We start from the raw sequence: 55,507 nt of genomic DNA on the forward strand, positions 1-55,507 counted from the left end.
TTGCTCGTAATCGGCTTGATCATGGCAGGCATCGCCCGCCAAGTGAAGATCTACGCCGGCGAGCAAAAACTGACAGCCTATGCCGAGCAGCTCAAAACCTTGGGCAATGCAGCCAATGCCTATGCATCGAGATACTTCAACGAGATAAGCACTGCCAAGCCGATTCCTTGCAGTACCTGTGTAGGCGGCCAAGTGGCGACGAACGAACAGCCAACCATGGAGGAATTACAAAACCTCGGCTTTCTGCCTCCAGGATTTCTCGCTTGTCCCATATTCCGTACGCCATGCGGCGCCGGCAATAACTTCGAAGTGCGGGTACGCCAAGCCAATAGCAGTCTTCAGGTCGTTGCTTACGACCCTCAGGCCGTGCCAGACGTCACGAGCAACAAGAGTGCCAGTGCCGATGCGCAAACCGTTCTTGCACAAATGGGTTTTCTGGGCGGGATAGTCCAAGAAGTGGCTCCGGGCAAGTTCACTTACGTTCGTAAAAATCAAAACAATATCCCGGACACGATCGCCAACACTGTTTTCAACAACAAAATCCCGCCGGTAAATTCAGTTGGATACTGGGCCAATTATGACAGTCAAGCTTGGTCCGCTTACCTCCGCCGGGATGGCAGCGACACGATGCTTGGATCTTTGAAGATGGGCGGCAACGACATTGAAGGTGCCAAGGGCATCAGCGCAACAGCGAACATCACGACGACGGAGGGTGGTATCGCTGTCGGCAAAAACATTACCCCCTCGGCTGGCGACATCAAAGCCGGCAACAGTGTTACAGCCGTCGATACGGTTCAAGCCGGAAATACCCTGATGGCGGGGGCCGGTGGCGTGAATTCCAAAGGACACATCACAACGACGGAAGGCGGTATTGCTGCAGGCGTTCCGGCCACCAAGGGCGACATAAAGGCGGGAAACAGCATCACGGCGGGAGATACCGTTCAAGCAGGAAATACTGTGATGGCAGGCGCTGGCGGGGTCAGTTCACAAGGCAACATCAGGTCTACAAATGGCGGCATCGCTGCAGGGACTAGCGTCGCTGTATCCGCTGGAGAAATCAAGGCTGCAGGCGCAGTCGAAGGAAAAGAATTGTCGTCCACGCTGGGCAGGCTGAAATTGCCTCCCCAAGGTGCTACTCCAGGAGCGCCCTGCCAGAGTTCGGAGACCAACATTATTACGACGAGCGTGAATCAAGAAACGCTAATGTGCGACGGTAGTGTGTGGAGATCGACCAAAGATCTGCAATATTTCACAGTGGATGTATCAGTCGAACCGGGAAGCACAGGGAAGATTGTGCAAGTTGCAGATAGCTCTTGGAAAGTATGTGCTGTAGCAGGGCTAAGCGCATATGGAGGCGATCCCGATTCAGGAAAAGCTAACGAGCCTGTGATGATTTACCAAAATACTAGTAACAAAAACTGGTACGTAGAAATCTCTAGAGTGCTTTGGAACAACAAAACGAGAATTACATGCTTTAAGTAAAGCCGATGGAGGTGGTAACTGGCACCTCCAGTTGTTCAGCTTCTTTCAGAGTGGTCGAAAAAGTATGAAAGCTATTGCTCTTTCGCTTCTTGGTAAGCCGAATACAGTCCTTTAAAGACCTGACCCGGCCGACCGTCGCCAATCACCTCGCCGTCCAAGGTCACCACGGGCAAAATCTCCTTGGATGCCGAGGTCAGCATCACCTCATCAGCAGCAAACACTTCCTCGCGCGAAATGCGGCGGGCTTCGAAAGGGATGCCCGCCGCTGCGCACAATTCTTCCAGCAAGCCGTAGCGTATGCCTTCCAGGATGAGATTGTTCTTGGGCGGTGCCATCAGCTTGCCATCCTTGACGATCCACACGTTGGAGGCCGAGGCCTCGGTGAGATAGCCGTCGCGGAACTGGATGGTTTCGGTGGCGCCGTGTTCGGCCGCATGCTGGGCGGCGAGCACGTTGCCGAGCAGGGAGGTGGACTTGATCTCGCAATGCAGCCAGCGCTTGTCTTCCATCGAGACGCAGGCCACGCCCTTTTCGCGCGCCTCCGCCGGCGGCAGCACCAGCGGGTTGGTCATGATGAAGACGGTCGGCGTCATCTCGGTCGGGAAGGCGTGGGCGCGCTTGGCGACGCCGCGGGTGACTTGCAGGTAGATGAGCTGGTCGTCGGCCGGATGGGCATCCATGATCTTCTGGACGAGCGCGCGCCATTCCTCCTCGCTGTGAGGATTCGGGATGCCGATCGCCGCCAGGCTGCGGAACAGGCGCGCCAGGTGCTGCTGTTCGCGAAAGGGCTTGCGGGCATAGACCGGCACCACTTCATACACCCCGTCGCCGAAGATGAAGCCGCGGTCCAGCACCGGGATGCGGGCTTCGGACAGCGGCGTCATCTCGCCGTTCAAATAAACCAGCGGATCGCTGACGGAGGTGGCTTGGCTCATGGGTGGTTTCCTGCGAAAAAGAGAAAGAGAAGTCCGGCCCCAAAGTGACTTGTCCGAGGCCAGAAAGTACTGCTGGCATTTTGTCACAGGCATGGGCGGAAGGTTATGCAAAAAACGTATGGGTGGAAAACGAGTGCCACAAATGAAAACCGGCGCATCGCGCCGGTTCGTTCGCTGCTTCAATCAACCCGGTCTCAGGTCATGCTGCATGCTCATTTCAGCATCAGTCTTAGAGAGTCCCAGGCCCGGCCGAAGATGGTGGCCTGATTCACCTGTTCCAATGCGACCACCGGCAGCTCGGTCAGCAGTTTGCCATCCACCACCATCTTCAGCGTGCCGACCCGGCTGTTTTCGGCCACCGGCGCCACCAGCGGATCCTTGCGTTCCAGCACCGGCTTCATCTTCTCCAGCACGCCCTTCGGCACGGTGACGAAGATATCGCGGGTGAAGCCGATCTTCACCTGACCTTGCGCGCCTTTCCAGACTTCCGGCGTGGCCACCGCCTGGCCCTTGGCATACAGCTTCACCGTGTCGAAATTCTGGAAGCCCCAGTTCAGCAGCTTCTGGCTTTCCTGGGCGCGCATCTGGTCGGACGGCGCGCCCAGGACCACCGAGATGAGACGGCGTTCCCCGCCGACGCTGGGACGCTTGGCGGAGGCGATCAGGCAATAGCCGGCGGCGGCGGTGTGGCCGGTCTTCATGCCGTCCACCGTCGGGTCTTGCCACAGCAGGCGGTTGCGGTTGGGCTGGGTAATCTTGTTGTAGGTGAACTGCCGGGTGGCGTAAATCTTGTAGTAGTCGGGATGGTCGCTGACGAGGCGCGCGGCAAGCGTCGCCAGATCGGCGGCGGTGGAGTAGTTGCCGGGATGCGGCAAGCCATGGGAGTTGGCGAAGCGGGTGTTCTTCATGCCCATGCGCTCCGCTTCCCGGTTCATCAGCGTGACGAAGGCTTCCTCGCTGCCGGCCACCGCCTCGGCCAGCGCCACTGCCGCATCGTTGCCGGACTGGACGATCAGGCCGTACAGCAGGTCTTCCACCTTCACCGGCGTGGCCGGGTCGATGAACATCTTGGAACTGCCCGCATCGACCTTCCAGGCGCGCACCGACACGGTGACCATCTGCTGCGGGTCGAGCCGCTTTTCCTTGATGGCGGAGAAGGCGAGGTAGGCGGTCATGAGCTTGGTGAGCGATGCCGGCTCGACGCGCATGCCGGGATCCTGGGACGCGAGAACCTGATTGCTGGTGGCATCCAGCAGCAGCCAGGACCGGGCAGCGACGGCAGGTGCCGGCAATATCTGCGCCAAGGCGGCGGAAAGGGGCAGAAAGCACGCCAGAAGGAGAGCGGCCAGCGCCGTAATGGGATTTCTCATTTTTTGAACACTTTGGTAGCCGCAGCGGAGTTGCTGATGGGGGCGGCAGGCGCCGGACGCGCCTGAAGACATCGGAATTATAGAGGGACGCCGCCGCGCCATAGCGGCTGGAAACATGCGGATACCAATGAAAAGCACGACGCTGGCCGCAGCTGGCAGGAATGCCTTGGCACGGCATCCGATGCCGCGCCGGCTGACGGCAAGCGCTCTCGCCACGGATGGCGCAACGCCGCAGCCATGCGGATCAGCGGTGCCACATCTCCACGATGAGGTTCTTGATGTGGTGCAGGCGGCGATGGAAGAAGTGGTCGGCGCCGGGGATCACGATCACCGGCAGGTCCTGCGGCCGCGCCCAGTCGAGCGCGTCGGCCAGCGTGATGGTGTCGTCCTGCTCGCCGTGGATGACGATGCTGTTGGACGGCACCGTCGGCAGCGGCCACTTGCGCGCCGCGCTGCCGACCATGATCAGGCGCTCCGCCGGCCGCCCCTGTTCCTCGAGGCGCTTCTGCAGCGAAGCCTGGACGAAGGTGCCGAAGGAAAAGCCCGACAACGCCACCGGCACGTCCGGATAGCGCTGTGCCATGTGATCGAGCAGCAAGGCCATGTCGTCGGTCTCGCCCTGGCCGGCGTCGTGCACGCCGGCGGATTCGCCGACGCCGCGGAAGTTCATGCGCGCGGCGGCATAGCCGAGGGCGACGAAGGCCCGCGCCAGCGTTTGCGCCACCTTGTTGTCCATGGTGCCGCCGTAGAGCGGATGCGGATGCGCCACCAGGCCGATGCCGCGCACCATGCCGTCAGCCGGCAGGTCGAGCGCGCATTCGATATTGCCGGCGGCGCCGGTGAGGGAAAAGCGTTGGGTTTGTGCGTTCATGCGGCGATTCAGATCTTCAGTCGTTCCACGACCTTGCCGCCTACCAGGTGCTCGTCGATGATCTCGTCGATATCGTGCTGGTCGATATAGGTGTACCAGGTGCCTTCGGGGTAGACGACGAGGACCGGCCCTTCCTCGCAGCGGTCGAGGCAGCCGGCCTTGTTGATGCGCACCTTGCCTTCGCCGCTCAGGCCGAGTTCCTTGACGCGGCGCTTGGCATGCTCCTGCGCCGACTTGGCGCCGCGGTTCATGCAGCAGGGGCGGCCGCCTTCGTCGCGCTGGTTCATGCAAAAGAACACATGGTGTTGGTAGTACGGCTTGTCGCTCATGATGTCGGTCTCGGGCAAAACGAGATCATACACCTGGCTCAATTCCGCTTCAGGCGCTGCGCCGGGTAGAACAGGAAAGCGAGCGCGAAGAATGGCCATGCGAAGGACAGGAACTGCGCCGCGCCGTTGAAATTGAGAAATTTGCCCTGGCTCCATGCTTGCAGCGACAGCGTGAAATAGGGATTGGTCGGCACCACGTTGGCGATCGCCACCCCGAGCAGCAGGCTCATGACCGCGAGCCGGCGCTGTGCCGCGGCCGGCGCCGCCGACAGGCCGAACACCATCATGGCGCCGATCAGCAAGCCGCCCTGTGCGCCCGGCGTGAGCCAGGCGAAGGCATGCTCGGGCGCGAACACCAGGGCGCTGGCGAGCGACTTCACGGTGAGCGCGGCCGCGATGAGTCCGAGCACCAGCGCCGCCTTCGGTGCCGGCTTGCGCAGCGTGGACAGCAGCGTGAGCGCCGCGCCGGTGCAGCCGAGGCTGGTGATCAGGGTTTCCGCCATCCAGTATTGCTGCACGCTGAGTTGAGCATCGCGCAGCAGCATCGCGGCCAGGTCGACCGGCCTTTCCAGCCATTGGGTGAGCCAGTCCGACAGTGTCGCCAGCATCTGGCCGTGGCCGAACAGGTAACCCCGCGGATAAATCTGGGCCATCGGCCAGAGCGCCATCACGATCAAGCCCGCGCCGGCATGGGGCGCGAACCATTCGCTGCGCAGGCGCAGCAGCCGGCTGCGTTCCATCAGCAGCGGCGACAGCAGTCCGCCGCCGATGGCACCGGCCAGTCCGCCGCCGGCGTTGAGCAGCAGGTCGAGATTGGAAGATACCCGGCTGGGCAGGTAGGTCTGGCCGGCTTCCATCAGCGCCGACAACAGCGTGCAGCAGATGAAGCCGAGACCGACCGCACCAATGCCGCGCAGGCGCGGATGGACGGCAAACACGAACAGCGCGCCGAGCGGCATGTAGCCCACCACGTTGGCCAGCAGGTCGAATCCGCTCCAGTAATAGGGCAGCGGCGCGGACAGGAAACCCCAGGGCGGCAGCCCCTTGTTCTGCCAGCCGGAGAAGGGATACCAGCTCGCGTACACCACCAGCGCCAGATACGCGAACAGGCCGGCCCGGGCGAAGGGATAGCCGGAGACATTGCTTTGCGCAGGCACGCCGCCGCTGGCATTGGACATGTTGATCGACATGGAAGTGAAGCCGGCCTGGCCGGCGCAAATTCGAAAACCGGGCGATGCATTCACGACAGGGCCGCCCTGGCCTGGGTGATTCTATCAAGCGCCGTCGTCCGTCCCGCTTTCGAATGCGGATGCGCTTGCCGTCAGATCCAAAAGCGTTCAGCATCATGCGACGGTTGACGCCGCTGCCGTTACAATGCGGCGGCGCCTTTCATCCCTGTTTCCACGATGACTTCCTTGCTTGATTCAACCGCCGTCGCCGCCCTGCTGCGCGAGCCGGCCAGCGCCATCGACGTGCGCGTGGTGGCGCAGACCGGTTCCACCAATGCCGACCTGATCGCCGCAGTCGGCGGCTTCACCTCGCCGGTACTGTTGGCGGCGGAGCATCAGACCGCCGGCCGCGGACGTGCCGGCCGCACCTGGCATTCGGCGCCGGGCGGCTCGCTTGCCTTCTCGCTGGCCTGGCGCTTCGCCCGGCCGCTCGCCGCGCTGGTGGGCCTGCCGCTGGCCGTCGGCGTGGCGGTGGCCGAGGCGCTGGCGATGTTCGAACTGACGGTGCAGCTGAAGTGGCCCAACGACGTGCTTTACGAGGAACGCAAGCTGGGCGGCATCCTGGTCGAAAGCCGCGACGTCAGCGATGCCGGCGCGCCCGGCTGCTGGGCGGTGATCGGCATCGGGCTGAACCTGGCGCTGCCGCGAGAATTGGAGGCGGCGATCGACCGGCCGGTGGCGAGCGTGCCCTGGCTGGCCGCGCTGGACCGCAACCTGCTGCTCGCCACCCTGGCCAACAGCCTGGCGCAGGTGCTGGTCCAGTTCGAGCAGCATGGCTTCCCCGCCCTTCAGCAGCGCTGGAATGCGCTGCACGCCTGGCGCGGGCGCGAAGTGGCCCTGCTCGACCAGGGAAAGGTGCTGCAGCAGGGCGTGGCCGTCGGCGTCGATGGCCAGGGCTGCCTGCTCATCGATACGCCGCAGGGACGACGCGCGGTGATGTCGGGTGACGTCTCGCTGCGCGAGGTGGGCGCATGAGCATGCTGCTGCTAATCGATGCCGGCAATACCCGGGTCAAATGGGCGCTGCTGCCGCTGGCCGGGATGGCGGAGCGGCCGCTGGGCGACTGGAGCAGCAGCGGCCATGCGCTGCATGCCGAGGTGCCGTCTCTGGTTCAGGCATGGCGCGGGCGCGGCATCAGCCGCGTGCTGGCTTCCAACGTCGCCGGTGCGGCGATGCGCGAGCGCCTGCAGGCCGCGGTGGATGAGGCGAATAAAGGCGGGCCGCCCACGCCGGTTGCGTGGTTTTCCTCCCGGGCTCGCCTGGCCGGTGTCGTCAACCGGTATCGCAATCCGGCTCAGCTCGGCTGCGACCGCTTTGCCTCCGCCATCGGCGCCCATGCGCTGTACCCGGACGAGCCGCTGGTGGTCGCCACCTGCGGCACCGCCACCACGGTCGACGCGGTGACCGCCGACGGCGCCTTCCTCGGCGGCATGATCCTGCCGGGCCTTGGGCTGATGGCCAGTTCGCTGGCCAGGAACACCGCCCAGCTGCCCGAGGTGGCGGAACATCTCGCCGACGACCAGCCCTTTGCCGACCATACCGATGCCGCGATCGTCAGCGGCTGCCTCGCCGCCCAGGCCGGCGCCATTGAGCGCGGCGTCAAGGCGCACCAGCAGATGGCGGGCGGACGCCCGGTGCGCTGCCTGCTCTCGGGCGGCGCAGCAACGCTGATCCAGCCGCATCTGGCGGTTCCCGCCACCCGGGTGGATAATCTGGTGCTGATCGGCCTTCAAGCCGTCGCCCGTGACGACAAGCCATGCTGAAATTCTTCTTCTGGATCCTGCTCATTGCCAATGCCGGTCTGCTCGCCTACCAGCAGGGCTGGCTCGGCAGCGCCGCCGAAAAGCGTGAACCGGCCCGGCTGAACAACCAGCTCAATGCCGACCGCATTCGCCTGCTGCGGTCGGGTTCAGCTTCCGCTGGTTCCGGAGATGACGAACCGACAGTCGCCAAAAGTGCGGCATCGGGCATTGCGGCGGTCGCCGCCAGGGCGCCGGCCGTCACCGCGCAAGCTCCGGCGCCAGCAGCTACGCCAGCTGCCTCGCCGGCCACCGCGCCGGCGGCTTCCGAAAGCGCCGCGCCGGTCAAGCCGCCAAAGGCTGTGGTGGCCGATGCCGGCAAGCCGGCTGCATCCCCGACGGCTTCGAATAACGTCGCCTGCGTCGAAGTCGGCAATTTCACCGCCGAGGAAGCACGTCGCTTCGAAGCCAGTCTGGCCAGCCTGACGCTCGGTCCGCATCTCAGCCGGCACCCGGTGCAGGAACTGGCCAGCCACATGGTCTACATCCCGTCGCAGGGCAGCAAGGAAGGGGCGGAGCGCAAGACCGCCGAGCTGCGCCGCCTCGGCATCAATGACTTTTTTGTCATCCAGGATAATTCCGAACAGCGCTGGGGCATCTCGCTCGGCGTCTTCCGCACCGACGAGGCGGCCCGCATTTTCCTCGGCCAGCTCAATCAGAAGGGCGTGCGCACCGCCCGCATCGGCACCCGGCAGGTCCGGGCCAGCATGAACGTTTTCCGCCTGCGCGACATCGATGCCGAGACCCGCGCCGCCGTCGACCGCCTGCGCGCGGGTTTTGGCGGCAAGGAACTGCGCGACTGCATCGACATCTGACGCGAGCATCGGCGGCGCGGCCGGAACGCCCGGACGGCGTCGTTGTCATTTTCATCAAGCCTGCGGAGACCGCCGGATACGCCGGCCAAAGCCGCGAAAAACCCTTTCTTTCCCTGTAAAATCGCGAAACTTTCTTTTCAGGACCTGCCATGACCGTTTCACCCGAACTCATCAACGACCTCACCGGCGTCGCCCCGCAGATCAAGGCGGAGATTCTGGCCGAGGCGTTGCCTTACATCCGCAAGTTTCATGGCAAGACCATCGTCGTGAAGTACGGCGGCAACGCCATGACCGAGGAGCGCCTCAAGCACGGCTTCGCGCGCGACGTCATCCTTCTCAAACTGGTCGGCATGAACCCGGTGGTGGTGCACGGCGGCGGTCCGCAGATCGACAATGCGCTGAAGAAGATCGGCAAGCAGGGCACCTTCGTGCAGGGCATGCGCATCACCGACGAGGAGACCATGGAAGTGGTGGAGTGGGTGCTGGGCGGCGAGGTGCAGCAGGACATCGTCATGCTGATCAACCACTACGGCGGCCAGGCGGTGGGCCTGACCGGCAAGGACGGCGGCCTGATCCGCGCCCGCAAGATGGAAATGCCGGACAAGGAGAATCCCGGCCGGTTCATCGACATCGGCTTCGTCGGCGAGATCGAGGCGATCAACCCGGCGGTGGTGAAGGCGCTGCAGGACGACGCCTTCATTCCCATCATTTCCCCGATCGGCTTCGGTGTCGACGGCCAGGCCTACAACATCAACGCCGACCTCGTCGCCGGCAAGATCGCCGAAATCCTGAAGGCCGAGAAGCTGATCATGATGACCAACATCCCCGGCGTGATGGACAAGCAGGGCAACCTGCTGACCGACCTGTCGGCGCGCGAGATCGACGAGATGTTCGCCGACGGCACCATCTCCGGCGGCATGCTGCCCAAGATCTCTTCCGCGCTGGATGCCGCCAAGTCGGGCGTCAACACCGTGCACATCATCGATGGCCGCATCGAGCATTCCCTGCTGCTGGAAGTGCTGACCGAGCAGGCTTTCGGCACCATGATCCGTTCCCACTAAGCGCCGTATCCTTCCCTCCCGCCCGCGGCGCCTGAGGGTGCCGCGGCGCTTCAACGGGCTGCCCCGATGTCCAAGCCGGTCTGGTTGTTCGACCTCGACAATACGCTGCATAACGCTTCCCACGCTATCTTCCCGGCGATCAACGCCAACATGAACGCCTATATCGCCGGCGTCCTGCGCGCCGCCGGCATGCCGGACGACGCGGCGGCGGTGAATGCCGCCCGCATCGGCTACCTGCGGCGCTACGGGGCGACGCTGCTCGGCATGGTGCGGCATCACGGCGTGCGCGCGGAAGAATTTCTTCGGGAAGCGCATCGCTTCGACGACCTGCGGGTCATGATCCGGGCCGAGCGCGGCCTCGGACGGCTGCTGCGGCGGCTGCCGGGCCGCAAGGTCCTGCTCACCAACGGCCCGCGCCGCTATGCCCACGAGGTGCTGCGCCATCTCGGCCTGCACCGGCATTTCGCGCGCCACATCCCGATCGAGGCAATGCAGGTGCACCGCCAGCTGCGTCCCAAGCCGTCGCGCGCCCTGCTGCGCAAGATCCTGGCGCGGGAAGGCATCGCCGCCCGCGACTGCATCCTGGTGGAGGATACGGTGGACAACCTGAGGGCGGCGCGGGCGCTGCGCATGCGCACCGTCTGGGTCACCCAGTATCTCGCCCAGGGCCCTCATGCCGCCGAGCGCGGCCTGCCGACATTGCGCGGACGTTCCGCTGGCGTCGATGTCAAAGTAAAATCGGTTTTACAGCTGCCTCGCAGCTTGCATCGATTACGTGGCATGGGAAAACATGGCGACGACAAAACCGGGTGAACGCAAGCTGCAAATCCTTCAAACCTTGGCCTCCATGCTGGAGCAGCCGAGCAGTGAAAAAATTACCACCGCCGCCCTGGCGCAGCGGCTGGACGTATCCGAGGCGGCGCTGTACCGCCACTTCGCGAGCAAGGCCCAGATGTTCGAGGGCCTGATCGAATTCATCGAATCCACCGTCTTCAGCCTCATCAACCAGATATCGGAGCAGCAGGAAAACGGACTGCTCCAGGCCCAGGCCATCGTCGCCATGCTGCTCGGCTTCGCCGAACGCAATCCCGGCATGACGCGCGTGCTGATCGGCGACGCCCTGGTGCACGAGAACGAACGGCTGCAGCAGCGCATGAACCAGTTCGTCGAGCGGGTGGAGATGGCGCTGCGCCAGTCGCTGCGGCTGGCCGCCAGCCAGGGCCATTGCAGCGAGGCGGAAGCCGCGCTGCGCGCGAGCATGATCACCAGCCTGGTGATCGGCCGCTGGCACCGCTATGCCAAGACCGGCTTTCGCCACAGCCCGGCCGAGCACGCGCAGGCGCAGATCGGCATGCTGCTGGCCTGACCGACGCCCTCTCCATTCCCATCGGTTCAGCCTGTCAGCCTTGACAGGCGTATTGGCTGGTTCCCTGGATTAGCCTAGTCCGGCTCGAAGTCCGGACGGCTCGCTTCCCGAGGCGGGATGTCGCCGGCCGGGAGGCGTTGCGCCTCGTTTCCCATTCGGACCCGCATGCTTTACCCGGCGGCTCGGTCCGATTCGATGTTTGCTGCTCCGCCTCAACCCGAACGACGGAGCGCCCATGACCTCACTTCTACGCTAGCCCCGCTTGCCATGGTTGCCAATACCGGAGTCAGCATTTTCTTTGACGGCGTGTGCCCTTTCTGTCACGCCTATGTCCGCCTGCTGCGGCTGCGCGAGGTTTTCGCGCCGGTGCGGTTGATCGACATACGCGCCATGCCGGAACTCGCCGAAGGCTTGATGCAGGCCGGTTACGACCTGGAGCAGGGAATGCTGGTGCTGATCGGGGACGCCGCCTACTACGGCGCCGATGCGATGCATGCACTCGCGCTGCTGTCCGAGCCCCGCCGCCGGCTGAACTGCCTGCACCGCCTGTTGCGCTGCGCGTGCCGGGTTGGCCTGCTCCATCCGATGTTCAGGCTGGGTCGCCGGATGGCCCTGCGGCTGTGCCGGCCGCGCACTTCCTGATCCGCAGTCCGCCGGCCTGCGCCCGCCGGTTTTCCCTGCGGCGGAGGGAAAAGCTCAGTACACTGCGGCTCTTTGCCACTCGCACCGCGCCATGCCGTCTCCGCGAACCCTGCCCTTGCTGGCCTTCTTTTCCCTGCTCGCCGGCGGCATGGCCATCGGCTTCGCCGGCATCCTGATGCGGCTCTCCGACGTCAACCCGATCGCATCGGCCTTCTGGCGCATGGCGCTGGCCGCGCCTTTGCTGTGGCTATGGGCATGGCGCAGCCGGGACGGCGACGCCGCTGCCGGCAAGCGCCTCGACTTCAGCCTGGGCCTGCTGCTGTCCGGCCTGTACTTCGCCGGCGACATGAGCATGTGGCACCTGTCGCTGCATATGACCACGGTGGCCAATGCAACGCTGCTGTCCAATTTCGCGCCCATCTTCATCGCCGTCTGGCTTTGGCTGGCTTACCGGCTGCGCTTCAGCCGTCTCTTCCTCGCCGGGATGGGGCTGGCGACTGCCGGGGCGATCCTGCTGGTGGGCGGCACGGCGGACCCTGCCGACGGTAATGGCGGCGGCCATCTACTCGGCGATGCCCTCGGGCTGGGCAGCGCCGTGTTCTATGCCGCCTACCAGCTCGTGATCAAGCAATCCCGCGAAACCTACTCCACCGCCCGGCTGATGGCCTGGAGCACGACCATCACCGGCGCTGCCTTGCTGCCGCTGGCCTGGGCTTCCTCCGGCAATCTGCTTCCCGCTTCGGCCATCGGCTGGCTGCCGCTGCTCGGCCTTGCCCTGGTGGCGCAGATCGGCGGCCAGACCGTAATTGCCTATGCGCTGGCGCATCTGCCGGCGGCGCTCGGCTCGGTCAGCCTGCTGATTCAGCCGCTGACGGCCGCCATTGCCGCCTGGCTGATCTTCGGCGAAGCGGTCATGCCGCTGCAGATGGCCGGCGGCGCCCTGCTGTTGTGCGGCATCTGGCTGGCCAAGCGCGGCAGCTGACATCCCTCGGCGTCAGCCGGGTTTTCCTCCGCGCGCCAGTTGCGCTGGATGCTCCGCTGCGGGGCCGGACCGGAGCACCAGGGCCATCGCCGCCAGTACCAGCGCGCCGCCGGCCAGCGTCGGCGGCCGCACCGCTTCTCCCAGAAAGATCACGCCCCAGGCCATGCTGAACAAGGGAATCAGGAAGGACGCCGTCATGGCCCGGGTCGGCCCCACTTTGACGATCAGCGGAATGAACAGCGCCTGGGCGAGTCCCGAAGACAGCAGCGCCAGACCGGCGATGCAGCCCAGCGCGAGGGGCGACGGCATGGGAATCGGCAAAGCCAGCGGCAGGGCCGGCAGCATCATGGCGCCGCCCATCACCAGCGAGCCGGATGCCATCGCGATCGGATGCACGCCGCCGGGTACGCCGGTCTTCTTGACGATGATGCTCGACAGCGCGTAGCTCGCCGCCGCCGCAAGGCAGGCGCCAACGGCGAGGAGCACCGGGGCGGTCAGGCGCAGCGTGCCGGCGCCGACCAGGATGGCGACGCCGGCAATGCCCAGCATCAGCCCGGCCAGCTTGGGCAGCGTCATGCGTTCTCCCAGCCACCAGGCCGAAAACAACGCGCCAAACAGCGGCGCGGTGGCGTTCAGCACCGCCGAATGCGCTGCCGGCAGATGCAGGGCGGCGAAGGAAAAACAGCTGAAGGGGATGGCGCAGGCGAACAGGCCGACCAGCGCGAAAGGGCGCAGGTGGCGCCGCCATTGCATCGGCGCCCGGGTCAGCAGGGCGAAGCCGAACAGCGCCGCGCCGGCAATGACTATGCGCAGCATCGCCGTCAGCAGCGGGCCGAGTTCCGGCACGGCGATGCGCAGAAAGATGAAGGAGCCGCCCCAGATGGCAGAAAGGAAAACTAGCTTGACGATATCGGCGGCGCGCATGGCGTCTGATGCGGCGGGGCAGCGGAATGAGAGAGCCGCTGATTCTACACCCGGGGGCCGGGCGGGATTTGCCGCGGCGCACGGGCGTCACTTCTGCTTACAATCGGATGATTCCGCACAGTTTGCCATCAGGAGCATGTCATGCCCGATACCGCCAAGATCGTCCTGCTCGCCGGCGCCACCGGCCTGATCGGCAGCCACTGCCTGCGCCTGCTGGCCGAAGATCCCGGTGTGCGCGAAGTCCGGGCGCTGACGCGCCGGCCACTAAAGAACTTGGCGGGAGGCGGCAAGGTGCGGGCATGCATGGTCGATTTCGATCATCTCGACCGCCATGCCGGCGAGTTCGATGCCGATGCCGTCATCTGCGCGCTCGGCACCACCCTGCGCGCCGCCGGATCGCGGCCGGCCTTCCGGCGGGTGGACCATGACTATCCGCTGGCGCTCGCCAGGGCGGCCCGGGCCCGCGGCGCACGGCACTTCCTGCTGGTCAGCGCCGCTGGTGCCGATCCGCGCTCAATGATTTTCTACAACCGGGTCAAGGGCGAACTGGAGCAGGCATTGCGCGCCCTCGATTTTCCTTCCCTGACCATCGTCCGGCCGTCGCTGCTGCTCGGCGAGCGCAGCGAACACCGGCCGGGCGAGGAATGGGCCAAGCGCTTCGGCTGGCTGTTGCCGTCGCCCTGGAAGCCGATCGAGGCGGCCGCCGTCGCGGCGGCGCTGGTGCGCGCGATGCATGCGGCGGCGCCCGGCGTCGCCATCCTGGAGAACCGGGCCTTGCGCCAGTCGGCTCAGCGGCTCTAGCGGCTCAGCGCTTCCATCTCGCGGTAGAGGTCGGCCTTGCCCTCGAAGCCGATGCCCGGCAGGTCGGGCAGGGTGACGTAGCTGTTCTCCACCCTGACGCCATCCGGGAAGCCGCCGAAGGGCTGGAACAGATCGGGGTAGGATTCGTTGCCGCCGAGGCCGAGGCCGGCCGCGATGTTGAGCGACATCTGGTGGCCGCCGTGCGGGATGCAGCGGTTCGGCGACCAGCCGTGCGCATGCAGCATGTCGAGGGTGCGCAGATACTCCACCAGGCCGTAGCTGAGCGCGCAGTCGAACTGCAGCCAGTCGCGGTCGGGGCGCATGCCACCGTAGCGGACCAGGTTGCGCGCATCCTGCATCGAGAACAGATTCTCGCCGGTGGCCATCGGCTTGTCGTAGTAATTGCGCAGCATCGCCTGCAATTCGAAGTCGAGCGGGTCGCCGGCTTCCTCGTACCAGAACAGGTCGTACTGCGACAGGGCCTTGGCATAGGCGATGGCGGTATCCATGTCGAAGCGGCCGTTGGCATCCACGCACAGCTTCTGGCCATCCTGCAGCACGGAGAGCACGGCGTCGATGCGGCGCAGGTCCTCGTCCAGCGAGGCGCCGCCGATCTTCTTCTTCACCACGCTGTAGCCGCGATCGAGATAGCTGCGCATCTCGTCCTTCAAGGCGTCCAGATTCTGGCCCGGATGATAGTAGCCGCCGGCGGCATACACGAACACCTTGCGGTTCGGCTGGCCGTTGCCGTAGCGCTCGGCCAGCAGCTGGAACAGCGGCTTGTCGGCGATCTTCGCCGTCGCGTCCCAGACCGCCATGTCGATGGTGCCGATGGCCACCGACCGCTCGCCATGGCCGCCCGGCTTCTCGTTGGTGAACATGCAATCCCAGATCTTGTGCGGATCGAGATTCGTGCCGGCATCGTCCAGCAGGGAGTCGGGCTTGGCCGCCATGATGCGCGGAATGAAGCGCTCGCGCATCAGATTCCCCTGGCCATAGCGGCCGTTGGAATTGAAGCCGTAGCCGACCACCGGCTTGCCGTTGCGGACCACGTCGGTGATCACCGCCACCAGGCTCAGCGTCATTTTGCTGAAATCGATGTAGGCATTGCGGATGGAGGAGCTGATGGGCAGGGTCTTTTCCCGGATTTCGACGATCTTCATGACAACACCTTTCTTGGATTCATCGCGCCGTCGGCGCATGCGAGTGGCATAGATTAGCCCAGGTATCGCGGCCTATAATTCACTTCCCGGAAAACCATTATTAACTCAAGGTGAAAAGCGATATTGCCTCGGAACTCAGCTTTTTCGTCCTGCTGGCCCGCAAGGGCAGCCTGTCGGCGGTGGCGCGGGAACTCGACATCACGCCGCCGGCGGCGACCAAGCGCCTGGCGCAGATGGAACGGCGGCTCGGCGTGCGCCTGGTGAACCGCACCACCCGCCGCATCAGCCTGACCGATGAAGGCGAGCGCTACCTTGCCCAGGCCGGCGCGATCCTGGCCGCCATCCGCGAGATGGAGGAGTCGGTCAGCGGCGGCCGCGACGAGCCGCGCGGCCTGCTGCGGGTGAATGCCACGCTCGGCTTCGGCCGCACCACCATTGCGCCGCTGGTGTCAGGCTTCGCCCGGCGCTATCCGGAGGTGGAAGTGCAATTGCAGCTGACCGACCGGCCGATCAACCTGGTGGAGGAAGCTTTCGATCTCGGCATCCGCTTCGGCGAGCTGCCGGACACGCGGCTCACCGCGCGCCGCATCATGTCGAACCGGCGCTTCCTGTGCGCGGCGCCGAGCTATCTGCGCAGGCATGGCGAGCCGCAGACGCCGGCCGACCTCGCAGATCACTGCTGCATCCTCCATCGCCAGAACGATGAAGCCCATGGCGTCTGGCGCCTGACGCGCAACCGCCGCAGCCACAGCGTCAAGGTGTCCGGCATGTTGTCGAGCAATGACGGCGACGTAGTGCTCGGCTGGGCGCTGGAAGGACATGGCATCCTGCTGCGCTCCGAATGGGATGCGGCCAAGTACCTCCAGACCGGGCGTCTGCAGGTGGTGCTGAAGGACTATCAGCCGGCGCCGGCCGACCTGTTCGTCTACTATCCAAGCCGGCAGCATCTGCCGGCCAAGGTGCGGGTCTTCATCGACTTTCTCGCCTCCCAGCTTGGCGATGGCAACGGGCGCAAGCGGTCTGCTGCCTGATCCCATGAATGCGTGAGAAGCGCCGCGCCCGTCTGCCAAATGGCATATGGACGTTCGCCGGCCGCGCCACCAATAATCCTTGAACGCGCCCGGGCGCCCTGGTCGGCCCGGCATCCGCCCTCTCATGCGTTCAAGGCACCCATGAACAAGCGCATCTCACGTCTGGTCACCATCGGCTTCGCCTTGATGCTGCTGCTCGGGATCGCGGGCAGCGTCTTTCTCGGCTACCAGCTTCAACTCGGCAAGGAATACGCCAAGCACAACCGTTTCCTGGTGCAGAAAGTGGGCGTGCCGCTGTACCGGGCGCGCCATGAATTCATGGTGCGCGGCCAGGAGGTGGCGGCCGCGCTGATCGTTCCCCTGGCCGACGTCCGCCATCAGGCGCGGCGCGATCAGATGCGCCAGGCAGGCGAGCGGGCTCGGGCTTATCTCCATGCTGCGCTGGCGTCGGCGCCCACCGACGCCATACGTGACCGCATCCACATCCTGATGCTGCATGATCAGCAGGTCACGATGCCGCTGGCGGAGGAAATTCTGGCCGCGGGTTCTTCCAATGCCGACCGTGCCCGCGGCACGTACGATCAACGCTACCTGGACGCGCAACGGCGCAGCCTGGAGTTGATGGACGCGGCGCTGGAGCCGGTCAGCCGGGAAGCTGATCGCCTGGAACGCCAGGCGCTGGAGCGGTTCGACGATTCACACATGCCGGGCATCGCCACCGTGATGCTGCTCTGCGTCGGCGGTGTGCTGGTCGCCGTCTTCGTGCGGCGCGCCGTCTGCCGGCTGATGCAGCAGGCAAACCAGGCAACCCAGGAAATCCACGACCTGGCCGAGCTGTCGTTCGACGTCATCTGCACCCTGGACGAACAGGGCAAGTTCCGTAGCGTGAGCGGCGCCTTCGAACGGATATGGGGCTACGCGCCGGAGGAACTGGTCGGCACTTCCGGCCTGATCCATGTGCATCCCGATGAACGCGCAACGGCGAAGAAGGCAATCGCCGCAGTCGTCAGCGGCGGCGCACTCACCAACCAGCGCGGCCGCTTCATTCGGAAAGACGGTCAAACCATTTTCATGAAGTGGTCCGCCCGCTGGGTCGCGAGCCAGCGCCGGATTTTTTGCGTGGCGCAGGATGTCACCGCCGCTACCCTGGCGGAGCGGGCGCTGCAGGCCAGCGAACAGCAATTGCGCGCCATCCTGTCCAGCGCACACGAGGCCTTCCTCTGTATCGATGCCGGCGGACGCATCATCGAATGGAACACGCATGCCGAAGCCATTTTCGGCTGGCCGGCGCAGGAGGCGATCGGCCATTTCCTGCATGAGCTCATCATCCCGCAGCATCTGCGTGAAGCGCATGTGCGCGGCCTGCAGCGCTTCCTGCGCACCGGTGATGCGCCCTTTGCCGGCCGGCGGCTCGAGCTGCCGGGCCTGCATCGGGACGGCCATGAAATCATGCTGGAGATCAGCATGACCGCCATCCGCCAGCAGCAGGGCTTCATCTTCAGCGCCTTCCTGCGTGACATCTCCCAGCGCAAGCAGGCGGAGGCACAACTGCGCGAGACCAAGGAGGCGGCCGAAGCCGCCACCCAGGCCAAGAGCGAGTTCCTGGCCAACATCAGCCACGAGATCCGCACGCCGATGAACAGCGTCATCGGCATGGCGCACCTGGCCCTGATGCAGTCGCCGGAGCCGCGGCTGCGCGGCTATCTGGAAAAGATCCTGGGCGCCGGCCAGCATCTGCTCGGCATCATCAACGATGTGCTGGACTTCTCGAAGATCGAGGCGGGCCGGATGGAGCTGGAAGCGGTGGCGTTCAACCTTGAGCATGTGATGCGCACCGTCAGCGACCAGATCGGACCGCGTGCGCATGGCAAGGGCCTCGACTTCCAGGTGAGGGTCAAGGTTGCCGTGCCGCGCCGGCTGGTGGGCGATCCGCTGCGGCTTGGGCAGATTCTGATCAACCTGTGCAGCAATGCGGTGAAATTCACGGCGCATGGCGGCGTCACGGTGCGCATCACGGTGCTGGCCCGGGATGCGCAAGCGTGCCGCCTGAAATTCGCGGTGCAGGATACGGGCGTGGGCATCCGTGCGGAAGATGTCGCCAACCTGTTCCAGCCTTTCCGGCAGGCGGACGCGTCGATCACCCGCCAATATGGGGGCACCGGTCTTGGGCTGGCGATTTGTCGGCAGCTGGTGGAACGCATGGGCGGCGAGATCGGCGTCGACAGCGAACCGGGACGCGGCAGCACCTTCTGGTTCTGTGCTTCCTTCGCCGTGGCGGCGGGCGACGTCAACACCGAGAAGCCTGATGCGCCGTCAAGCGATGAGGCCCAACAAACCGTGAAGGGCGCGCGCATTCTGCTGGTGGAAGACAATCCCTTCAATCAGCAGGTGGCCTGCGAACTGCTGGCGGCTGCCGGCGTCGAGGCGGCCGTTGCGGAACATGGCGAGCAGGCGCTGGAAATGCTGCAGCGAAAGACATTCGACTGCGTGCTGATGGACATGCAGATGCCGGTCATGGACGGCCTGGAAGCCACGCGCCGGCTGCGACGCATGCCAGGCCTGGCGACGCTGAAGGTGATCGCCATGACCGCCAATGCCGGCACCGAAGACCGGGAGCGCTGCCTTGCTGCCGGCATGGATGACTTCATCACCAAGCCGGTCACACCGGATGTCCTGTACCGGACGCTGGCGCGCCACCTCGCCGCCGTGGAGTCTGCCGGGATGACGGCGAACCCGGAACCGGCGCCGGAAGCGGCGCTTGTTGCAGCGAGCGCCGAGGTGATTGACATGGATGCGCTGGCTTCGCTGTCGCAAGGCGATCCGGTCCGGATGCGCCGGTTTGCCGACAAGTTCCTCCAGTCGGCGCAATACGGCATGCGCGAACTGGAAGCGGCGCTGGAAGCCCAGGATCCGGCGCGGCTGGCCCGCATCGGTCACTACAACAAGTCGAGCGCGAGAGCGGTCGGCGCGCTGGGCTTCGCCGCCTTGTGGCAGGCGCTCGAAGCGCACCGGGACGGCGGCAGCCTGGCCGAAGCCGATGAAATTGCCGCCAGCCTGCGCGACACGCTTCAGGCAATCGAAGCGGTCCTGAAGCCGATCATGCAGGAAGAGGGGAGTGCTGCACCGGCTTGCGCTCAGGCCCCGCTGCATTGAGCGGGCGGGTCGCCGCAGCGTGATTTCGTTCAGCCGGCATGGCGCTGGCCGCAGACCGGGCAGGCCGGATTGCGCGCCACCTTGATGCTGGTCCACTCCATGCTGCGGGCGTCGAGCAGCAGCAGGCGGCCTGCCAGCGATTCGCCGATGCCCGCCACCAGCTTCAGCGCTTCCGCCGCCTGCATGGTGCCGATGATGCCCACCAGCGGCGCGAACACGCCCATGGTGGAGCACAGCACTTCCTCGAACTGCTGGTCGGGCGGGAACAGGCAGGCATAGCATGGCGCCTGCTCCGTCACCGGATGGAACACCGAGATCTGCGCGTCGAACTTGATCGCCGCGCCCGATACCAGCGGCACCCCATGGCGCACGCAGGCGCGGTTGACCGCATGCCGGGTAATGAAGTTGTCGCTGCAGTCGAGCACCACCGAGGCGCTGGCCACCAGCGCATCCAGCCGGGCGTCGTCGGCGCGCTCCACCACCGCTTCCACCGCCACTTCCGGGTTGATCTGCGCCAGCGTGCGCTTGCCGGAATCCGCCTTCGGCTGGCCGATGCGTTCGGTTGTGTGCAGGATCTGCCGTTGCAGGTTGGTCAGGTCCACCGTGTCGTTGTCCACCAGCGTGATCTTGCCCATCCCGGCGGAGGCGAGATAGTAGGCGGCGGGCGAGCCGAGGCCGCCGGCGCCGATCACCAGCGCATGGCCGCGCAGCAGCCGCTCCTGGCCTTCGATGCCGATTTCGTCGAGGAGGATGTGGCGCGAGTAGCGCAGCAATTGCTGGTCGTTCATGGCGTGGCTTGATGGTGGGGTGCGAGGATTCTAATCGAATCATCCGTCTGGGCGCAGGAAGATCGGCCGTGGTCAGCCAGAGTGCCCGCAGCCGCAGCGCAAAAAGAAAGGCCGCCCAGGGCGGCCTTCCGGCGAACGGAGAACGGGAGCGGCGCCGCTTATTTCTTCGGCACGGTGGTTTCGTTCTTGTTGCTCTTCTTCTCGTCGTTGATGGTGTTTTCCTTCTTGCTTTCGATCTTCGCCGTCTTCGAGAGCTGCACCGGCTGGCCCTTCAGGTGGTTGAGCGCCTGCACCAGCTGGAAGTCGTCCTTGCCGCCGAATTCCAGCGGCTTGCGCTTCTTCTCCAGCGCCGCCAGCCGCTGCTCCTCTTCGAGCTCGTCCAGCTTGGCGCGCGCCGCCTCTTCCTTGTCCTTGTCGTTCGACAGGTGCTTGGTGAGGTCAGCTTCGCGCAAACGCAGGCCGTTCAAGCCGTCGCCTTCCGCCGTTTCGTCCACCAGCAAGTCGGGCACGATGCCCCGGGCCTGGATGGAGCGGCCGTTCGGCGTGTAATAGCGGGCGGTGGTGAGCTTCACCGCGGTATCGGCCGACAGCTGACGTATGGTCTGCACCGAACCCTTGCCGAAGGTCTGGGTGCCCATGATGGTGGCGCGCTTGTAATCCTGCAGCGCGCCGGCCACGATCTCGGAAGCGGAAGCGGAACCGGTGTTGACCAGCACCACCATCGGCACTTTCTTCACCGCTTCCGGCAGCCTGGAGAGCGGATCGCTCAGCGCGGCGCGGGAGGAGGTGTAGAACTCGCGGCGAGCGTAGAAGGTGGCCTTCGAATCCGGCAGCTGGCCATTGGTGGAGACCACCGGCACGTCCTTCGGCAGGAAGGCGGCCGACACGCCGATGGCGCCCGGCAGCACGCCGCCCGGATCGTTGCGCAGGTCGAGCACCAGGCCTTTCAGATTCGGTTCCTGGGCGTAGATGGCGTTGAGCCGCTTGGCCAGGTCATCCACCGTCGGTTCCTGGAACTGGGAAACGCGGATCCAGGCATAGCCCGGCTCGATGACTTTCGACTTCACGCTCTGCACCCGGATCTCCTGGCGCACGATGGTCAGGATGATGGGCTTGTCCTCGTCCTTGCGGGCAATGGTCAGGGTGATCTTGGTATTCGGCTCGCCGCGCATGCGCTTGACCGCCTCGTCCAGCGTCAGGCCCTTGACCGGGGTGGTGTCGAGCCGGGTGATCAGGTCGCCCGCCTTCAGGCCCGCCTTGTGCGCCGGCGAATCCTCGATCGGCGAGATCACCTTGACGTAGCCGTCTTCCATGCCGACCTCGATGCCGAGGCCGACGAAGCGGCCCTGGGGGCCTTCACGCAACTCCTTGAAGGCTTTCTTGTCGAGGTAGGCGGAATGCGGATCGAGCGACGCCACCATGCCGGAAATCGCTTCCGTCAGCAGCTTCTTGTCGTCGACCGATTCGACATAGTCGGACTTGATCAGGCCGAACACGTCGGCGAGCTGTCGCAACTCCTCCAGCGGCAGCGTGGCGGCGCTTTTCTGCGCGGTGGCGTCGAATTGCATCGATCCGGCGATGCCGGCAATGACGCCCAAGCCGATAAGACTGAAATTCTTAAGTTTGCTGCCCATGTATCACCTAGTAGTTACCCAATCCAGAGGGTCAAACGCGCGGCCTTGGTGCCGCATCTCAAAGTATAAACCTGAAAATTCGCTGCCGCCGCTGTTGCCGGCGCTGGCAATCACGTCGCCGCCCTTGACGGCGTCGCCGGCGCGCTTCAGTACGGCCTGGTTATTGCCGTAGATGGTCATGTACTGGCTGCCATGATCGATGATGATCAGGTTGCCGAAGCCGCGCAGCCATTCGGCGAACACCACCCGGCCGGCGGCCACCGCCTTGATTTCCGCCCCTTCCGGGGCGCGGATGAACAGGCCCTTCCAGTTGGGGCCGTCGCCGCGGCGGCTGCCGAACCTGGCAGTCAGATCGCCCTTGACGGGCAACCGCAACTGGCCGCGCAGGGCGGCAAAAGCGCGCTCCAGCCCAGCGTCTTGGACGTGGGCAACTGGCGTGAGTTCATTGCGCGCAACGATTTTTGTCGGCGGCTCGTCATCGTCGATCGCATCGGGGTTTTTCGTTGCCGGCTTGCCATTGATCTTGCCGTTGGCGCTGTTCCTGCCGGCAAGCCTGGCCTGCTTTTCCGCCCGGGCGCGGGCCAAGGCTTCCTGGCGCTGCTTTTCTTCCTGGCGTTTCTTTTCCAGCGCCAGCGCTTCGGCGCGGCGTTGTTCCTCGATCAACTTGGCCAGCCGTTCCACCAGCGCGCCCAGGCGCTGCTCGTCGCGCACGATGCTGTCGGCTTCGCGGCGCTGCGCCGACAGCTTGCCGGACAACTGCGCCACCAGCGTCGCATGGCGCGTCTTTTCCTTCTCCAGCAAGCCCTTCTGCTCTCGCTGCTCGTCGGCAATGTCTTCCAGCACATCGCGCGCCTTCTGAACCTCGGCCTGGTTCTGCTGGTTCGCCTCCATGTCGGCCCGCAGCGCGTTCACCAGTTTCGCCTGGGCCTGCGACACATAGCCCATGTACTGCAGGTCGCGGTTGATGCGGTTCGGGTTGTCGCCGGACAGCAGCAGCTTGATGCGGTCTTCATTGCCGGCGTGATACAGCTCGCGCAGTGAAGTGGCCAGCCGTTTCTGCTGGGCGGCGATGGCGCGCGCCAGCCTGTCCTGCTCCGTCGCCAGTTCCTGCAGCTTGCCCTCGGTCTGCTTCTGTTCCAGGTCCAGTTCATGCAGGCGGCGATTGGCCTCGGAAATGGCGCGTTCCGAATGCGCCAGCTCGTCGGCGGCGTGGCCATGCGCCGCCTCGGTAGCCATGATGCTGCGCTTGAGGGATTCCAGCTTCTGCTTCAGCTCGGCGCGCTCCGCCTCGGCTGCCTGCTTCTGCTGCGTCCGCTCGCTGGAGCGGGCGGCGAGCGCCGCGCCGCTGGCCAGGCAGAGCAGCGCGGCCGACGCCATGATGGCGACGGCGGCGGAGCGGGTGACTGTCACGGTCTGTTTCCTTGCCGCTTACTTGGACTTGCCCTGGCTGGCCACGGCCTTCATCGCCGCCTCGATGGCCGACTGGTCGCCCAGATAGTAGCTGCGGATCGGCTTCAGGTTTTCATCCAGCTCGTACACCAGCGGCTGGCCGTTGGGGATGTTCAGGCCGACGATGTCCTCGTCGCTGATGTTGTCCAGGCTCTTGATCAGCGCGCGCAGGCTATTGCCATGGGCGGAGATGATGATGCGCTTGCCGGCGCGGATGGCCGGCGCGATGGCTTCGTTCCACACCGGCATCACGCGGTCGACGGTGTCCTTGAGGCATTCGGTCAGCGGGATGTCGGTGCGGCTGAGTTCGGCATAGCGCGGATCGTTGAAGGACGTCCGGTTGTCGCTGTCCTCCAGCGGATTCGGCGGCGTATCGTAGCTGCGGCGCCAGACCAGCACCTGCTCGTCGCCGTACTTGGCAGCGGTCTCGGCCTTGTTCAAGCCCTGCAGGGCGCCGTAGTGGCGCTCGTTCAGGCGCCAGCTGTGGACCACCGGGATCCACATCAGGTCCATTTCGTCGAGGGTGATCCAGAGGGTGCGGATGGCGCGCTTGAGCACCGAGGTGTAAGCCATGTCGAAGGTGAAGCCGGCTTCCTTCAGGATCTTGCCGGCCTGGCGCGCTTCCTCGCGGCCCTTCTCGGTGAGGTCGACGTCGGTCCAGCCGGTGAAGCGGTTCTCGAGATTCCACGTGGATTCGCCGTGGCGCATGAATACGATCTTGTACATGTCGATGTCTTGAAGTGTGGGACGCGGAGCGAAGTCTCTGCTGATGCGTCTGCTTGGATTGGAGTGATGGGAAATGGTACAGCGCCTTCTATTTTATAATGTTGGGATTGCTTAAAACCATTCGAACCACTGGAACCCCGTGAAATTCATCATTGATAACATCTGGCTCATCGGCATCGCACTCCTTTCCGGCGGCGCGCTGCTGTGGCCCAACCTGCAGCGGCGCGGCCGCACCGTTTCCCTGCTGCAGGCCACCCAGCTCATGAACCAGGGCAAGAGCGTCATCGTCGACGTGCGCGAACCGTCGGAATTCGCCGCCGGCCATCTGCGCGACGCCAAGAACATTCCGCTCAAGGAGTTGCCAAACCGGATAGGCGAGCTGGAAAAATCCAAGGCCAAGACCATCATCATCGTGTGCCAGTCAGGCGCCCGCTCGGCCCAGGCGGCCTCCCAGTTCACCAAGGCAGGCTTCAGCGACGTCGCCAGCCTCGAAGGCGGCCAGGCAGCCTGGCAGGCGCAGGGTCTGCCGCTGGCCAAATAACGGAGAAAAGCATGTCAGCACGAGTCCTCATGTACAGCACCGGCGTGTGCCCCTATTGCGTCATGGCCGAGCGCCTGCTCAAGGCCAAGGGCGTGGAGAACATCGAGAAGATCCGCATCGACCTCGACCCGGAGCAGCGGGCGGCGATGATGGAAAAGACCGGTCGCCGCACCGTGCCGCAGATATACATCGGCGAGACTCATGTCGGCGGCTTCGACGACCTGAGCGCGCTCGACCGCGCCGGCAAGCTCGAGCCGCTGCTGCAAGGCGCCTGAAGTCCGGCATCGGGCCGCGGCATGCGGTCTTGATTCCCGGCAGTCAAATCCGTCCCTGCCTGTCATTCTCCTTCCCATTGGATTATCATCCCGGGCGGCGCCCGCCGCCCGTTTATCAATTTCACACTGAAGGCATCCCATGTCCGACCAGAACCAGCAACCCGATCAGCAGCCCGTATTCCAGATCCAGCGCGTGTATCTCAAGGACATGTCGCTGGAGCAGCCCAATTCTCCGGCTATCTTCCTGGAGCAGCAGGCGCCGAACATCGAAGTCTCGGTCGACGTCGGCGTCGAGGCGCTGGCCGACGGCATCTTCGAATCCACCGTGACCATCACCGTCACCTCCAAGGTCGGCGAGAAGGTTGCCTTCCTGGTCGAGGGCAAGCAGGCCGGCATCTTCGAGGCGCGCAACATCCCGATGGAGCAGCTCGATCCGCTGCTCGGCATCGGCTGCCCGAACATCATCTATCCCTACCTGCGCGCCAACATCGCCGACGTGATCACCCGCGCCGGCTTCCCGCCGGTGCACTTGGCCGAAATCAACTTCGAAGTGTTCTACCAGCAGCGCCTGCAGGCGCTGGCCGAGCAGCAGCAACAGCAGCCGCAGGGATCCGGCCTGATCATGCCGGACGGCAGCGCCGCGCGGCAGTAACCGTCGGCAAGCATCATGCGGTTTGCAGCAGCATCTCGCGGCCGGCCCTGCCGTGCCGCGCGCTCGGCGGTTTTCGCCGTCCTGGCCCTGTGCGGCGCGTCCGCGCAGGCGCTCGATTTCAAATCGGTCGGCGCCAGTCCGGCCATCCTGTACGACACCCCATCGGTCAAGGGCAAGAAGCTGTTCGTCGCCCCGCGCGGCATGCCTGTCGAAGTGGTGCTGACCTACGGCGACTGGGTCAAGGTGCGCGACGCCAGCGGCGACATGGCCTGGCTCGAGGCCAAGGCCCTGGCGGCCAGGCGCACCGTGGTCGTGAATGCCGCCGGCAGCCGGATACGGGCGGCGGCGGATGACAACTCGGCGGTCGTGTTCAGCGCGGACAAGGGCGTGCTGCTCGACCTGCTGGAGCCGGCAGCGGCCGGCTGGGTCAAGGTGCGCCACCGCGATGGCCAGGTCGGCTTCATCAAGTCGGCCGAGGTCTGGGGCGAATGAACGCCGCCGCTTCGTCGCCGATGCGGATCGCCATCCTCGGCGCCGGCGCCTGGGGCACGGCCCTGGCCATCGCCCTGGCGGAGCGGCATCGCGTCCTGCTGTGGGGGCGCAATGCCGAGGCCATGACGGCGGCTGACCAGCAGCGTGAAAACGCCGTCTACCTTCCCGGCTTTCCCCTTCCTGCCAGCCTGGTCCTGACCTCGGACCTGGAGCAGGCGCTGGCGCATGTCTGCGCCGCCGGCCAGCCTTCCTTGCTGATCGCCGGCACCGCCGTCGCCGGCCTGCGCCCGCTGGCGGAGCAGCTTCGCGGCCGCGACCTGCCCAACCTGGTCTGGCTGTGCAAGGGTTTCGAGGAAGACACCCGCTTGCTGCCGCACCAGGTGGTGCAGCAGGTGCTGGGGGAAAAATTGCCGACCGGCGCGCTTTCCGGCCCGTCCTTCGCCCAGGAAGTGGCGCGCGGCCTGCCGTGCGCGCTGACCATCGCCTCGCGCGATGCCGGCCTGCGCGACACCGTGCTGCAGGCGGTGCATGGCCGTCATATCCGGATCTATACCTGCGACGACCTGGCTGGCGTGGAAGTGGGCGGCGCGGTGAAGAACGTGCTGGCGATTGCCACCGGCGTGGTGGATGGCATGCAGCTCGGCTTGAACGCGCGGGCGGCGCTGATCACGCGCGGCCTGGCGGAAATCACCCGGCTCGGAATCGCTCTCGGCGGGCGTTTGGAAACCTTCATGGGGTTGACCGGCATCGGCGACCTGATCCTCACCTGCACCGGCGACCTGTCGCGCAACCGCCGCGTCGGCCTCGGGCTGGCCCAGGGCAAGCCGCTCGATGTAATCGTTGCGGAACTCGGCCACGTGGCCGAGGGCGTGCGCTGCGCCCGCGCCGTGCGCGAGCTGGCCGGCGAACTGGGTGTGGATATGCCAATCACCCAGGCGGTGGTGGACATGCTGTTTGACGGCGACTCGCCGCAGCAGATGGTCGCCCGGCTGCTGGCGCGGGACCCGCGCACCGAAGCCATCTGACGGCGCTCTCGGCTCGATCTCTCCGCGGCGACCGGCGCCTCGCCAACGTCGTCGGCGCTGGCCGCGGATGCGCTGCGGCCTCAGCTGAGCAGCTTGCCGCTATCGTCCCGCGTCAGCACCACGGTCATCAGCACCACCGCGTCGCGCGGCGCATGCAGTGAATAAGAAATGCCTCCGGCCAGAAAAAGCATCTCGCCGGCATTGAGCGTTTCGGTCTTTCCATGCGCCTGCACCTCGACCGCGCCATCCAGGCACTGCAGCGTGATTTCGCCTGGAACGTCGTGCGGCGGCACCGTCCTGCCGGCAGCCAGCACCAGTCGCATGACTTCCAGCTGTTCCGACTTGAGCAGGGCGACCGATTGCGAATCCGGCAGGTTTTCCGCCGGTGGATGAATGCGTATCCTTTCCCCCGAAATGGCGTGATGAAGTGACATGGGCGGTTCTCCTTGATAAGCCTTGAGCGGCCATGTGTTCGACCGGGTTCGCTGTCAAGAGTGCAATGCCGGCCCCCGGTTTCGGCGCGTGCCGAGCCGAAATGCGGCAATCCTTCGTCGAAGCCGGAAACTTCAGGCAACGGCCTTGATCAAAGTCAGCTGGTGCAGACGTCATCGGGGAGAAATCAAGGACGACGTCTCGCGTCGCAGAAGTTGCGAAAGATCAATGGGCTCGTGCAGCACCTTGCCTGCGCGTAATAAAAGACCTGTCTCGCGGCCTTATACTTCTGTATATTCTTCTCTGTAACTTTCTTGCCAAAATCACTATGCAAATAGCTTTCTCCGATTCCGGTCGCCGCGCGCGCCCACGCATGCTGCAGCGCGGCTTCACCTTGATCGAGATCATGGTCGTCGTGGTCATCATGGGTATTCTGGCTGCCCTGGTCGTGCCCAAGCTGATGGGACGCACCGACGACGCCCGCATCACCGCTGCCCGCCAGGACATCGCCACGCTGATGCAGGCGCTGAAACTGTACAAGCTGGACAACCAGCGCTATCCGACCACCGAGCAGGGGCTGCAGGCATTGACCGCGAAGCCGACCACCGGCCCGGCGGCGAACGGCTGGAAGACCGGCGGCTATATCGACAAGCTGCCCAAGGACCCCTGGGGCAATGCCTACCAATACCTGTCTCCGGGCGTGAAAGGCGAGATTGACGTGTTTTCCTATGGCGCCGACGGCCAGCCCGGCGGTGCCGGCGTCGATGCCGACATCGGTTCCTGGGACCTCTGATCGAAGGCTGACATGAACAGGCTAGGCAGGACGCGCCCGCAGCGCGGCTTTACCCTGCTTGAGCTGCTGGTGGTGCTGGTCATCGTCGGCATCACGCTCGGCGTGGCGACGATGAACGCGATGCCGAGCGAGCGCCAGGTGCTGCAAAGCGATGCCGAGCGCATCGCCCTGCTGATGCAGCTCGCGCGCGACGAGGCCATCGTGCGCAACCGGCCGATCGCCTTCGAGGCGCAGGACGACCGCTACCGCTTCCTGATCCGCAACGGCAGCAGCTGGGAGGCGATGTCGAATGATGAACTGCTGCGCGAGCGGGAGTTCAAGCGTCCGCCGGTGGGCCTGGCAATCAGCCCGGCGTCGGCGGGGCAGGGCAATCCGCTACGCGTCGTCTTCGGCCGCGAGCCGGTGGACCGGCCTTTCGTGCTGCGCATGTCGGCGGGCGACTCGGTGGTCGCCATCCGTGCCGACGGCATCGGCCATTTTGTGGTGGAGTGATATGAAGCGCAGGCGAATCTCATCGCCCTGCCGGGCGCAGCGGCGGACGGCAGGCTTTACCCTGCTGGAAGTGCTGGTGGCGCTGGTCATCGTCGGTACGGCGCTAGGTTCCAGCCTGCGCGCCGTCGGCAGCCTGACCCAGAACAGCAGCGGCTTGCGCACCTCGATGATGGCGACCTGGTCGGCCGAGAACCGGCTGGCGCAGATCCGCCTGGCCAAGGAGTATCCGCCGGTCGGCAAGCGTTCCTTCGAATGCCCGCAGGGCACGCTGAATCTGGTGTGCGAGGAAGAAGTGCTGTCCACGCCGAATCCCTTCTTCCGCCGGGTGGAGGTGAGCGTGTTCGATGCCGAACAGACCGACCGCCGCATCATCAAGCTGGCGCAAATCGTTTCGGGCAGCTGAGCATGGCCGGCATGCGCGCATCCCCATCCACCCGCCACGCCGGCGGCTTCACCCTGATCGAATTGCTGGTGGCCATCAGCGTGCTGGCGATCGTGGCGGTGCTCGGCTGGCGCGGCCTGGATACCATCGTGCGCGCCCGCGTCGGCCTCACCAGCGAACTGACCCAGACCCGCGGTCTGCAGCTGGCCTTCGCCCAGATGCAGACCGATTGCCTGAACGTGGCCGACGAGTCGCTGATCGGCACCCGCCAGCCGCTGCAGGCTTCCTCTGGCCGGCTGACGCTGATCCGCACCACCTTCGCCGAAAACCAGCCGTCTCGGCTGCAGGTGGTCGCCTACCGCCTGCGCGACGGCGTGCTGAGCCGGCGCGAATCGCCGGCCACGCGCGATCTCGGCGAACTCGATACCTTCTGGTCCAACATGCTCGGCGACAGCGACAGCATCGAGCCGGTGGTGCTGGAATCCGACATCGACGAGATGGCGATACGCTCCTGGGTGCCGGACGGCAACGGCTGGCGCCAGGGCGCGAACCCGACCACCGCATCGACCCTCGTGCCGGGAAGCAGCCAGAATGCCGGCAGCAACACCGGCACGACCGGGACCACCGGCACGACCAACGGCACGGGCACGACCAATACCGCAGGCACAAATGCCAACGCGGCGGCGGCCGTGGCCCAGAATCAGCAGAACACGCTGCTCACCGGGCTGGAAGTGTCGCTGCGGCCGCGCAGCAGCGGCGCCAACCTGGTGAAGATCTTCCTGCTGGGGGCGGTCTAGCATGGCCGCCCGTGTGACGATCCGGCAGGCACGCCTGCGTCGGAAGCAGCGCGGGGTGGCGGTGGTCACCGCGCTGCTGCTGACCACGCTGGCCATCACCATCGTCGCCAGCCTGTTCTGGCAGCAGCAGGTGCAGGTGCGCTCCATCGAGAACCAGCGCCTGCAGCTGCAGAAGCAGTGGATCCTGCGCGGCGCGCTGGATTGGACCCGTCTGATCCTGCGCGAGGATGCGCGCTTCTCCAAAGTCGATTACCTCGGCGAGCCCTGGGCGGTGAAGCTGGCGGAAACGCGGCTCGACCAGTACGTGGATAATGCGCAAAGCCAGGCCGACGTGCCGGACGCGGCGCTGTCGGGCGGCATCACCGATGCCCAGGGGCGGTTCAATCTGAACAACCTCGCCACCGACGGCAAGCCGAATCCGGGAGAGGTGGCGGTGTTCGGCCGGCTGCTGACCAATTTGCGCCTGGAGCCGGCGCTGGCGCAGGCCACGGCCGATCTGCTGGCATCGGCCCAGCGCGCCCGCATCAGCGCCGGCGCAGTGGCGGGACAGGCGGGGCAGGCCGGCGGCGCGGCAACGCCGGGCGCCGGCGGGCAGGCCAAGCCGATGCCGATCTGGCAGGCGGACGACTTGCTGGCGGTGACCGGCTTCACGCCGGCGATGCTGGACAAGGTGAAGGATTTCGTGATCGTGCTGCCAGCGCGCGCGGGCTTGACTCCGGTCAATGTCAACACCGCGCCGGCAGAGGTCTTGGCGGCGAGAATTGAAAGCCTGTCGCTGGCCGAGGCGAACGCGCTGGTAGCCGCCAGGGAACGCACTTATTTCCGCGACGCCGCCGACTTCACCCAGCGCCTGCAGGGCAAGTCGATCGGCGGCGCATCGATCGACGTCAAGACCAGCTTTTTCCTGGTTCTCGGCGACGTGCGCCTGAACCGGGCCACGCTGAACATGCAAGCGCTCATCGAGCGCAACGGCTTGAACACCAAAGTCATCTGGATACGCGAGAACTAGAAGGGATGCCTTGAGTACACTGTATATACGCCTGCCTTCCAAGGCCGCCGCCGACAGCGCCGAATCCGGCGCTGCGCTGCTGTGCCAGTATGCGCTGGCAAGCGACGGCGCCAAGGTGCAGACCAAGGGCGCCGGCACGCTGTCGGAACTGAGCGGCGCGGTGCAGCAGGCCAGCGCCGTGGTGCTGCTGCTGGCCGCCAGCGACGTTACCCTGCTGCGCCTGAACCTGCCGCCGCTGTCGGCGGCGCGCCTGAAGACGGCGCTGCCGAACATGGTGGAAGACCAGATCATGAGCGACCCGGCGGAATGCGTGCTGGTGCCGGGCGACACCGTCGACGGCCTGCGCACCGTGGCCGTAATCCAGCGCAGCTGGCTGGAACTGCTGGCCAGCACCATGCAAGCCCTCGGCGCCAGGCGCGTTTCCGCCGTGCCATCCCAGCTCTGCCTGCCGCTGGAGCCCGGCACGGCATCCGCCGCAGTGAGCCAGCACGATACCGAGATCGACGTCACCCTGCGCACCGCGGCGCAGGAAGGCGTCGGCCTGCCCATCCTGGCCGAGCAGCCGGAAACCGCGCCGCTGGAAGTGATCGAAACCCTGTCGGCGGTGGTGCCGGCCGGACGCATCCGGCTGTTCGTGCCGCCGGCCCGCATGGAAGCCTTCGAGGCGACGCTGGCCGCCAATCCCAACATCGGCGAGCGCATCGAGCTGGCAGCCGACAACTGGAACCATTGGGTGGATGCGGCCAACGCCGCTTCGCTCAACATGATGAGCGGCCTTGCCGGCAGCGGCAGCCAGCGCTTCAACTGGCGCCCGTGGCGCTGGCCGCTGGCGCTGGCCGCCGCCCTGCTGGCGGTGAATGCCGCCGCCCTCAACATCGACTGGCTGCGCATGAAGCGCGAAGCCGACAGCCTGCAGCAGCGCATGATCCAGACTTACCGCTCCGCCTATCCGAAGGAAACCGTGGTGGTCGATCCGGTGGCGCAGCTGCGCCAGAAGATCGCGGCCGGCAAGCGCGAGGCCGGCCAGGCCGCGCCGGATGATTTCCTGTCGCTGGCCGCCGGCTTCGGCGACGCCTGGAGCGCCGCCGGACAGGCCGGCAAGCAGGTGGCCGGCCTCGAATACCGCGACCGTGCGCTGACGGTCAAGCTCAAGCCGGGCAGCGGCGCCACGCTGGAGCAGATCCGCCCGGCGCTGGCGGCGCGCAATCTGTCGGCGACCGAAGCGGGCAGCAACGTCTGGCAGATCAGGAGCGGCAAATGAGCCTGCGCGAGCAAATGCAAAACGCCGGCCAGTCCTGGTCCGGCTTCTGGGGCGAGCGCAATCCGCGCGAGCGTGCGCTGCTGGCCCTGGCGGCGGCGGTCGCGGTATTCGGCCTGTGCTATCTGCTGCTGATCGACCCGGCCATCAGCGGCCGGCAGAATCTCGAAAAGAAATTGCCGACGCTGCGCCAGCAGGCGGCCGAAGTGCAGGCGCTGGCGCAGGAAGCCGGCGCGGTGTCGGACAAGGCCGCCGCGCCGGTGCCGGCGCTGTCCCGGGAAAGCCTGGAGTCCTCGCTGACGTCGCGCGGCCTGAAGCCGCAGAACGTGGTGTTCAACGGCGATCTGGCGCGGGTGCAGCTGAGCGCGGCGTCGTTCGCCGCCACCGTCGACTGGCTCGACGAGATGCGCCGTTCCGCCCGGCTGTCGGTGGTGGAAGCCACCGTCGAGGCGCAGCAGGAGGTCGACATCGTCAATGCCACCTTCACCCTGCGCCAGGTGCGCGGCGAACAGGCGGCGCGATGACGCGCGCCGTCATGCAGGGCAGGGAGACGGCATGCGGCGGCTGATGCTGTGGCTGCTGGCAGCGCTGGTCGTGGTGGGCCTGACGGTCTTCGTCTTCCTGCCGGCGGCGTGGCTGGCGCCGCTGGTGGAAAAGCAGACTGGCGGCCGCATCACCCTCGGCGACGCCCAGGGCTCGCTGTGGCACGGCTCGGCCTTCATCGGCGGCGCGCCCAGCGGGGTCGACCCGGTGACGCCGCTGCTGCCGGGCCGCTTCGCCTGGACGCTGTCGCCGCTGGTGCTGGTGGGGCAGGTCGACATGCGGGTCGAGAATCCTGCGGCGCTGTCGCAGCCGGTGCGCATCACCGGCAACTGGCAGCAGTGGGACGTGAGCGCGGCGGCGGTGGACCTGCCGGCGGAGCGGCTGGCCGGCCTTGGCGCGCCGCTCAATACCATCCAGCCGTCGGGGCGCATGCGCCTGTCGTGGAATGCGCTGCAGGTGGCGCGCGAAGGGCAGAACGCGAGCCTGGTGGGCAGCACCACGCTGGAAATGAATGACATGTCCTCGCGGCTGTCGCCGGTGAAGCCCCTCGGGGCCTATCTGCTGGCGATGGACTGGCGCGGGCAGCAGGCGACGCTGAACCTGAAGACGCTGCACGGGCCGATGCTGCTCTCCGGCAGCGGCACGCTGGCCAATGGCCGGCTGCGTTTTTCGGGCCGGGCGGAAGCCGAGGAAGGGCAAGAGGAACGGTTGGCAAATCTGCTGAATTTGCTGGGTCAACGCCGTAGAGAAGGCGACAAAAACATCATAGCGCTAGAGCTCAAATGAAAAAACAACCAACACCCCAATCCGGATCCAGGGCGGCGCGCCGCCACTGGCGCGCAACCGTGGCGCTGCTGGCCGCGCTGTCCACCGCGCTGCCGCCGGCCGCCTTCGCCCAGGACCCGTCGACCAACCAGGCGACGCTGAACTTCGTCGGCGCCGACATCGAGGCGGTGGTGAAGGCCATCGGCCACTACACCAACACCACCTTCATCATCGACCCGCGGGTGAAGGGCACCATCAACCTGGTGTCGGAGCGGCCGGTGACCAAGGCCCAGGCCCTGAGCCTGCTGGCCTCCTCGCTGCGGCTGCAGGGTTTCGCGCTGGTGCGCAGCGAAGGCTACACCAAGGTGGTGCCGGAAGCCGACGCCAAGCTGCAGGCCGGCCCGCCGGTGACCGCTTCCTCCGGCGTGCGCGGCGACCAGATCGCCACCCAGATCTTCCGCCTCAACTATGAATCGGCCAACAACCTGGTGCCGGTGCTGCGGCCGCTGATCTCGCCCAACAACACCATCAATGCCAACCCGGGCAACAACAGCATCGTCATCACCGACTATGCCGACAACCTGAAGCGCCTGGCGCGCATCATCGCCTCGCTCGACGTGCCGGCCACCGGCGACCTCGACGTGGTGCCGGTGCGGCATGCGATCGCCACCGACCTCGCCGCCAGCGTCAACCGCCTGCTCGACACCGGCACCGCCGCCGCGCCGGGCGCGATCGATGCCAGCCGGGTCTCGGTGCAGGCCGACACCCGCACCAATTCGCTGATCATCCGCGCGCCGTCGCCGGCCCGCGCCAGCCTCGCCAAGTCGCTCATCGCCAAGCTCGACCAGCCCACCGACCTGCCGGGCAACGTGCACGTGGTCCACCTGCGCAATGCCGACGCCGTCAAGCTGGCGCAGACGCTGCGGGCGGTGGTCGCCGCCGATGCTTCCGTCACCGGGGCCACCACCACCCAGCCCGGCCAGCAGCCGACCCAGCCGGTGAACGTTTCCGGCGCCCAGCCGGGCCAGCTCGGCGGCAGCACCCCGCTGAACCCGACCCAGCCGACCAATGCCGCCAGCGCCCTGCCGACCGGCGGCGCCGCCGGCTTCATCCAGGCCGACCCGGCGACCAACACCCTGATCATCACCGCCAACGAAACCGTGTACCGCAACCTGCGCGCGGTGATCGACCGGCTCGATTCGCGCCGCGCCCAGGTCTATGTCGAATCGCTGATCGTGGAAGTGTCGGCCGACAAGGCGGCGGAATTCGGCGTGCAGTGGCTCGGCCTGACCGGCGACTCCAACAGTTCCTACCGCATCGGCGGCGGCACCTCTTTCTCCACCGGCGGCAACAACCTGTTCAACCTCGCCGCCGCCCAGGCGGCCGGTTCCACCGGCACCGCGACCGCCGCGACGCTGCCCGGCAACGGCCTGAATCTCGGCATCTTCCGCCAGATCAACGGCCGTCTCGGCCTCGGCGCCATCGCCCGCGCGCTGGAAACCCAGGCCGGCGCCAACATCCTGTCGGTGCCGAACCTGATTACGCTGGACAACGAGGAAGCGCGCATCATCGTCGGCCAGAACGTGCCCTTCATCACCGGCCAGTACACCACCGCGGCTGCCGGCACCAACCCGTTCCAGACCATCGAGCGGCGCGACGTCGGCCTGTCGCTGCGCGTGCGGCCGCAGATTTCCGAGGGCGGCACCATCAAGCTGGGCATCTACCAGGAAACTTCCAGCATCCGCGACACGTCCAATACGGCAGGCATCATCACCAACAAGCGTTCCATCGAATCGAACGTGCTGGTGGATGACGGCCAGGTCATCGTGCTCGGCGGCCTGATCGAGGATACCGCCCAGGGCGGCGAGGAGAAGGTGCCCGGCCTCGGCGACCTGCCGGTGGTCGGCGGCCTGTTCAAGTATCAAAACCGCAAGCAGACCAAGACCAACCTGATGGTGTTCCTGCGGCCGACGGTGATCCGCAGTTCCGAGCAGAACACCAGCGTCATGGCCGATCGCTACGACTACATCCGCGGCGTCGAGACCCAGGCCCAGCCGGCCAACAGCCTGGTGCTGCCGAACATCCAGGCGCCGGTGCTGCCGCCGCTGCAAGATGGCCGGCCGGTGGGCGGCGCGGTGCTGAACGTGCCGCCGGCCCGCCGCGAAGGCATCGGCGAAGGCGCCATCAACACCACCACCCAGCCGGTGATCGGAACCGAGCCGGCTCCGGCGCAAACGCCGCTGCCGGCCCCCGGCATACCCATAGTTCCTGCCCCGGCGCAGGAACCGAACCGCAACCAGTAACCGCAGACGAGCCAACCATGAGCGACACCCGACTACTCCCCTATGCCTTTGCCCGCGACCATGCGCTGCTGGCGCGGCGCAGCGAGGCGGCCAGCAATGCCGTCGAAGTCTGGGTGTCGGAAACCACCAAGCCCAGCGCCATCGCGGAGGTCAGCCGCCGCTTCGGCCGCGTCAAGCTCAAGCCGATGTCCGCCGACGCCCTACAGGCCGCCATCGCCCAGGCGTATGCCGGTTCCGGCGGCGATGCCGCCCAGGTGGTCGACGAGGTCGAGTCCGACCTCGACCTGAACAAGCTGATGATGGACATGCCGGCCATCGAGGACCTGCTTGAAGCCGCCGACGATGCGCCGGTGATCCGCATGATCAATGCGCTGCTGACCCAGGCGCTGCGGGACGAGGCCTCCGACATCCACATCGAGCCTTTCGAGCGGAATTCGGTGGTGCGCTTTCGCGTCGACGGCAACCTGCGCGACGTGGTCAAGCCGAAGAAGGCGATCCATGCCTCGCTGATCTCGCGCATCAAGATCATGGCCCAGCTCGACATCGCCGAGAAGCGCCTGCCGCAGGACGGCCGCATCACCCTGCGCGTCGGCGGCAAGCCGGTCGACGTGCGCGTCTCGACGCTGCCCACCGGCCATGGCGAACGCGCGGTGCTGCGTCTGCTCGACAAGGAAGGCGGACGCATGGACCTGAACCATCTCGGCATGAGTCCCGACGTGGAGCAGGAGTTCGACAAGCTGATCAGCCAGCCGCACGGCATCGTGCTGGTCACCGGCCCGACCGGCTCCGGCAAGACCACCACGCTGTACGCCGCCCTGTCGCGCCTGAACGGTCCGTCCACCAACATCCTGACGGTGGAAGACCCGATCGAATACGAGCTGGCGGGCGTCGGCCAGACCCAGGTCAACCCGCGCATCGAAATGACCTTCGCCAAGGCGCTGCGCGCCATCCTGCGCCAGGACCCGGACATCATCATGATCGGCGAGATCCGCGACCTGGAAACCGCGCAGATCGCGGTCCAGGCCTCGCTCACCGGCCACCTGGTGCTGGCCACCCTGCACACCAACGACTCCGCCGCGGCGGTGACGCGACTGCTGGACATGGGCATCGAACCCTTCCTGCTGTCGTCCTCGCTGCTGGGCGTGGTGGCGCAGCGACTGGTGCGCAAGCTGTGCCCGGTCTGCAAGGAGCCGGACCCGAACGGCGGCCCGGAATGGCGGGCGGTGGGCTGCGACAAGTGCGGCCATACCGGCTACCAGGGTCGGGTCGGCATCTACGAGCTGCTGCAGACCACCGACGAGATCCGCAAGCAGATCCACGACCAGGCCTCCGAAGCCGAGATCCGCGCCGCCGCGCAGCAGAACGGCATGCGCACCATGCGCGAGGATGGCGAGCGCTGGATCGCCGAAGGCATCACCACCCGGGCCGAGCTGCTGCGGGTGGCGAAGGACTAGCCGAGGAGTATCCGTGCCCGCATTCCGATATGAAGCCGTCGACGCCGGCGGCCAGACCCGCAAGGGCGTGGTCAACGCCGACAGCCCGCGCGCCGCGCGCTCCGACCTGCGCGCCCAGGGCCTGGTGCCGATCCAGGTTGACGCCATCATCGCCGAGGCCAAGGCCGCCGGCAGCCGCCGCCTGAGCTTCGGCGACAAGCTTTCCACCAACGAGCTGGCGCTGTTCACCCGCCAGCTCGCCAGCCTGCTGGAAGCCAGCCTGCCGCTGGAGCAAGCCTTCACCGCCCTGCTGGACCAGGCCGAGCGGCCCTACGTGCGCGACCTGGTGGCGGCGATCCGCGCCGAAGTGATGGGCGGCGCCTCGCTGTCCGATGCGCTGTCCCAGCATCCCCGCGACTTCACCGACATTTACCGGGCGCTGGTGGCGTCCGGCGAGCACATCGGCCAGCTGTCGCGGGTGCTGTCGCGCCTGGCGGATTACATCGAGCGCCGCAACTCCCTGGTGCAGAAGGTGCGGCTGGCCTTCACCTATCCCGCCATCGTCACCGTGGTGGCGTTCGCCATCGTCATCTTCCTGCTGGCCTACGTGGTGCCGCAGATCGTCTCGGTGTTCGCCAACACCAAGCAGAAGCTGCCCATGCTCACCGTCATCATGCTGGCCATCTCCGACTTCGTGCGCGGCTACGGCTGGATCGTGGCGCTGCTGCTGGCGGCGGCCGGCTTCGCCTGGCATACGGCGCTGAAGAACCCGGCCATCAGGTACCGCTGGCACAGCTGGAAGCTGGATGCGCCGATGTACGGCAAGTTCGAGCGCAGCCTGAACACCGCCCGCTTCGCCAGCACCCTGGCCATCACCACCGGTTCCGGCGTGCCCATCCTGCTGGCGCTGCAGACCAGCCGCGACACGCTGTCCAACGTCGCCATGAAGGACCAGGTGGAGGAGGCCACCACCAGCGTGCGCGAAGGCGTGGGACTGGCGCGGGCGCTGTCGGCGCACAAGCATTTCCCGCCCATGCTGATCCACATGATCCGCGCCGGCGAAGTGACCGGCGAGCTGCCGGCCATGCTGGAGCGCGCCTCCAACGCGCAGGAGCAGGACCTGGAGCGGCGCGCCATGACCATCGCCGGCCTGCTGGAGCCGGCCCTGATCCTGGTGATGGGCGTGGTGGTGCTGCTGATCGTGCTGGCAGTGCTGATGCCGATCATCGAGATCAATCAACTGGTGCGGTAAGAAGGTACGGAAAAAACAATAAGGAAAACCATGAAACGCTGGCCCGTCCTCGCAAGCTTCATCCTGTTCCTGGCGCTGTGCGCCACGCTCGCCTACTGGGGCATGCAGCTGTTCAAGCCGCCGCTGCGGCCGGTGGCGGCGCCGCCCCAGGCGGCCGCGCCGGAAGTGAGGCCGGAATCGGCATCGTCCCTGTTCGGCGGACGCGCCGCCAAGGCGGCGGTGGCCAGCAACTACCAGCTGCGCGGCGTGATCATGTCGGGCAGCCCGCGCGACAGCGTGGCCATCATCAGCGCCGACGGCAAGCCGCCGCAGGCGGTGCGCGCCGGCCGCGAAATCTCGCCTGGCGTGACGGTGAAGGAAGTGCATCGCGATTACGTCCTGGTGGCGGAGAACGGTGCGCCGAAGCGGGTGGAGCTGCCGGAGAGCGCCAAGGCCCAGCTCAATGTCGCCACCACGTCGCCGACGCCCGCCCGCCCGATCGGGCCTGGCCCGACGCCCCCGGCACAATCGACCCAGCCGCCGCCTCCGCCCAACGTCAGCATGCCGGCGCCGCAGACGACCGTGGTCAATCCACCGAGCGCCGGCACGCTGAATTCGACACCGCCCCAGCCGCCGACGCCCAACATGCCGCAGGCCGACACCTCGGGCGCTTCGGCCGCCGGCGCGGGTCAGTCCGGGGCCGCCCCGGCCGCGCAGGCCCCGCAAGGACGCGGCCTGTTCGCCACGCCCAACACCAATGCCGCCAGTCCGGGCAACCCGGCCGCGCCGGCCGCCGGACAGCCTGGCGCGGTTCCCGGCGTGCCGGGCACCAGCCAGCCCGGCAGCGCCCAGCCCTGACCCAGAGACGGATCAGGCGCTTACTCCTTGTCGTTCAGAAGCCGGTCCAGCAATTTCTGCTGCAGCTGGCGCTCGCCCGACGCGCTCTTCTGATGCGCCCCGGCGGCGCGCTGCCGGGCCGCGACGGCAATCGGATTGCGCGGCTTGAGCGCCCGCGCCGGCTCGTTGCGGATCATCAGCTTCTGGCGCTTGCTCAATGCCTTGTTTGCCATCTCTTTCCCTCACATGAAAAAGGCCCGCTTTGAAGCGGGCCTTGTGTTCGCTGCCGGTTTCCCGCTGCTTACAGCACGTAGCGCGACAGGTCTTCATTGACCGCCAGCGCCCCCAGCTTGTCCTCCACATAGGCAGCGTCGATGGCGATGGTCTGGCCCTCGTTGCTGGCGGCGGAGAAGGAGATTTCCTCCAGCAGCTTTTCCATCACCGTGTACAGCCGGCGCGCGCCGATGTTCTCGGTTTTCTCGTTGACCGAATAGGCGATCGAGGCGATGCGTTCGATGCCGTCGGAACGAAAGTCGATCGTCACGCCTTCCGTGCCGAGCAGCGCCTCGTACTGCCGCGTCAGGCAGGCATCGGTGCTGGTCAGGATGCGCTCGAAGTCGGCCACCGACAAGGACTCCAGTTCAACTCGGATCGGAAACCGGCCCTGCAGTTCCGGGATCAGGTCGGACGGCTTGGCCAGGTGGAAGGCGCCGGACGCGATGAACAGGATGTGGTCGGTGCGGATCATGCCGTACTTGGTGTTGACGGTGGTGCCCTCCACCAGCGGCAGCAGGTCGCGCTGCACGCCGGCGCGCGAGACATCGGCGCCGCCCACTTCCGAGCGCGAGGCGATCTTGTCGATCTCGTCGAGGAACACGATGCCGTTCTGCTCGACGTTGGCGATCGCCTTCTGCTTCAGTTCGTCCTCGTTCACCAGCTTGGCCGCTTCTTCGTCCAGCAGCAGCTTCATCGCTTCGCGGATTTTCAGCTTGCGCTTCTTCTTGCGCCCGGCGCCGAGGCCGGAGAACATCGACTTGATCTGCTCCGTCATTTCCTCCATGCCGGGCGGCGCCATGATTTCCATGTGCGGAGACGCTTCGGCAACCTCGATCTCCACCTCGCGCTCATCCAGCTGGCCTTCGCGCAGACGCTTGCGGAAAGTCTGCCGGGTGGCGTTCTGGCTGTCTTCCGCCTGCGCCGCCGGCGAGGAGGAGAAGCCGAAGTCGCGCGCGGGCGGCAGCAGGATGTCCAGCACCCGGTCTTCCGCCGCATCCTGGGCCTGGCTGCGCACCTTGCGCATTTCCGCCTCGCGCGTCTGCTTGATGCCGATGTCGATCAGGTCGCGGATGATGGTGTCGACGTCGCGTCCGACGTAGCCGACTTCGGTGAACTTGGTGGCTTCGATCTTGATGAAGGGCGCATCCGCCAGCTTGGCCAGGCGGCGCGCGATTTCCGTCTTGCCGACACCGGTCGGGCCGATCATGAGGATGTTCTTGGGCGTGATCTCGTACCGCAGCGGATCGGCGACCTGCTGCCGGCGCCAGCGGTTGCGCAGGGCGATGGCCACCGCGCGCTTGGCCTTGGCCTGGCCGACCACGTGCTTGTCGAGTTCAGAAACGATTTCCTGGGGCGTCATGTTCATGGTGATGTCTTTTCGATGCGTTGCATGGGTGCCGCCTGGACGGCGGCCTGGCTCATTCCAGGGTCTCGATGGTGTGCGACAGGTTGGTGTAGATGCACAGCTCGCCGGCAATGGTGAGCGCCTTCTTGACCACCTCAGCCGGCGGCAGGTCGGTGTTTTCCTGCAGCGCCTTGGCGGCCGACTGGGCATAGGCGCCGCCGGAGCCGATGGCGCCGACGCCGTCTTCCGGTTCCAGCACGTCGCCGTTGCCGGTGATGATCAGGGTGGACTCGCGGTCGGCCACCAGCAGCATGGCTTCCAGGCGGCGCAGCATGCGGTCGGTGCGCCAATCCTTGGCCAGTTCCACCGACGCGCGCAGCAGATTGCCCTGGTGCTTCTCCAGCTTGGCCTCGAAGCGCTCGATCAGGGTGAAGGCGTCGGCGGTGCCGCCGGCGAAGCCGGCCAGCACCTTGCCGCCATAGAGCTTGCGCACCTTGCGCGCGCTGCCCTTCATGACGATGTTGCCGAGAGTGACCTGGCCGTCGCCGCCGAGCGCGACCGAATTGCCGCGCCGGACCGACAGGATGGTGGTGCCGTGAAATTGTTCCATGCTTTCCTCTTGTTTCTGATTACGGCCGCAAATGCCGTAATTCGGAGCAATTGGGGTCGCGCCGTCAGAAAACAAGACGAAGTTTTAGCCTGCCGGGAGAGGGAGGCGGGCGGCATGAGTCGGGTCAGTATTTCCGCGGCACCACGCGCACGATGTCGGCCAGGCCGGTGGTAGCGAACAATCGGGCCACCAGGTGATTGACTTCGCGTAACTCGATCACCTTGCCGCCGGCGCAGTGCGGCGCCAGGCCGAGGGCAAGCTGGGCCGAGGCGTTGAACTCCACCCGCGCCAGCCGGCTGCAATCGATGGTCGAAACCGGTGCCGAGCCCGCATGAGCCAGCAGCGCCCGCACCAGGTCCTCGGTGCGGCCTTCGATGACCGCCGGCATGCGGAACCGGTCGGCCTCGGATTCGGGGTCGGGCAAGTCGATCAGGCTGGCGATGGGCTGGACGGCCGGCGCCACGAAGGGCGGCGGCGACACTTCGAAGGCCAGGCAGTAGTCCATGCTGGTTTCCTCGAACGCCTGCTCCTGGTTCAGCAGCCGCAGCACTTCCAGCAGCAGCAGCCATCCGGGTTCCATCTCGCGCGGCCCGGCAGCGGCGATGGCATCGCGCAGCACCTGCACCAGGCGGCTGGCGCCGATCAGATAAGGTTCCATGCCGCGCTTGTGCAGCTGGCGCAGCGCCGCCAGCAGCAGGGCGCAGCCATCCGCATCGGCGCCGCTGACGCGCATGAAATCCAGGCGCAGGGACGGTGTCGATGCCGACAAGGCTTTGAGCCGTTCAATGGTCTTGATGCATCCGGCATCCAGGCGGCCGCTGAACGGCAGGGTGGCGGCGGTGCTTTGGGCGGCCTGTGGCGCCTCATCCGTCGCGGCTTGCCAGCCCGGTGGCGACGTCTCGAAGCGACTGGCATACGCCAGCCCCAGGGTTTCGAAGTCCGACTGCCTGCCGGTGAGCTGGTAGAGGTCGAACAGCATCCACCAGGCCGGCGTCAGCGTGGATTCGGCATGGGTGTCGCGGGTCGCTTCCAGCAGCAGCAGTTCCGCCGCCTGCGGCTGGCCGCTGGCGTAGAGAATGGCGGCTTCCGCCAGTGCCGCCTCGGGATCGGCTTCCGGAACCGGGAAATCGGTCATCAGGGTGGTGGTGCCGTCGAGCAGCATGCCGGTGGTGGTGCCGAGGCGGGACAGGCCAGGAGACAGGTTCGCCGGCTGCGCCGGGGCGGCGTTCTTTGCCGGCGCACTGGCAGGCGCCGAAGCGGGCAGCTTGTGGCGCATCCCGCTCAGCACCGACGTCATTTCGGATTCGATGGCGTCGATCTTCCGCGCGGTATTGCGCGCCGCCTGGGCATTTCGGGGCGAAGCGCTGCCCGCCGCATCGCGGGAGGCACTGGCGTCCGCGGTCGGCGCCGGAACGGTTCGCTCCGCGCGGCCGGTGTCGTCGTCGCTATCGGTGCGGCGAGGCTTTTTCCCAAAAAACGAAAATATGCTCAAGGTGTGCCTGTATCGCTGTGCTGCCCGGCAGGCAAGGTGGAAAGAAAGCCTACGTTACCATAGCCGCAGAAAATTTCCATGCAGAAATAGACATGCTACTTTGCGATTTCGGCGCGCTTTGAGAAAAAGCAATCGGATTCCGCGTCAAAAGGTCGTGCGCACCCCCATCGTCACGTTTCTTCCCGGCTGGGGCGCCACTTCCCGCAACAGCGATGTCGACAGGCGGATGTCCTGATTCAGCAGGTTGTTCGCCAGCATGAACCAGGTGACCCGGGTGCGGCCGATGCGCTGGTCATAGGACAGGCTGGCATCGAGCCGGGTATAGCCGGGCGTCGGATTGGCCTCGAAGCTCGCCAGCCGTTCCTGGCGGTAGGCATGGATCAGGCTGGCGGTGCTGCGCCAGGCGCCCCGCTTGTAGCCCGCATCGAGGCCGATCCGGCTGGCCGGCTGCAAGGGAAGATTGCCGGCGCCGTCCAGCCTGCCGCGCGAGGTGTCGGCGAAGGCCCGCAGCGACAGGCCGTCGCCGCGCAGGTTGTAGCTCACTTCCGCCTCGGCGCCGCGGATGGTGGCGTCGCCCTGGGACCAGAGCCGGCGCCGGAATTCGCCGGCCGGATCGATGGCCCCGCTTTCATCCACCAGCACGCCCGTGTCGCGGGCATAGATGAAGTCTTTCACCCGGTTCTGGAACAGGTTGCCGCGCCAGCGCACCAGGCCTTCCGTCTTCTGCAGGCTGAGCTCGATATTGCGCGAGGTTTCCTTGCCCAGCGCCGCATTGCCGATGTCGAAGCTGGCGGTGGATTCATGCGGGCCGTTGGAATACAGCTCCTCGGTGCCAGGCGCGCGTTGAGCGATCGACAGGGTGGTGCCGAGGCCATATCCCGGCAGGAAGCGCCACAATCCGCCGACGGAGTAGGACGCGAGATTGAAGCTGCGATCCTGCAGTCCGGCACGCTCCGGCGAGCGCGACAGGTTTTCGAGGCGCAGTCCGGCGCTGGCGGTGAATGGGCCGACATCCTTTTCCTCGACGATGAAGGCGGCCACCGAGGAGGAGCGGGTGATGGGCACCGTATCGGCGCGGCCGGTGCTGGCCGACAGGGCGGAGTAGCGGTTGCGCTCGGTCTGGATGCCGACCGTGCCGCGCCAGCCGGAAAGCGGTTCATGCACCGCTTCCCAGCGACTTTCCAGGGTGCGGTTGAGGAAGCGCGAGGCCGGGGCGCCGGCGGCGGTCTGTTCCACATGCTCGTAATCGGTCGAGGCCAGCCTGACGCGGATGCTGCGGATGCCTTCCACCGGCTTGCGCACCAGGCCGTCCGCGTCGAAGCGGGTTTCCGACAGGTCGATGGAAGAGCGCTCCGCGGTCGGAATGCCGTAGCGGTCGCGACGGGTGGCCACCGACGCGCCGACATAGCCCCAGTCGCCGATGTGCGAGGCGCCGAAGCCGAGGCTGCGTGAATGGGTGAAGGAAATGGGCAAAACGCCGTAGGAAGAGGCGGCATCGCCGGGCGCGGCGAAGCCGGGAATGCGGTAGTCGCCGGTGGTGCGCGCATGGCCGTCGAGATGCAGCCCGATCGTGCCGGCGGCGGCATCGGTGGCGAAGGACAGGTTCTTGCCCTGGTCCGCCGTGCTGTAGCGCAGCTCGGCCTCGCCGGTCGGGGCCGGCATCAGCTCGGTCGGAATGCGGTCGTTGACGATGTTGACCAGGCCGCCGATGGCGCCGGAGCCGTAGAGCAGGGCGGCCGGGCCGCGCAGGATTTCGATCTGGCGCGCGGTCGAGGATTCGATTGCCACCGCATGGTCGTTGGAGACGGTGGACACGTCGCCGACGCCCATGCCGTTCTGCATGATGCGCAGGCGCGGGCCTTCCAGGCCGCGGATGATGGGCCGCGAGGCGCCGGCGCCGAAACCGGAAGCGGAGACGCCGAGTTCGTCGTTCAAGGTGGCGCCGAGCGAGGTGCCCAGCTTGTTGCGCAGTTCGGCGCCGGACAGCACCTTGGCAGGCGTCAGGATCTGGGCGCCCTCGCTCGCATTGAAGGGCGTGGCGGTGACTTCCACGGTGGGCAGGGTCTGGTCGCCCTCCTGGGCGCTGGCGCTCGCGGCGAACAGCCAGAGCGCGTGCAACACGGCGCCGGCCATCAGGGAATGCTTGGGCATGTTCGATTTCCATTCAGGTTGACGATGGCTGCCGCTCGACCTTTCGCAGGCCATGCGGCGGCGTTGCAGGCGCATGGCCTGCGAAAGGTCAAGCCTGAACGGGTGGCGCGCGCGAGGAGAAATACGGCGTGAACGGAGCCTGCCAGCAGTTGAAGGCAGTCCAGAGCGCCAGCACGGCGGCCGACACGAGGGCCGGCGGCGTGAAGAGGGGAAGATCCAGGCCATCTGCCAGGGTGGCGGCATCGAAGGCAAGGCAGGAGTGGCCAGCCTTGTCGCCGGTCTCCTTCACGCCGGCATCGGCCACGATGGCCTGAGCCAGGAAAGCGTGGGCCACGCGATGCGCCATGCCGGTCCAGTGCGCGCACAACAGCGCCGCCATCAGCAGCAGGGTGATGGCGTGGCGTCTGGCATGGGCAGTGTTGCGGAGATGGTTCAGCATGGCAGGGCGGAGCGGCGTTCTGTGATCATGCCACGTTGGTGGATGCGCCCGGCAGACGCAGAAGCCATCGGGCCAAAGGAGAAAGGACCCGATGCGGACCCGGACACATGCCGCTCATGTAAGAGGCCGCATCGGCAAGGCAGGTCGCCTTGCCCATGCGGCTTCGGGAAATCAGTCGCCGTACAGCTTCTGCTTCAGTTCGCGCCGTTGCTGGGCTTCCAGCGACAGGGTGGCGGTGGGGCGGGCGAGCAGGCGCGGGATGCCGATCGGTTCGCCGGTCTCCTCGCACCAGCCGTATTCGCCGGTATCGATGCTGAGCAGCGCCTGCTGCACCTTCTTCAGCAGCTTGCGCTCGCGGTCGCGGGTGCGCAGTTCGAGCGCATGCTCTTCCTCGATCGTGGCGCGGTCCGCCGGGTCCGGCACCAGCACCGTCTCGCGCAGGTGTTCCGTGGTTTCGCCGGCATTCTTGAGAAGGTCGCGTTCGAGCTGCTGCAGCCGCGCCCTGAAGAAGGCGAGCTGCGCCTCGTTCATGTAATCCTTCTCGTCCATCTTGAGGATTTCGGCTTCGGACAGCAGCTTGCCTTCGGCTGCCGGTGCGTCGGAGGTGGGTTGATTGGTTTTGGTAGTCACTTCACTAGCCTTCGAAACTACGGGTGGGTCAATTTTATCCGCTGCGGCCGGGCTGGCATTGCTGCCACTCATGGACGCGGCATCCTGCGACTTGCCCGGCGTGGCGCCGGCTGCGGGCTTTTCCTTGGCGGCACTGCTTTTCGCCGTGGAGCGGGATGTCGATTTGGCCGCCGATTTTACCGCCGTCTTCGGCGCCGTGTCTGCCGTTTCGGCTTGCGGCTGAACTTCGGCCTTGGCGGCGGTCTTTCCGGTCTTCGCTGCCGAAGCAGACTTGGCGGTCGATCTTGTCGTGGTTGCGTTCATGTCATCCGTCTCCGTGAACTCGCCGTCCTGCAGGCGGCTACAACCAAGGCATGAAAGCCTGCAGTTTTGCTAATTCAGATTATCGTTGTGATTCCCGCTTTCGGTTGCAGATTCCGCTCATGCCGGCTTGAATCTTGTCAAGGCTCTAACCGAACGCACATTTATACCAGACACTGTTCCAGACCGCCAATAAATATGCTTTTAGGCAGGTCCTTGCCGATGAAGACCAGCTTGCTTTCGCGCGGCTCGTTTTCCGGCCATTTGCCGCCGATGTCGGAGCCCATCATCTGGTGCACGCCCTGGAAAATCACCTTGCGGTCGGCGCCGTTCATCCACAGCACGCCCTTGTAGCGCAGCATGCGCGGTCCGTAGAGCGCCAGGAAGCCGTTGAGCAGATCCTCCAGCTTGGCGGTGTCGAAGGCGCGCTCGGTCTTGAAGACGAAGGCGGCGATGCCGTCGGTGTGGTGCGAATGGTGGTGGTCCTGATGATCGTGGCGGCCGTGATCATGATCGTGGTGATCGTGATCGCAGTGCTCGTCGCAGTCGTGGTGCGCGTGCTCGTCGGCCTTCAGGAAATCCGGATCGAGTTCCAGCTTGTCGTTGAGATTGAAGCCGCGCAGGTCCATCACCTCGGTGATCGGCACCTTGCCGAAGTCGGAGCGGCTGATGGGCGCGCGCGGGTTCATGCGGCGGATGCGGGCGACCAGGGCATCGGTCAGCTTCGGCTCGGCGACGTCGGTCTTGGACAGCAGGATCTTGTCGGCGAAGCCGATCTGGCGCTGCGCTTCCTCGTGCTCGTCGAGCTGCTGCATGCCGTGCACCGCGTCGACCACCGTCACCACCGCGTCCAGCATGTAGCTCATGGCGACTTCGTCGTCCATGAAGAAAGTCTGCGCCACCGGGCCGGGATTGGCGAGGCCGGTGGTCTCGATCACCACCCGGTCGAAATCGATCTCGCCGGCCGTGCGCTTCTGCGCCAGGGAACCGAGCGCCAGCACCAGGTCGCCGCGCACCGTGCAGCAGATGCAGCCGTTGCTCATCTCCACGATCTGCTCATTGCTGTCCTGAACCAGGATGTCGTTGTCGATGTTTTCCTGGCCGAACTCGTTTTCGATGACGGCGATGCGCAGCCCATGCGGTTCGCGCAGGATGCGGTTGAGCAGGGTGGTCTTGCCGGCGCCGAGGAAGCCGGTGAGGATGGTAGTCGGTATCAATGCCATGACGTGTCGAAGAGAATGAATGCGTCGGAAAAGCGATGCCGCCTGTCATTGGCGGCGGGAAATCATCATCGGATGATAGCGCCGCTGCCTTCGCAAGGGCTGCCAATGTATAGCGGAAAAATCATGCCGGTTTGTGCAAGATCAAGCCTTTCAGGTATTCGCCTTCCGGGAAATTGGCGGTCATCGGATGATCGGCGCCGGCCGACAGGCGCCGCAAAATGCGGGCATCGACCCTGGCGTCGCTGGCGGCGCCGGCGACGATCTTCTGAAACAGGTCGGCGCTGATGGCCCCGGAGCAGGAGTAGGTGAACAGCAGGCCGTTGTCGCGCAGCAGTTGCAGGCCGAGCAGGTTGATGTCCTTGTAGGCGCGGGCGGCGCGCTCCACATGCTCCGGCGAACTCGCGAACTTGGGCGGGTCGAGCACGATCAGGTCGAAGCTCCTGCCCTGTTCGCGCAGCGCGCGCAGGGTCTTGAACACATCCGCATCCCACCATTCGGCGCGGTCGGGATCGAAGCCGTTGAGCTCCATATTGCGTCGGCCGACTGCCAGCGCCTCGCCGGAGGAGTCGATCGACACCACGCTCCTGGCGCCGCCCTTGAGCGCCGCCAGCGAGAAGCCGCCGGTGTAGCAGAAGCAGTTGAGCACGTCGCGGTCCTTCGCATGCTCCATCACCAGGCGCCGGTTGTCGCGCTGGTCGACGTAGAAGCCGGTCTTGTGGCCGCGGCGGATGTCCACCGCGTAGCGCACACCGTTCTCCGTCACCGGGGTTTCGTCGCCCGGCTCCTCGCCGGCCAGCACGCCGGTCACCAGCGGCATGCCCTCGCGCTCCCGCACCGAGGCATCTGAACGCTCGTAGACATTCTGGCAGCCGGTCTCGGCAATCAGCGCCTGCACGATCGGCACCTTCCATGCTTCCACCCCGGCCGACTGGAACTGGCATACCAGCCAGCCCTTGACGCCGGCATACCAGTCCACCACCAGGCCGGGAAAGCCGTCGGCTTCGCCGAAAATCAGGCGGATGGCATCGGTATCGCGCACGCTGGCCTGCCGCCAGGCCAGCGCCTTGCGGATGCGGCGCTTGATCATGGCATGGTCGACCGGCTCGTTCTGGTCGAAGCTCCAGACCCGCGCGCGGATGTGCGATTTCGGGCTGTGCGCGGCGCGCGCCAGGAACTGGCCGCTGGCCGACTGCACGATGGCCGTGGCGCCGGGCTTGTTCTTCTCTTCCGGCTTGCCTTCGATGCGGTCGATGGCGGTGGAAAAAATCCAGGGATGGCGGCGCAGCAGGCTTTTCTCGCGGCCCGGCTTGAGGATGATGGTCAGCATGGAATCGGTATGTCTGCCGGCAGAGCGCCGGCGTGTCGGAACGGTTTGGATTCAGGATGAGGAATCGGATTTCTTCTTCGCCCGCGGATGGGCGGCGTCGTAGACCTGGGCCAGGCGCTGGAAATCGAGCGAGGTATAGACCTGGGTCGCGGTGATCGACGCATGGCCGAGCATTTCCTGCACCGCCCGCAGGTCGCCGGAGGATTGCAGCACATGCGAGGCGAAGGAGTGGCGCAGCACGTGCGGATGCACGTCGGTCGGTATGCCGAGCGCCTGCGCATGGCGCTTGAGCCGCACCTGCAGCACCCGCGGCGTGATGCGGCTGCCGCGCTCGCTCAGGAACAGCGCATGCGGATCGGCCCGGGCCACGCTGCCGCGCACCGCCAGCCAGGCCTGCACCGCCTCGATCGCCGGCCGGCCGACCGGCACGCTGCGGCGCTTGCTGCCCTTGCCGGTGACGATGACTTCCATCGCCTCGAAATCGATCCAGCCGGCGGATTCATGGCCGGCCTCGCTGGCATAGCGCAGATCCAGCGAAGCGATCTCGGACACCCGCAGGCCGCTGGAGTAAAGCAGCTCGAACATGGCGCGGTTGCAGATCTGGCTCGCCGCCCCGGCGTCGCGGTCCGGCGCCGGCTGCGACACCACGCGGATGGCATCGTCGGCCGCCAGCGCCTTCGGCAGGGGCTTGCTGCGCTTGGGCGCCTTCACGCCGTCCACCGGGTTGGCCGGCAACACGATCTGCTCCGACAGCCATTCGTAGAAGCCGCGCCAGGCCGACAGCTTGCGCGCGATGGAGCGCGGATTCAGGCCCTTGGCATGCAGCTGCGAGGCAAATTTCCGCATATGGAAATGCCCCAGCCCCTGCAGCGCCGGCGCGCCGGGCAATTTGGCGACGAACTCGAGCAGGTCTTCCAGGTCGCGGCCGTAATTGCTGACGGTATGCGGCGACAGCTTGCGCTGGGTGCGCAGGTTGTCGAGATAGCCGGCGATCTGGCGCCGGTGCTCCCGCAGGGCGCCGTCATCACCGGTGTCGGGCTGGAGCGGAAGGTTCACGACGCGGCGTCAGGCCAGCAGGCAGTTGAGCGCGGCGCTGGCGGTCTCGCCGATGCGGGACAGGAAGTCGGTCGCCATGTCGGCGCTGAAGCGGTTCGGATCGGGCGAGCCGAGCAGCAGCAGGCCGAAGGTTTCCGGGGCGGCGCCGACGCGCAGCGGGATCATGGCCAGGGAGCGGACCGAGCCGGCGTCTTCCAGCCAGCCGGCGACTTCGAAATCATTGTTCGGGCCGCAGAAGGGCTCGGTCAGGCTGTTGGCGAACAGGCGGGCGTCTTCCGAAGTCTCGGCGGCGAACCAGCCATGGGCAAACTCCGGCGCCACGTTCCACAGGCGCAGGGTGGCGGACGGCACCGAGAAAATGCTCTGCAGGCCGTTGATCAGGGTATGCGGCAGGTCGACGTCGTTGCGGGCCAGCAGGAGCGCGCGGGTCCACTGCAGGAACTTGCCGGTGATCGCCTCGTTTTCCTCCGCCAGGCGAATCAGCTCCGCCAGGCGCAGCTCGCCGGCCTTGATCTTGTGGCGCAGGATTTCCATCTGCCTTTCCTGCAGCGACACGGCGCGTCCGGCGACCGGGTTGGCCAGCTTCACGCGCGACAGCAGTTCGCCGTGCTCTTCAAAGAAATCGGGATGGCGCGCGAGGTAATCGGCGACGTCTTGGGCGTCCAGTTCGAGGCTCATTGCAGTGTTTCGTCAGGAATCGGTGATCGTGGTCTGCCTTCCAGCGGGGAAATCCCCGCGAAAGGCGCAAAGGCTTGATTCTAACCGACATCCCCGTGCCGCAAACGCTTATCCGGCGCGCCGGGCGCCATGTGAGGCAATCCCGGCGCGGCCCGTGTCGCCAGGGCTCAGATGTCGATCTCGCCCTCGAAGACCGAGACCGCCGGGCCGGTCATCATGACGCTGCGGCCGGGGCCTTCCCAGGCGATGGACAGGTCGCCGCCACGGGTGTGCACGGCCACCGGGGAATCCAGCAGGCCGCGCCGGATGCCGGCCACCACCGCCGCGCAGGCGCCGGTGCCGCAGGCCAGGGTTTCGCCGGCGCCGCGCTCGTAGACGCGCAGCCTGACCTCATGCCGGCCGATGACCTGCATGAAGCCGGCGTTCACCCGCTTCGGAAAGCGCGCATGGCGCTCGATGGCCGGGCCGTCGGCCGCCACCGGAGCGGCCTCGCTATCGTCCACCACCTGCACCGCGTGCGGATTGCCCATGGAAACCACCGAGATCCACGCCGTCTTGCCGTCGACGTCGAGCGGCCAGAGCGCATCCGCGCTTTCCGGCCGGGAAGCCAGCCCGGCGGCGTCGAAGGGCACCTTCTCCGGCTCCAGCACCGGCGCGCCCATGTCCACCGTGATGCGGCCGTCATCCTCCAGCCTCGGCTCGATGATGCCGGCCATGGTCTCGACCCGGATGGCGCGCTTGTCGGTCAGGCCCTTGTCGGTGACGAACTTGACGAAGGCGCGGGCGCCGTTGCCGCATTGCTCCACCTCGCCGCCGTCGGCGTTGTAGATGCGATAGCGGAAATCGACGCCGGCCGCGCGCGGCCTTTCCACCACCAGCATCTGGTCGGCGCCGATGCCGAAGCGGCGGTCGCCGAGCTTGCGCCATTGTTCCGGCGTGAAGTCGACGGTCTGGCTGATGGCGTCGATGACGACGAAGTCGTTGCCGGCGCCGTGCATCTTGGTGAACTTGAGTTTCATGGCAGGAAGCGGAAGTTGAAGTCAGCGGTCGTAGACGGAAGGCTCGCCCGGCGGCCGGGTCTTGAAGCGCTTGTGCGTCCACAGGTATTCGTCCGGCGCCTCCAGGATGCGTTCCTCGATGAAGGCATTCACCCGGCGGGTGGCGGCGGTCACGTCGTCGCCCGGAAAGTCGGTCCAGGCGGGATAGAACCGCACCTTCCAGCCTGCGTAGTCGGGCAGGTAGGTGGCAATGACCGGAATGACCTGGGCGCCGGTGACGGCAGCGATGCGCGCCGGCGCCGTCAGCGTCGAGGCGGCGATGCCGAAGAAGGGCACGAACTCGGCATCCCGCGTGCCGAAATCCATGTCCGGCAGCATGAAGAAGGGCAGGCCGTCGCGCAGCGCGCGGATGATGGGCTTGATGCCGTCGCCGCGGGTGAACAGCTTGACCGGCTTGAAGCGGGAGCGGCCGCGCCGCAGCGCCACGTCGAACACCGCATTCTGCTGCTGGCTGTACATGGAGCTGGCCGAGATCTCCATGGCGATGCGGGCGCCGGCCACGTCGAGGCAGACGAAATGCGGGCAAAGCAGGATGGTCGGCTTGGCCGCCATCTCCTGCAGCGGCAGCCCCGGTTCCATGCGGATCAGGCGCTTGAGCCGCGCTTCCGATCCCCACCACAGGATGCCGCGCTCCAGGATGCTGCGCGCATAGGCCTGGAAATGGCGCTTGGCCATGCGGCGCCGCTCGTCATCCGACAGCTGCGGCAGGCACAGCCGCAGGTTGGTCAGGGTGATGTGGCGGCGCGGGCCCATCACATGGAACAGCAGCATGCCGACGCCTTCGCCGAGGCGGCCCAGCAGCGGCAGCGGCAGCCAGTGCAGCAGCCACATCAATCCGATCAGGAACCTCATGCCGCTTCCTTGCGCGCGCCGCCGTCCGCCGCCGCGACGCCTCTGGGCGTCTTGTAGCGGTTGTAGCTCCACAGGTATTGCGCCGGACAGCGGGCGATCAGTTCTTCCATGGCGGCGTTGATGGCGCACGCCTGCTGCTCCGGCGTGTCGCCCATCTCGCGCTCGAAGGGAATGAAGCGGATCACGTAGCCGCGGCCGCGCGGCAGCCGCTCCCCATACGAGAGGATGATCGGCGCGCCGGTCATCTGGCGCAGCTTGGCCGACAGCGTCATGGTGTAAGCCGGCTTGCCGAAGAAGTCGGCCCACACGCCTTCGCCCTGCTGCGGCACCTGGTCCGGCAGCAGGCCGATCAGGCCGCCCTGCTTCAAGGTTTTCAGCAGGATGCGCACGCCGGACAGGTTGGCCGGCGCCAGGTGCAGGTTGGGGCGGGCGCGGGCGCCTTCCATCAGCGGCTTCAGCGCTTCCTTGCGCGGCGGGCGGTAGAGCACCGTCAGCGGCGTCTTCTGCGCCACCGCCTGGGCGGTGATCTCGAAGCAGCCGAGGTGGGGCGTAAGGAAGATCACGCCGCGCCTGGCGTCCAGCGCCGCCTGCACCAGTTCCCAGTTCTCGATGGTGGCCGTCTGCAGCACCCGCTCCTGCGGCGCGCACCAGATGAAGGGCAGCTCCAGGATGTTGCGTCCCGCCTCGCTCACCGCGGCGGACAGCTGGCCGCCGAAACCGCCTCGCTCGATGTTCTCCTTCAGGCGCCGGCGGTAGGAAGGCGACGCCAGGTAAACCAGCCAGCCGAGCGCCGCGCCGAGCGCATGCAGCATGCGCAGCGGCAGGCGCGACAGCAGGTGGAACAGGGAGAGGAGCATGAGGGCCGGAATCTGGTGTTTTTTTTCAAGACGCGTAAAATAGCACGAAGTTTTCGACTCAGTTCTTCGAAAAACCCGTTTTCACCGCCGAGTTAATCAGACAACTTGCGAGGCGGTCTACAAATCTCGCTAAAGCGTCGCAGGCTCATGAGATTGGCCGCGACATGGTCATATCAACCGCTACAAGGAGCCTGCGATGGCAAATGAATACCTCTTCACCTCCGAATCCGTTTCCGAAGGTCATCCCGACAAGGTCGCGGACCAGATCTCCGATTCCATCCTCGACGCCATCCTGACCCAGGATCCGAAAGCCCGCGTCGCTGCTGAAACACTGTGCAACACCGGCCTGGTCGTGCTGGCCGGCGAAATCACCACCAGCGCCAACGTCGATTACATCAACGTCGCCCGCGACACCATCAAGCGCATCGGCTACGACAACGCCGACTTCGGCATTGACTACAAGAGCTGCGCCGTGCTGGTCGCCTACGACAAGCAGTCCCCGGACATCGCTCAGGGCGTCGATGAAGGCCGCGGCCTCGACCTCGACCAGGGCGCCGGCGACCAGGGCCTGATGTTCGGCTACGCCTGCGACGAGACGCCCGAGTTGATGCCGGCCGCGATCTATTTTTCGCACCGCATCGTCGAGCGCCAGTCGCAGCTGCGCAAGGATGGCCGCCTGCCCTGGCTGCGTCCGGACGCCAAGTCCCAGGTCACGCTGCGCTACGTCGACGGCAGGCCGGTGGCGATCGACACCATCGTGCTCTCCACCCAGCACAGCCCGGAGATGGAGCACAAGGCGATCGAGGAAGCGGCGATCGAGGAAATCATCAAGCCGGTGGTGCCGCGCGAGTGGCTGAAGAACACCCGCTACCTGATCAACCCCACCGGCCGCTTCGTCATCGGCGGTCCGCAGGGCGACTGCGGCCTGACCGGGCGCAAGATCATCGTCGACACCTACGGCGGCGCGGCGCCGCACGGCGGCGGCGCCTTCTCCGGCAAGGACCCGTCCAAGGTCGACCGTTCCGCCGCCTATGCCGGCCGCTATGTCGCCAAGAACATCGTCGCCGCCGGGCTCGCCAGCCGCTGCCAGATCCAGGTCTCCTACGCCATCGGCATCGCCAAGCCGACCTCGGTGATGGTCACCACTTTCGGCACCGGCAAGGTCAGCGACGAAACCCTGTCCCAGCTGGTGCAGGAACTGTTCGACCTGCGGCCGAAAGGCATCGTGCAGATGCTGGACCTGCTGCGCCCCATCTACGCCAAGACCGCTGCCTACGGCCACTTCGGCCGCGAGGAGCCGGAATTCAGCTGGGAGCGCACCGACAAGGCCGCCGCGCTGCGGGCTGCCGCCGGCCTCTGATCCCTCTCTGATTCCTTTCCGCAACGGCGCCGCATTCGGCGCC

At 66.2% G+C, this 55,507-nt stretch carries 57 protein-coding genes (1 of these 57 running past the window's edge); 31 read left to right on the forward strand and 26 right to left on the reverse strand.

Features of this window, described 5'->3' with window-relative positions; translation table 11 throughout:
- On the forward strand, positions 1-1,482 hold the 3' portion of the coding sequence (locus tag CHB88_RS01890) for a type II secretion system protein (RefSeq protein ID WP_217900113.1). Its footprint begins 66 nt before the window's first position; 1,482 of the gene's 1,548 nt are visible here — the last part of the coding sequence; its start codon lies beyond the left edge, outside the window; its stop codon occupies positions 1,480-1,482.
- A 71-nt stretch (positions 1,483-1,553) separates the two neighbouring features.
- Here CHB88_RS01890 and CHB88_RS01895 read toward each other — a convergent pair whose 3' ends face one another.
- The 5 genes from CHB88_RS01895 to CHB88_RS01915 all read right to left on the reverse strand — a co-directional run bounded on the left by CHB88_RS01895 (position 1,554) and on the right by CHB88_RS01915 (position 6,177).
- On the reverse strand, positions 1,554-2,417 hold the full coding sequence (locus CHB88_RS01895; RefSeq protein ID WP_089397585.1) for a D-amino acid aminotransferase: 864 nt from the start codon (positions 2,415-2,417) through the stop codon (positions 1,554-1,556).
- Between the two features lie 212 nt (positions 2,418-2,629).
- Complete coding sequence (locus CHB88_RS01900) at positions 2,630-3,787, reverse strand: D-alanyl-D-alanine carboxypeptidase family protein (RefSeq protein ID WP_089397586.1); 1,158 nt, start codon at positions 3,785-3,787, stop codon at positions 2,630-2,632.
- 244 nt (positions 3,788-4,031) lie between these two features.
- On the reverse strand, positions 4,032-4,658 hold the full coding sequence (locus tag CHB88_RS01905) for an alpha/beta hydrolase (RefSeq protein WP_089397587.1): 627 nt from the start codon (positions 4,656-4,658) through the stop codon (positions 4,032-4,034).
- A gap of 8 nt (positions 4,659-4,666) precedes the next feature.
- Complete coding sequence (locus CHB88_RS01910) at positions 4,667-4,987, reverse strand: (2Fe-2S) ferredoxin domain-containing protein (RefSeq protein WP_089397865.1); 321 nt, start codon at positions 4,985-4,987, stop codon at positions 4,667-4,669.
- A gap of 38 nt (positions 4,988-5,025) precedes the next feature.
- Complete coding sequence (locus CHB88_RS01915) at positions 5,026-6,177, reverse strand: VanZ family protein (RefSeq protein WP_245844651.1); 1,152 nt, start codon at positions 6,175-6,177, stop codon at positions 5,026-5,028.
- A gap of 216 nt (positions 6,178-6,393) precedes the next feature.
- Here CHB88_RS01915 and CHB88_RS01920 point away from each other — a divergent pair, with 216 nt between their 5' ends.
- The 8 genes from CHB88_RS01920 to CHB88_RS01955 all read left to right on the forward strand — a co-directional run bounded on the left by CHB88_RS01920 (position 6,394) and on the right by CHB88_RS01955 (position 12,881).
- Positions 6,394-7,191: a biotin--[acetyl-CoA-carboxylase] ligase gene (locus tag CHB88_RS01920; RefSeq protein ID WP_089397588.1), complete on the forward strand. Its 798-nt coding sequence runs from the start codon at positions 6,394-6,396 to the stop codon at positions 7,189-7,191.
- 2 nt (positions 7,192-7,193) lie between these two features.
- A complete protein-coding gene (locus tag CHB88_RS01925) occupies positions 7,194-7,979 on the forward strand; it encodes a type III pantothenate kinase (protein ID WP_089397589.1) in 786 nt (261 codons plus the stop codon).
- Positions 7,973-8,830, forward strand: coding sequence for an SPOR domain-containing protein (locus CHB88_RS01930; RefSeq protein WP_089397590.1), 858 nt, complete (start codon positions 7,973-7,975; stop codon positions 8,828-8,830). Before CHB88_RS01925 ends, CHB88_RS01930 begins: the two co-directional genes overlap by 7 nt.
- 149 nt (positions 8,831-8,979) lie before the next feature.
- Positions 8,980-9,891: an acetylglutamate kinase gene (gene argB / locus CHB88_RS01935; RefSeq protein ID WP_089397591.1), complete on the forward strand. Its 912-nt coding sequence runs from the start codon at positions 8,980-8,982 to the stop codon at positions 9,889-9,891.
- Positions 9,892-9,957: 66 nt separating this feature from the next.
- Positions 9,958-10,704, forward strand: coding sequence for a pyrimidine 5'-nucleotidase (locus CHB88_RS01940; RefSeq protein WP_089397592.1), 747 nt, complete (start codon positions 9,958-9,960; stop codon positions 10,702-10,704).
- Positions 10,682-11,257, forward strand: a complete 576-nt coding sequence (slmA, locus tag CHB88_RS01945; protein WP_089397593.1) for a nucleoid occlusion factor SlmA — start codon at positions 10,682-10,684, stop codon at positions 11,255-11,257. Before CHB88_RS01940 ends, slmA begins: the two co-directional genes overlap by 23 nt.
- A gap of 267 nt (positions 11,258-11,524) precedes the next feature.
- Positions 11,525-11,899: a DCC1-like thiol-disulfide oxidoreductase family protein gene (locus CHB88_RS01950; protein WP_176442283.1), complete on the forward strand. Its 375-nt coding sequence runs from the start codon at positions 11,525-11,527 to the stop codon at positions 11,897-11,899.
- 91 nt (positions 11,900-11,990) lie between these two features.
- A complete protein-coding gene (locus CHB88_RS01955) occupies positions 11,991-12,881 on the forward strand; it encodes a DMT family transporter (protein ID WP_089397595.1) in 891 nt (296 codons plus the stop codon).
- 12 nt (positions 12,882-12,893) lie between these two features.
- Here the strand turns inward: CHB88_RS01955 and CHB88_RS01960 are convergent, their stop codons facing one another.
- Positions 12,894-13,805, reverse strand: coding sequence for a DMT family transporter (locus CHB88_RS01960; protein WP_089397596.1), 912 nt, complete (start codon positions 13,803-13,805; stop codon positions 12,894-12,896).
- 141 nt (positions 13,806-13,946) lie between these two features.
- Between CHB88_RS01960 and CHB88_RS01965 the strand changes: the two genes are divergently transcribed.
- Complete coding sequence (locus tag CHB88_RS01965) at positions 13,947-14,606, forward strand: NAD(P)H-binding protein (protein WP_089397597.1); 660 nt, start codon at positions 13,947-13,949, stop codon at positions 14,604-14,606.
- Here CHB88_RS01965 and CHB88_RS01970 read toward each other — a convergent pair.
- On the reverse strand, positions 14,603-15,769 hold the full coding sequence (locus CHB88_RS01970; protein ID WP_089397598.1) for a mandelate racemase/muconate lactonizing enzyme family protein: 1,167 nt from the start codon (positions 15,767-15,769) through the stop codon (positions 14,603-14,605). The two genes, CHB88_RS01965 and CHB88_RS01970, sit on opposite strands and share 4 nt — an antisense overlap.
- A 110-nt stretch (positions 15,770-15,879) precedes the next feature.
- Here CHB88_RS01970 and CHB88_RS01975 point away from each other — a divergent pair, with 110 nt between their 5' ends.
- Positions 15,880-16,800: a LysR family transcriptional regulator gene (locus tag CHB88_RS01975; RefSeq protein WP_089397599.1), complete on the forward strand. Its 921-nt coding sequence runs from the start codon at positions 15,880-15,882 to the stop codon at positions 16,798-16,800.
- A gap of 141 nt (positions 16,801-16,941) precedes the next feature.
- The gene (locus CHB88_RS01980; protein WP_176442284.1) at positions 16,942-19,953 is read left to right on the forward strand and encodes a PAS domain-containing hybrid sensor histidine kinase/response regulator; all 3,012 of its coding nucleotides are present in this window, start codon (positions 16,942-16,944) and stop codon (positions 19,951-19,953) included.
- Between the two features lie 29 nt (positions 19,954-19,982).
- On the opposite strand, the gene CHB88_RS01985 is transcribed toward CHB88_RS01980, so the two are convergent.
- The 4 genes from CHB88_RS01985 to gpmA form a co-directional block, all read right to left on the reverse strand.
- The gene (locus CHB88_RS01985) at positions 19,983-20,741 is read right to left on the reverse strand and encodes a HesA/MoeB/ThiF family protein (protein WP_089397601.1); all 759 of its coding nucleotides are present in this window, start codon (positions 20,739-20,741) and stop codon (positions 19,983-19,985) included.
- A gap of 158 nt (positions 20,742-20,899) precedes the next feature.
- On the reverse strand, positions 20,900-22,375 hold the full coding sequence (locus tag CHB88_RS01990; RefSeq protein WP_089397602.1) for a S41 family peptidase: 1,476 nt from the start codon (positions 22,373-22,375) through the stop codon (positions 20,900-20,902).
- A 3-nt stretch (positions 22,376-22,378) separates the two neighbouring features.
- Positions 22,379-23,752: a murein hydrolase activator EnvC family protein gene (locus CHB88_RS01995; protein WP_089397867.1), complete on the reverse strand. Its 1,374-nt coding sequence runs from the start codon at positions 23,750-23,752 to the stop codon at positions 22,379-22,381.
- 51 nt (positions 23,753-23,803) lie between these two features.
- Positions 23,804-24,550 (reverse strand): 2,3-diphosphoglycerate-dependent phosphoglycerate mutase, encoded by a 747-nt coding sequence (gene gpmA / locus CHB88_RS02000; protein ID WP_089397603.1) that lies wholly within the window; start codon positions 24,548-24,550, stop codon positions 23,804-23,806.
- Between the two features lie 139 nt (positions 24,551-24,689).
- On the opposite strand from gpmA, the gene CHB88_RS02005 reads away from it, so the two are divergent.
- From CHB88_RS02005 to CHB88_RS02025, 5 genes are all read left to right on the forward strand, one after another.
- On the forward strand, positions 24,690-25,091 hold the full coding sequence (locus tag CHB88_RS02005) for a rhodanese-like domain-containing protein (RefSeq protein ID WP_089397604.1): 402 nt from the start codon (positions 24,690-24,692) through the stop codon (positions 25,089-25,091).
- A gap of 11 nt (positions 25,092-25,102) precedes the next feature.
- Positions 25,103-25,366 carry a glutaredoxin 3 gene (grxC, locus tag CHB88_RS02010; protein WP_089397605.1) on the forward strand — a complete coding sequence of 88 codons (264 nt, stop codon included), beginning with the start codon at positions 25,103-25,105 and terminating at the stop codon, positions 25,364-25,366.
- 139 nt (positions 25,367-25,505) lie between these two features.
- Positions 25,506-26,018: a protein-export chaperone SecB gene (secB, locus tag CHB88_RS02015; protein WP_089397606.1), complete on the forward strand. Its 513-nt coding sequence runs from the start codon at positions 25,506-25,508 to the stop codon at positions 26,016-26,018.
- A 15-nt stretch (positions 26,019-26,033) separates the two neighbouring features.
- Positions 26,034-26,510: an SH3 domain-containing protein gene (locus tag CHB88_RS02020; RefSeq protein ID WP_089397607.1), complete on the forward strand. Its 477-nt coding sequence runs from the start codon at positions 26,034-26,036 to the stop codon at positions 26,508-26,510.
- Between the two features lie 20 nt (positions 26,511-26,530).
- Positions 26,531-27,535 (forward strand): NAD(P)H-dependent glycerol-3-phosphate dehydrogenase, encoded by a 1,005-nt coding sequence (locus tag CHB88_RS02025; protein ID WP_089397868.1) that lies wholly within the window; start codon positions 26,531-26,533, stop codon positions 27,533-27,535.
- 80 nt (positions 27,536-27,615) lie between these two features.
- Here CHB88_RS02025 and CHB88_RS02030 read toward each other — a convergent pair whose 3' ends face one another.
- Positions 27,616-27,969 (reverse strand): cupin domain-containing protein, encoded by a 354-nt coding sequence (locus CHB88_RS02030; protein ID WP_089397608.1) that lies wholly within the window; start codon positions 27,967-27,969, stop codon positions 27,616-27,618.
- A 326-nt stretch (positions 27,970-28,295) separates the two neighbouring features.
- On the opposite strand from CHB88_RS02030, the gene gspG reads away from it, so the two are divergent.
- From gspG to CHB88_RS02090, 12 genes are read left to right on the forward strand one after another with little or no spacing between them, the layout of a single operon-like run.
- Complete coding sequence (gene gspG / locus CHB88_RS02035) at positions 28,296-28,760, forward strand: type II secretion system major pseudopilin GspG (protein WP_176442285.1); 465 nt, start codon at positions 28,296-28,298, stop codon at positions 28,758-28,760.
- A 12-nt stretch (positions 28,761-28,772) separates the two neighbouring features.
- Positions 28,773-29,252, forward strand: a complete 480-nt coding sequence (locus CHB88_RS02040) for a GspH/FimT family pseudopilin (protein WP_089397610.1) — start codon at positions 28,773-28,775, stop codon at positions 29,250-29,252.
- A 1-nt stretch (position 29,253) separates the two neighbouring features.
- Complete coding sequence (gene gspI, locus CHB88_RS02045; protein WP_089397611.1) at positions 29,254-29,655, forward strand: type II secretion system minor pseudopilin GspI; 402 nt, start codon at positions 29,254-29,256, stop codon at positions 29,653-29,655.
- Positions 29,656-29,666: 11 nt separating this feature from the next.
- A complete protein-coding gene (locus CHB88_RS02050) occupies positions 29,667-30,431 on the forward strand; it encodes a prepilin-type N-terminal cleavage/methylation domain-containing protein (protein WP_089397869.1) in 765 nt (254 codons plus the stop codon).
- Between the two features lies 1 nt (position 30,432).
- The gene (gspK, locus tag CHB88_RS02055) at positions 30,433-31,440 is read left to right on the forward strand and encodes a type II secretion system minor pseudopilin GspK (protein WP_176442286.1); all 1,008 of its coding nucleotides are present in this window, start codon (positions 30,433-30,435) and stop codon (positions 31,438-31,440) included.
- 10 nt (positions 31,441-31,450) lie between these two features.
- On the forward strand, positions 31,451-32,701 hold the full coding sequence (gene gspL, locus CHB88_RS02060; RefSeq protein WP_089397612.1) for a type II secretion system protein GspL: 1,251 nt from the start codon (positions 31,451-31,453) through the stop codon (positions 32,699-32,701).
- The gene (gene gspM, locus CHB88_RS02065) at positions 32,698-33,222 is read left to right on the forward strand and encodes a type II secretion system protein GspM (RefSeq protein WP_089397613.1); all 525 of its coding nucleotides are present in this window, start codon (positions 32,698-32,700) and stop codon (positions 33,220-33,222) included. The genes gspL and gspM overlap by 4 nt, the downstream gene beginning before the upstream one ends.
- Before the next feature lie 31 nt (positions 33,223-33,253).
- A complete protein-coding gene (gspN, locus tag CHB88_RS02070) occupies positions 33,254-34,027 on the forward strand; it encodes a type II secretion system protein N (RefSeq protein ID WP_089397614.1) in 774 nt (257 codons plus the stop codon).
- Complete coding sequence (gspD, locus tag CHB88_RS02075) at positions 34,024-36,309, forward strand: type II secretion system secretin GspD (protein WP_089397615.1); 2,286 nt, start codon at positions 34,024-34,026, stop codon at positions 36,307-36,309. Before gspN ends, gspD begins: the two co-directional genes overlap by 4 nt.
- A 17-nt stretch (positions 36,310-36,326) precedes the next feature.
- Positions 36,327-37,763 carry a type II secretion system ATPase GspE gene (gspE, locus tag CHB88_RS02080; RefSeq protein ID WP_089397616.1) on the forward strand — a complete coding sequence of 479 codons (1,437 nt, stop codon included), beginning with the start codon at positions 36,327-36,329 and terminating at the stop codon, positions 37,761-37,763.
- A gap of 13 nt (positions 37,764-37,776) precedes the next feature.
- A complete protein-coding gene (gspF, locus tag CHB88_RS02085) occupies positions 37,777-38,994 on the forward strand; it encodes a type II secretion system inner membrane protein GspF (protein WP_089397617.1) in 1,218 nt (405 codons plus the stop codon).
- Between the two features lie 30 nt (positions 38,995-39,024).
- On the forward strand, positions 39,025-39,831 hold the full coding sequence (locus CHB88_RS02090) for a type II secretion system protein N (RefSeq protein WP_089397618.1): 807 nt from the start codon (positions 39,025-39,027) through the stop codon (positions 39,829-39,831).
- A 20-nt stretch (positions 39,832-39,851) separates the two neighbouring features.
- Here CHB88_RS02090 and CHB88_RS02095 read toward each other — a convergent pair whose 3' ends face one another.
- The 7 genes from CHB88_RS02095 to dksA all read right to left on the reverse strand — a co-directional run bounded on the left by CHB88_RS02095 (position 39,852) and on the right by dksA (position 46,699).
- Entirely contained in the window at positions 39,852-40,043 is a 192-nt protein-coding gene (locus CHB88_RS02095; protein WP_089397619.1) for a hypothetical protein, read from the reverse strand.
- Positions 40,044-40,111: 68 nt separating this feature from the next.
- Positions 40,112-41,452, reverse strand: a complete 1,341-nt coding sequence (gene hslU, locus CHB88_RS02100) for an ATP-dependent protease ATPase subunit HslU (protein ID WP_089397620.1) — start codon at positions 41,450-41,452, stop codon at positions 40,112-40,114.
- A 52-nt stretch (positions 41,453-41,504) separates the two neighbouring features.
- Complete coding sequence (gene hslV / locus CHB88_RS02105) at positions 41,505-42,041, reverse strand: ATP-dependent protease subunit HslV (protein WP_089397621.1); 537 nt, start codon at positions 42,039-42,041, stop codon at positions 41,505-41,507.
- A 124-nt stretch (positions 42,042-42,165) separates the two neighbouring features.
- Entirely contained in the window at positions 42,166-43,533 is a 1,368-nt protein-coding gene (locus CHB88_RS02110; protein WP_089397622.1) for a hypothetical protein, read from the reverse strand.
- Positions 43,534-43,677: 144 nt separating this feature from the next.
- A complete protein-coding gene (locus CHB88_RS02115; protein ID WP_089397623.1) occupies positions 43,678-45,684 on the reverse strand; it encodes a TonB-dependent receptor in 2,007 nt (668 codons plus the stop codon).
- Positions 45,685-45,772: 88 nt separating this feature from the next.
- Positions 45,773-46,123, reverse strand: coding sequence for a hypothetical protein (locus CHB88_RS02120; protein ID WP_089397624.1), 351 nt, complete (start codon positions 46,121-46,123; stop codon positions 45,773-45,775).
- Between the two features lie 171 nt (positions 46,124-46,294).
- Positions 46,295-46,699: an RNA polymerase-binding protein DksA gene (dksA, locus tag CHB88_RS25945; RefSeq protein ID WP_089397871.1), complete on the reverse strand. Its 405-nt coding sequence runs from the start codon at positions 46,697-46,699 to the stop codon at positions 46,295-46,297.
- A 124-nt stretch (positions 46,700-46,823) separates the two neighbouring features.
- Between dksA and CHB88_RS25950 the strand changes: the two genes are divergently transcribed.
- Positions 46,824-46,976, forward strand: a complete 153-nt coding sequence (locus tag CHB88_RS25950) for a hypothetical protein (RefSeq protein ID WP_217900114.1) — start codon at positions 46,824-46,826, stop codon at positions 46,974-46,976.
- A 241-nt stretch (positions 46,977-47,217) separates the two neighbouring features.
- Here CHB88_RS25950 and CHB88_RS02130 read toward each other — a convergent pair whose 3' ends face one another.
- The 7 genes from CHB88_RS02130 to CHB88_RS02160 form a co-directional block, all read right to left on the reverse strand.
- Positions 47,218-48,276 carry a CobW family GTP-binding protein gene (locus CHB88_RS02130; RefSeq protein ID WP_089397625.1) on the reverse strand — a complete coding sequence of 353 codons (1,059 nt, stop codon included), beginning with the start codon at positions 48,274-48,276 and terminating at the stop codon, positions 47,218-47,220.
- 121 nt (positions 48,277-48,397) lie between these two features.
- Positions 48,398-49,603: a class I SAM-dependent rRNA methyltransferase gene (locus CHB88_RS02135; protein WP_089397626.1), complete on the reverse strand. Its 1,206-nt coding sequence runs from the start codon at positions 49,601-49,603 to the stop codon at positions 48,398-48,400.
- Between the two features lie 51 nt (positions 49,604-49,654).
- Positions 49,655-50,617, reverse strand: coding sequence for a tyrosine recombinase XerC (gene xerC, locus CHB88_RS02140; RefSeq protein ID WP_089397872.1), 963 nt, complete (start codon positions 50,615-50,617; stop codon positions 49,655-49,657).
- Between the two features lie 51 nt (positions 50,618-50,668).
- A complete protein-coding gene (locus tag CHB88_RS02145) occupies positions 50,669-51,337 on the reverse strand; it encodes a DUF484 family protein (RefSeq protein WP_089397627.1) in 669 nt (222 codons plus the stop codon).
- 167 nt (positions 51,338-51,504) lie between these two features.
- Positions 51,505-52,356, reverse strand: coding sequence for a diaminopimelate epimerase (gene dapF, locus CHB88_RS02150; protein ID WP_089397628.1), 852 nt, complete (start codon positions 52,354-52,356; stop codon positions 51,505-51,507).
- 21 nt (positions 52,357-52,377) lie between these two features.
- Positions 52,378-53,247 carry an LpxL/LpxP family acyltransferase gene (locus CHB88_RS02155; protein ID WP_089397629.1) on the reverse strand — a complete coding sequence of 290 codons (870 nt, stop codon included), beginning with the start codon at positions 53,245-53,247 and terminating at the stop codon, positions 52,378-52,380.
- Positions 53,244-54,104: a lysophospholipid acyltransferase family protein gene (locus CHB88_RS02160; protein WP_089397630.1), complete on the reverse strand. Its 861-nt coding sequence runs from the start codon at positions 54,102-54,104 to the stop codon at positions 53,244-53,246. Before CHB88_RS02160 ends, CHB88_RS02155 begins: the two co-directional genes overlap by 4 nt.
- Before the next feature lie 196 nt (positions 54,105-54,300).
- On the opposite strand from CHB88_RS02160, the gene metK reads away from it, so the two are divergent.
- A complete protein-coding gene (gene metK / locus CHB88_RS02165; RefSeq protein WP_089397631.1) occupies positions 54,301-55,464 on the forward strand; it encodes a methionine adenosyltransferase in 1,164 nt (387 codons plus the stop codon).
- Positions 55,465-55,507: the final 43 nt, after the last annotated feature.

Origin of the sequence: Noviherbaspirillum humi (assembly GCF_900188095.1) — a bacterium.
GTDB classification, from domain to species: Bacteria; Pseudomonadota; Gammaproteobacteria; order Burkholderiales; family Burkholderiaceae_D; genus Noviherbaspirillum; species Noviherbaspirillum humi.

Coding starts and splice junctions, on each gene's coding strand:
- CHB88_RS01905 (WP_089397587.1), bottom strand. CDS start 4,658: ATGAACGCACAAACCCAACGCTTTTCCCTCACCGGCGCCGCCGGCAAT.
- CHB88_RS01940 (WP_089397592.1), top strand. CDS start 9,958: ATGTCCAAGCCGGTCTGGTTGTTCGACCTCGACAATACGCTGCATAAC.
- CHB88_RS01970 (WP_089397598.1), bottom strand. CDS start 15,769: ATGAAGATCGTCGAAATCCGGGAAAAGACCCTGCCCATCAGCTCCTCC.
- CHB88_RS02130 (WP_089397625.1), bottom strand. CDS start 48,276: ATGGCATTGATACCGACTACCATCCTCACCGGCTTCCTCGGCGCCGGC.
- argB (WP_089397591.1), top strand. CDS start 8,980: ATGACCGTTTCACCCGAACTCATCAACGACCTCACCGGCGTCGCCCCG.
- CHB88_RS25950 (WP_217900114.1), top strand. CDS start 46,824: ATGGACGCGGCATCCTGCGACTTGCCCGGCGTGGCGCCGGCTGCGGGC.
- CHB88_RS02040 (WP_089397610.1), top strand. CDS start 28,773: ATGAACAGGCTAGGCAGGACGCGCCCGCAGCGCGGCTTTACCCTGCTT.
- gspI (WP_089397611.1), top strand. CDS start 29,254: ATGAAGCGCAGGCGAATCTCATCGCCCTGCCGGGCGCAGCGGCGGACG.
- CHB88_RS02155 (WP_089397629.1), bottom strand. CDS start 53,247: ATGAGGTTCCTGATCGGATTGATGTGGCTGCTGCACTGGCTGCCGCTG.
- gspD (WP_089397615.1), top strand. CDS start 34,024: ATGAAAAAACAACCAACACCCCAATCCGGATCCAGGGCGGCGCGCCGC.
- CHB88_RS02145 (WP_089397627.1), bottom strand. CDS start 51,337: ATGAGCCTCGAACTGGACGCCCAAGACGTCGCCGATTACCTCGCGCGC.
- CHB88_RS02115 (WP_089397623.1), bottom strand. CDS start 45,684: ATGCCCAAGCATTCCCTGATGGCCGGCGCCGTGTTGCACGCGCTCTGG.
- gspG (WP_176442285.1), top strand. CDS start 28,296: ATGCAAATAGCTTTCTCCGATTCCGGTCGCCGCGCGCGCCCACGCATG.
- CHB88_RS01960 (WP_089397596.1), bottom strand. CDS start 13,805: ATGCGCGCCGCCGATATCGTCAAGCTAGTTTTCCTTTCTGCCATCTGG.
- CHB88_RS01955 (WP_089397595.1), top strand. CDS start 11,991: ATGCCGTCTCCGCGAACCCTGCCCTTGCTGGCCTTCTTTTCCCTGCTC.
- CHB88_RS02095 (WP_089397619.1), bottom strand. CDS start 40,043: ATGGCAAACAAGGCATTGAGCAAGCGCCAGAAGCTGATGATCCGCAAC.
- CHB88_RS02160 (WP_089397630.1), bottom strand. CDS start 54,104: ATGCTCCTCTCCCTGTTCCACCTGCTGTCGCGCCTGCCGCTGCGCATG.
- CHB88_RS02025 (WP_089397868.1), top strand. CDS start 26,531: ATGCGGATCGCCATCCTCGGCGCCGGCGCCTGGGGCACGGCCCTGGCC.
- CHB88_RS01910 (WP_089397865.1), bottom strand. CDS start 4,987: ATGAGCGACAAGCCGTACTACCAACACCATGTGTTCTTTTGCATGAAC.
- gspM (WP_089397613.1), top strand. CDS start 32,698: ATGAGCCTGCGCGAGCAAATGCAAAACGCCGGCCAGTCCTGGTCCGGC.
- CHB88_RS01985 (WP_089397601.1), bottom strand. CDS start 20,741: ATGAACGACCAGCAATTGCTGCGCTACTCGCGCCACATCCTCCTCGAC.
- slmA (WP_089397593.1), top strand. CDS start 10,682: ATGGCGACGACAAAACCGGGTGAACGCAAGCTGCAAATCCTTCAAACC.
- CHB88_RS01980 (WP_176442284.1), top strand. CDS start 16,942: ATGAACAAGCGCATCTCACGTCTGGTCACCATCGGCTTCGCCTTGATG.
- gpmA (WP_089397603.1), bottom strand. CDS start 24,550: ATGTACAAGATCGTATTCATGCGCCACGGCGAATCCACGTGGAATCTC.
- dapF (WP_089397628.1), bottom strand. CDS start 52,356: ATGAAACTCAAGTTCACCAAGATGCACGGCGCCGGCAACGACTTCGTC.
- hslU (WP_089397620.1), bottom strand. CDS start 41,452: ATGAACATGACGCCCCAGGAAATCGTTTCTGAACTCGACAAGCACGTG.
- CHB88_RS01930 (WP_089397590.1), top strand. CDS start 7,973: ATGCTGAAATTCTTCTTCTGGATCCTGCTCATTGCCAATGCCGGTCTG.
- metK (WP_089397631.1), top strand. CDS start 54,301: ATGGCAAATGAATACCTCTTCACCTCCGAATCCGTTTCCGAAGGTCAT.
- CHB88_RS01895 (WP_089397585.1), bottom strand. CDS start 2,417: ATGAGCCAAGCCACCTCCGTCAGCGATCCGCTGGTTTATTTGAACGGC.
- gspN (WP_089397614.1), top strand. CDS start 33,254: ATGCGGCGGCTGATGCTGTGGCTGCTGGCAGCGCTGGTCGTGGTGGGC.
- CHB88_RS02090 (WP_089397618.1), top strand. CDS start 39,025: ATGAAACGCTGGCCCGTCCTCGCAAGCTTCATCCTGTTCCTGGCGCTG.
- CHB88_RS02020 (WP_089397607.1), top strand. CDS start 26,034: ATGCGGTTTGCAGCAGCATCTCGCGGCCGGCCCTGCCGTGCCGCGCGC.
- CHB88_RS02050 (WP_089397869.1), top strand. CDS start 29,667: ATGCGCGCATCCCCATCCACCCGCCACGCCGGCGGCTTCACCCTGATC.
- gspE (WP_089397616.1), top strand. CDS start 36,327: ATGAGCGACACCCGACTACTCCCCTATGCCTTTGCCCGCGACCATGCG.
- CHB88_RS02030 (WP_089397608.1), bottom strand. CDS start 27,969: ATGTCACTTCATCACGCCATTTCGGGGGAAAGGATACGCATTCATCCA.
- CHB88_RS01995 (WP_089397867.1), bottom strand. CDS start 23,752: ATGGCGTCGGCCGCGCTGCTCTGCCTGGCCAGCGGCGCGGCGCTCGCC.
- CHB88_RS01965 (WP_089397597.1), top strand. CDS start 13,947: ATGCCCGATACCGCCAAGATCGTCCTGCTCGCCGGCGCCACCGGCCTG.
- CHB88_RS01900 (WP_089397586.1), bottom strand. CDS start 3,787: ATGAGAAATCCCATTACGGCGCTGGCCGCTCTCCTTCTGGCGTGCTTT.
- CHB88_RS01915 (WP_245844651.1), bottom strand. CDS start 6,177: ATGTCGATCAACATGTCCAATGCCAGCGGCGGCGTGCCTGCGCAAAGC.
- CHB88_RS01920 (WP_089397588.1), top strand. CDS start 6,394: ATGACTTCCTTGCTTGATTCAACCGCCGTCGCCGCCCTGCTGCGCGAG.
- CHB88_RS01925 (WP_089397589.1), top strand. CDS start 7,194: ATGCTGCTGCTAATCGATGCCGGCAATACCCGGGTCAAATGGGCGCTG.
- secB (WP_089397606.1), top strand. CDS start 25,506: ATGTCCGACCAGAACCAGCAACCCGATCAGCAGCCCGTATTCCAGATC.
- CHB88_RS01990 (WP_089397602.1), bottom strand. CDS start 22,375: ATGGGCAGCAAACTTAAGAATTTCAGTCTTATCGGCTTGGGCGTCATT.
- CHB88_RS01950 (WP_176442283.1), top strand. CDS start 11,525: ATGGTTGCCAATACCGGAGTCAGCATTTTCTTTGACGGCGTGTGCCCT.
- hslV (WP_089397621.1), bottom strand. CDS start 42,041: ATGGAACAATTTCACGGCACCACCATCCTGTCGGTCCGGCGCGGCAAT.
- gspK (WP_176442286.1), top strand. CDS start 30,433: ATGGCCGCCCGTGTGACGATCCGGCAGGCACGCCTGCGTCGGAAGCAG.
- CHB88_RS02120 (WP_089397624.1), bottom strand. CDS start 46,123: ATGCTGAACCATCTCCGCAACACTGCCCATGCCAGACGCCACGCCATC.
- CHB88_RS02135 (WP_089397626.1), bottom strand. CDS start 49,603: ATGCTGACCATCATCCTCAAGCCGGGCCGCGAGAAAAGCCTGCTGCGC.
- grxC (WP_089397605.1), top strand. CDS start 25,103: ATGTCAGCACGAGTCCTCATGTACAGCACCGGCGTGTGCCCCTATTGC.